The 41738-nt window shown below is 49.4% G+C and carries 35 protein-coding genes (1 of these 35 cut by a window edge); 14 read left to right on the forward strand and 21 right to left on the reverse strand.

Features of this window, described 5'->3' with window-relative positions; all coding sequences use genetic code 11:
• The 5 genes from FPG75_RS24925 to porU form a co-directional block, all read right to left on the reverse strand.
• Positions 1-1619, reverse strand: the 5' portion of a protein-coding gene (locus tag FPG75_RS24925; protein ID WP_143310759.1) for a tetratricopeptide repeat protein. It extends 118 nt beyond the left edge of the window; 1619 of the gene's 1737 nt are visible here — the first part of the coding sequence; the start codon lies at positions 1617-1619; its stop codon lies beyond the left edge, outside the window.
• A 3-nt stretch (positions 1620-1622) separates the two neighbouring features.
• Complete coding sequence (dut, locus tag FPG75_RS24930) at positions 1623-2066, reverse strand: dUTP diphosphatase (RefSeq protein WP_143310760.1); 444 nt, start codon at positions 2064-2066, stop codon at positions 1623-1625.
• Positions 2067-2112: 46 nt separating this feature from the next.
• Positions 2113-2601, reverse strand: coding sequence for a 2-C-methyl-D-erythritol 2,4-cyclodiphosphate synthase (gene ispF / locus FPG75_RS24935; protein WP_143310761.1), 489 nt, complete (start codon positions 2599-2601; stop codon positions 2113-2115).
• Between the two features lie 111 nt (positions 2602-2712).
• A complete protein-coding gene (gene porV, locus FPG75_RS24940) occupies positions 2713-3897 on the reverse strand; it encodes a type IX secretion system outer membrane channel protein PorV (protein WP_143310762.1) in 1185 nt (394 codons plus the stop codon).
• A gap of 108 nt (positions 3898-4005) precedes the next feature.
• Complete coding sequence (gene porU, locus FPG75_RS24945; RefSeq protein WP_143310763.1) at positions 4006-7398, reverse strand: type IX secretion system sortase PorU; 3393 nt, start codon at positions 7396-7398, stop codon at positions 4006-4008.
• Between the two features lie 213 nt (positions 7399-7611).
• Between porU and FPG75_RS24950 the strand changes: the two genes are divergently transcribed.
• On the forward strand, positions 7612-9162 hold the full coding sequence (locus tag FPG75_RS24950; protein WP_143310764.1) for an SUMF1/EgtB/PvdO family nonheme iron enzyme: 1551 nt from the start codon (positions 7612-7614) through the stop codon (positions 9160-9162).
• Positions 9163-9209: 47 nt separating this feature from the next.
• On the opposite strand, the gene bcp is transcribed toward FPG75_RS24950, so the two are convergent.
• From bcp to FPG75_RS24985, 7 genes are all read right to left on the reverse strand, one after another.
• On the reverse strand, positions 9210-9671 hold the full coding sequence (gene bcp, locus FPG75_RS24955; protein ID WP_143310765.1) for a thioredoxin-dependent thiol peroxidase: 462 nt from the start codon (positions 9669-9671) through the stop codon (positions 9210-9212).
• Between the two features lie 6 nt (positions 9672-9677).
• On the reverse strand, positions 9678-11375 hold the full coding sequence (locus tag FPG75_RS24960) for a M23 family metallopeptidase (RefSeq protein WP_161596918.1): 1698 nt from the start codon (positions 11373-11375) through the stop codon (positions 9678-9680).
• 58 nt (positions 11376-11433) lie between these two features.
• On the reverse strand, positions 11434-12243 hold the full coding sequence (locus tag FPG75_RS24965) for an ABC transporter ATP-binding protein (protein WP_161596919.1): 810 nt from the start codon (positions 12241-12243) through the stop codon (positions 11434-11436).
• Positions 12240-13019 (reverse strand): ABC transporter permease, encoded by a 780-nt coding sequence (locus FPG75_RS24970; RefSeq protein WP_143310768.1) that lies wholly within the window; start codon positions 13017-13019, stop codon positions 12240-12242. Before FPG75_RS24970 ends, FPG75_RS24965 begins: the two co-directional genes overlap by 4 nt.
• Before the next feature lie 163 nt (positions 13020-13182).
• Positions 13183-14949, reverse strand: coding sequence for an OmpA family protein (locus FPG75_RS26170; protein WP_201749700.1), 1767 nt, complete (start codon positions 14947-14949; stop codon positions 13183-13185).
• A 39-nt stretch (positions 14950-14988) separates the two neighbouring features.
• Positions 14989-15975 (reverse strand): PspA/IM30 family protein, encoded by a 987-nt coding sequence (locus tag FPG75_RS24980; protein ID WP_143310769.1) that lies wholly within the window; start codon positions 15973-15975, stop codon positions 14989-14991.
• A 3-nt stretch (positions 15976-15978) separates the two neighbouring features.
• Positions 15979-16650, reverse strand: a complete 672-nt coding sequence (locus tag FPG75_RS24985; protein ID WP_143310770.1) for a hypothetical protein — start codon at positions 16648-16650, stop codon at positions 15979-15981.
• 314 nt (positions 16651-16964) lie between these two features.
• On the opposite strand from FPG75_RS24985, the gene gldA reads away from it, so the two are divergent.
• The 7 genes from gldA to FPG75_RS25020 all read left to right on the forward strand — a co-directional run bounded on the left by gldA (position 16965) and on the right by FPG75_RS25020 (position 23206).
• Positions 16965-17879 (forward strand): gliding motility-associated ABC transporter ATP-binding subunit GldA, encoded by a 915-nt coding sequence (gene gldA, locus FPG75_RS24990; RefSeq protein ID WP_143310771.1) that lies wholly within the window; start codon positions 16965-16967, stop codon positions 17877-17879.
• A 52-nt stretch (positions 17880-17931) separates the two neighbouring features.
• Positions 17932-19224 (forward strand): phosphopyruvate hydratase, encoded by a 1293-nt coding sequence (gene eno / locus FPG75_RS24995; protein ID WP_143310772.1) that lies wholly within the window; start codon positions 17932-17934, stop codon positions 19222-19224.
• Positions 19225-19323: 99 nt separating this feature from the next.
• Positions 19324-19611 carry an FtsB family cell division protein gene (locus tag FPG75_RS25000; RefSeq protein WP_236652895.1) on the forward strand — a complete coding sequence of 96 codons (288 nt, stop codon included), beginning with the start codon at positions 19324-19326 and terminating at the stop codon, positions 19609-19611.
• Positions 19612-19724: 113 nt separating this feature from the next.
• The gene (locus FPG75_RS25005) at positions 19725-19946 is read left to right on the forward strand and encodes a hypothetical protein (RefSeq protein ID WP_143310773.1); all 222 of its coding nucleotides are present in this window, start codon (positions 19725-19727) and stop codon (positions 19944-19946) included.
• Between the two features lie 75 nt (positions 19947-20021).
• Positions 20022-20669 (forward strand): endonuclease III, encoded by a 648-nt coding sequence (nth, locus tag FPG75_RS25010; protein ID WP_143310774.1) that lies wholly within the window; start codon positions 20022-20024, stop codon positions 20667-20669.
• 119 nt (positions 20670-20788) lie between these two features.
• Positions 20789-22012 (forward strand): nucleoside permease, encoded by a 1224-nt coding sequence (locus tag FPG75_RS25015; protein WP_143310775.1) that lies wholly within the window; start codon positions 20789-20791, stop codon positions 22010-22012.
• 3 nt (positions 22013-22015) lie between these two features.
• Positions 22016-23206 carry a Gfo/Idh/MocA family protein gene (locus tag FPG75_RS25020; RefSeq protein ID WP_143310776.1) on the forward strand — a complete coding sequence of 397 codons (1191 nt, stop codon included), beginning with the start codon at positions 22016-22018 and terminating at the stop codon, positions 23204-23206.
• 61 nt (positions 23207-23267) lie between these two features.
• On the opposite strand, the gene FPG75_RS25025 is transcribed toward FPG75_RS25020, so the two are convergent.
• The 3 genes from FPG75_RS25025 to FPG75_RS25035 all read right to left on the reverse strand — a co-directional run bounded on the left by FPG75_RS25025 (position 23268) and on the right by FPG75_RS25035 (position 26236).
• Positions 23268-23645, reverse strand: coding sequence for a hypothetical protein (locus tag FPG75_RS25025; protein ID WP_143310777.1), 378 nt, complete (start codon positions 23643-23645; stop codon positions 23268-23270).
• A gap of 3 nt (positions 23646-23648) precedes the next feature.
• On the reverse strand, positions 23649-24248 hold the full coding sequence (locus FPG75_RS25030) for a DUF6134 family protein (RefSeq protein WP_143310778.1): 600 nt from the start codon (positions 24246-24248) through the stop codon (positions 23649-23651).
• A gap of 137 nt (positions 24249-24385) precedes the next feature.
• A complete protein-coding gene (locus FPG75_RS25035; RefSeq protein WP_143310779.1) occupies positions 24386-26236 on the reverse strand; it encodes a 2-oxoacid:acceptor oxidoreductase subunit alpha in 1851 nt (616 codons plus the stop codon).
• Positions 26237-26519: 283 nt separating this feature from the next.
• Here FPG75_RS25035 and FPG75_RS25040 point away from each other — a divergent pair, with 283 nt between their 5' ends.
• From FPG75_RS25040 to FPG75_RS25050, 3 genes are all read left to right on the forward strand, one after another.
• Complete coding sequence (locus tag FPG75_RS25040) at positions 26520-27269, forward strand: Bax inhibitor-1/YccA family protein (RefSeq protein WP_143310780.1); 750 nt, start codon at positions 26520-26522, stop codon at positions 27267-27269.
• Positions 27270-27499: 230 nt separating this feature from the next.
• A complete protein-coding gene (locus FPG75_RS25045) occupies positions 27500-27820 on the forward strand; it encodes a carboxypeptidase regulatory-like domain-containing protein (protein WP_143310781.1) in 321 nt (106 codons plus the stop codon).
• Between the two features lie 179 nt (positions 27821-27999).
• Positions 28000-28746, forward strand: coding sequence for a head GIN domain-containing protein (locus FPG75_RS25050; RefSeq protein ID WP_143310782.1), 747 nt, complete (start codon positions 28000-28002; stop codon positions 28744-28746).
• Between the two features lie 119 nt (positions 28747-28865).
• On the opposite strand, the gene FPG75_RS26275 is transcribed toward FPG75_RS25050, so the two are convergent.
• The 6 genes from FPG75_RS26275 to FPG75_RS25085 form a co-directional block, all read right to left on the reverse strand.
• The gene (locus tag FPG75_RS26275; protein ID WP_236652896.1) at positions 28866-30176 is read right to left on the reverse strand and encodes a 2'-5' RNA ligase family protein; all 1311 of its coding nucleotides are present in this window, start codon (positions 30174-30176) and stop codon (positions 28866-28868) included.
• Between the two features lie 9 nt (positions 30177-30185).
• Positions 30186-31454 (reverse strand): kynureninase, encoded by a 1269-nt coding sequence (kynU, locus tag FPG75_RS25065; RefSeq protein WP_143310783.1) that lies wholly within the window; start codon positions 31452-31454, stop codon positions 30186-30188.
• A gap of 388 nt (positions 31455-31842) precedes the next feature.
• Positions 31843-35394 (reverse strand): efflux RND transporter permease subunit, encoded by a 3552-nt coding sequence (locus tag FPG75_RS25070; RefSeq protein ID WP_143310784.1) that lies wholly within the window; start codon positions 35392-35394, stop codon positions 31843-31845.
• Between the two features lie 15 nt (positions 35395-35409).
• Positions 35410-36531, reverse strand: a complete 1122-nt coding sequence (locus FPG75_RS25075) for an efflux RND transporter periplasmic adaptor subunit (protein ID WP_143310785.1) — start codon at positions 36529-36531, stop codon at positions 35410-35412.
• Positions 36532-36564: 33 nt separating this feature from the next.
• The gene (locus tag FPG75_RS25080; protein ID WP_143310786.1) at positions 36565-37923 is read right to left on the reverse strand and encodes a TolC family protein; all 1359 of its coding nucleotides are present in this window, start codon (positions 37921-37923) and stop codon (positions 36565-36567) included.
• 3 nt (positions 37924-37926) lie between these two features.
• Positions 37927-38538 carry a TetR/AcrR family transcriptional regulator gene (locus FPG75_RS25085; RefSeq protein ID WP_143310787.1) on the reverse strand — a complete coding sequence of 204 codons (612 nt, stop codon included), beginning with the start codon at positions 38536-38538 and terminating at the stop codon, positions 37927-37929.
• Between the two features lie 171 nt (positions 38539-38709).
• On the opposite strand from FPG75_RS25085, the gene FPG75_RS25090 reads away from it, so the two are divergent.
• The 3 genes from FPG75_RS25090 (at position 38710) to serC (ending at position 41626) form a co-directional block, all read left to right on the forward strand.
• Positions 38710-39318, forward strand: a complete 609-nt coding sequence (locus tag FPG75_RS25090) for a DUF502 domain-containing protein (RefSeq protein WP_143310788.1) — start codon at positions 38710-38712, stop codon at positions 39316-39318.
• Positions 39319-39387: 69 nt separating this feature from the next.
• Positions 39388-40362, forward strand: a complete 975-nt coding sequence (locus FPG75_RS25095; protein WP_143310789.1) for a zinc dependent phospholipase C family protein — start codon at positions 39388-39390, stop codon at positions 40360-40362.
• 193 nt (positions 40363-40555) lie between these two features.
• Complete coding sequence (gene serC / locus FPG75_RS25100; RefSeq protein WP_143310790.1) at positions 40556-41626, forward strand: 3-phosphoserine/phosphohydroxythreonine transaminase; 1071 nt, start codon at positions 40556-40558, stop codon at positions 41624-41626.
• The last annotated feature ends 112 nt before the right edge of the window (positions 41627-41738 follow it).

Genomic DNA, 41738 nt, shown 5'->3' on the forward strand with positions numbered 1-41738 from the left:
ATATCTCCGTAGTGCTCCAGCAGATTCGGATTGTTCTGGGCTTCCGGGTATTGCAGTGCTTTCTCGATCCACACTTTTGCTTCGCTGTATTTTTCCTGCCGGAAGAGTATCCAGGCGTAGGTGTCCATGTAGGTCGGACTTTCAGGCTCCAGCTCCAGTGATCGTTTTGACATTTCAGCTGCCCTGTCGAGGTTTTCACCGCGCAGCGACAGGTAATAACTGTAGTTGTTGAGCACCACGGCATCTTTCGGGCGCAGGATCAGCGCGCGTTCATAACTGCTGTCTGACTGCGGGTGCTGGCCCGTTGCGTGGTACGCATCTCCCAGTAAAGAATAAATATCCGCAATGAACTTCTTCTCGCCATTGCCTATTTCCAGCGCTTTATTCAGCGTATTGATCGCATCCGGAAATTGTTGCAGCAGGAAACTTGCTACGCCTTTGAAATAGTAGCCCATGAACTCTTTCGGGAAACGTTGCGTAACGGTATCACTGAGCGCCAGCAATGCTTTGGTATTTTCTTCGCGGGAGTAGATCCACATCAGTTGATACCATACGGAGAAGCGGGAAGAATCCAGCTGCAAGGCTTGCTGGTAGCTGCTTTGCGCGCTGTCAAGCAAATCGCCCTGCGAATACAGGTCGCCTTGCAACGCATATGCTTTGGCATCTTTCGGATGCGCTTTGATGATGAGCTTCGTGAGCATCAACCCTTCCTGTAGTTTGGCAGTATCAAGCTGCATCATTTGCAGGTAAGGATATACGTACGCTACTTTCTCATCGATGCTGTAAGTAGGATTGGCAAAGGCTTTGGTAAGATAGCCCCAGTAAGTGGGGAGGTCGTTATTCTTTTTCGCGTAGGATGCCAATGCGATCAATGCGCGCGGGTTGCCGGGATCGCGCGACAAAATTTCGTTGTACACACGAACGGCATCCGGGAGATGATCATTGGCATCATATAATTCCGCCAGCAGGTAATAGTAGCGTATTTCCTGCGGGTTAGTATTGATCAGTTTCTGTATTTCGGCGGCGGCCTCATCTACCTTGCTCATTTTGAGCAATACTTTTTGTTTCTGGTAGGTGAGCTCTTCTACGGTGCCGGTCTTTTTTTCCAGTTCATTGAAGGCTTCGAGCGCTTCCTCCGGTTCATCGGCCTTGGAGAGCAAGATGCCTTTGTTGAAGAGATAATCATCATTATCAGGATACCTTGCTGCGAGGCGGGTGTATACGATAGCGGCGCTGTCGAACTGTTGATTGGCCGTGTAGGCATCTGCCAGGGTGATCTGGTACCAATGGTTGGAAGTGTCCATGGAGGCGGCACGGCGGGCACAGCTAAGTGCATATGGGCCGTTCTGTATCTCCAGGAAGAGACGGGCCATTTCGTAATAGATGACCGGATTCTTTTTATTCAGCCGCAGGTAATCGGAATACTGTGTGAGCGCGGTGCGGTAGTCGCCCAGCATTTTAGATCGCTGTGCCGCAAAGAAAAGGCTGTCTGCCCGCTGCTCGAGCAGTGCAGGATCCTTAATGGTGTTGCGGCTTTGGGCGGTAGTACGCCGGGTGCTGGTGCAAGCGGCCATCAGTATTATCCCGAATAGTCCTATAACGGTGAAGTGTACACGCATTTATCAGGATTTACCGGTATGACCGAAACCTCCGGCGCCACGATCAGTGGAGGTGAGTATTTCCACTGGTTGTAAAGCCACCTGAACAAAGGGAGCTACGATCATTTGTGCGATGCGGTCGCCAGGTTGTATTGTTTGCGGTTCGTTAGATAAATTGATCATAATAATTTTGATCTCTCCTCTGTAGTCCGCATCTATCGTGCCAGGCGTATTGAGCAAGGTGAGGCCCTGTTTGATGGCGAGGCCGCTTCTGGGGCGGATCTGCGCCTCATAGCCCGATGGGAGCTCTATAAAAAGGCCAGTGGGCACCAAAGTTCTTTCCAGCGACTGGAGGGTGAGCGCTGTTTCCAGGTTGGCTCTCAGGTCCATTCCTGCTGCATCTGCCGTTGCATAAGCTGGCAATTCGTTTGCCGACTTATTAATGATTTTCACAATTATTTCAGCCATTCTGCAAAGATATTTGATTATAGTGACGATTACAGGATTAAAATGATCACAGGTTTGACTTTTCCAGCAATACAGTGGCATAGGCCACTACGCCTTCTTCGCGGCCTACAAACCCAAGTTTTTCGGTAGTGGTGGCCTTTATGGATACGTCTTCCGCACTGATCCGCAGCCGGTCGGCAATGACAGCCTGCATCTCGGGTACATACGGTTTTATTTTAGGCGCCTGCAGGCAGAGGGTACTGTCTACATTCACTACGTGGTATCCTTTCTCGCCTATCAGCTGCGTGCAGCGGGCGAGCAATATTTTGCTGTCAATATTTTTATAGGCATTGTCCGTATCCGGGAAATGAGTGCCGATATCGCCCAGGGCCAGTGCGCCCAGCATGGCATCGCAGATGGCATGCAGTAAAACATCCGCATCGCTGTGGCCCAGCGCGCCCTTGTGATGCTGTACCAGCACGCCTCCCAGCCAAAATTCGCGGCCTTCAACCAGTTGATGAAAATCTACACCCGATCCAATACGTATTCTGCTCATAGTATAAAATAATTTAGTGTTTGCCAATCCGCAAGGTAAGGCATAAAATAACAAATCCTTCCCGAAGGAAGGACTTGTTTTCAACAGTTTATAATTTTTAACAATTTCTGTTTACCATCCCGTCCGGCTATCTTCCCGGTCACGGGCGCCCAGGTCGAAGGTGAGCGTGAAACGCAGGGTATTGGAGAGCGGGTTCCGCTGGATGCCCGATCCGGAGGGCACCAGGTAGGAGAAATTAAGACCGAAGATATCATACTTGATACCCACGCCGGCCGTGAAATATTTCCTGTTACCCTTGTATTTATTTTCATTGAAATAACCGGCCCTCACTGCAAACTGCTGGTTGTACCAGTATTCCACGCCGGCGGAATACATCAGCTCCTGCAGTTCTTCCTTGAGGCCGCCGGGAGCGTCGCCAAAGGATGAGAAGATGCCTTCCAGCACGCTCTTGTTCTTGTAGTTACCGGAAGTATCCGGTGTAGGTACCAGCAACTTGTTGATGTCGAGCGCAAAGGTAAGCTGGTTGTATTCATCCATGGCCAGCGTATAGGCGGCGCCGAGACCCAGGTTGGTAGGCAGAAAATCTTTATTCTGTGCCGAGCTGGTATAAGATATTTTCGTGCCGATATTGGTGATGGCAAAGCCCAGGTTGAGTTTATTCACCCGGCCATCATCTTTCTCATAATCTTTCGTATAAAACCCGGAGAGGTCCGCTGCAAAAGCTTTTCCCGCTCTTACCGACTGATCGTTCACTACCTGCCCGCCAGCAAGGTTGGAGTAGATAAAGCGACCCGCCATACCGATAGAGAAATGCTCCGAGAGCTTACGGGCATAACCCGCATCCACCGCAAATTCGCGCGGATGGAAGTTACCCTGGTCCTGGTTGGTGACATCCCTGAAGTTGATGCTTCCCAAAGAAAAATATCTTAAAGAGCCGGATACGGCTTCCTTGTCGTTCAATTTCGTATAGCCGCTAACTGTAGCCAGGAACACATCATTCACCAGCTCTTTGAGCCAGGGCGTGTAGGTAACGGCCAGATTGGAATTTGTAGTGGCAAAAGGTAACTTCGACAGGTTCCAGTAGATGGAAGAGGCATCGGGGGAAAGGGCAACACCAACGTCGCCCATGGCGCCGCTGCGGGCGTCAGGCGTAATTCTCAGGAAGGGAACGGCAGTATTAATAGTGTTTGTACGACCATCTATCTGACCAGTTGAGTCTATACGCTGGGCTGAGGTTTTTAAACTTGTGAAAGTACTGTAAATGAACACTAGGCTCAAAGTTACCTTTCGGATCATGCAATGTTCGTATTTTGATAGGGTGTAAAAATAATCTTATTTATTATATAATTCGGAAAGGGGTTGATTAGGGCGAACGGTAACCATACGTGTCTTATTTGCATAGGTTTACAATAAAACTAATTTTCCGCCCATCATCTTTTTCTTGCCGTTACTGTTGATAGTTAGCCGGTAAAAATAGATGCCTGGTGATAATTTTGCTCCCGACTCACCAGTTCCATCCCAGGGCATTCCATCAAAACGGCTGCTGTCCGATATTATTGTGTTACGTATTGTTTTCATCAGCTGCCCGTTCACCGCAAAGATCTCCAGGCTTAGCTGCAATGCCTGTCCCTGCTGATTATGCACAAACGTAAACCGCGTAACATCATGAAAAGGATTAGGATAATTCCCCAATGCAGATACCATTATGGCTCCCGACCTTACTACTTCAAATTCGATTTCGGTTGTTGCTATGTTATTACACGCGTCCCATGCACTGATCCTCAGGCGATGTTTCCCCTCCGCGATATCTGACATAGGAAATGCTACAGTTCCTTTACTATAGCTATCCAAAGATGCTTCAAAATAATCATTTAACACAAAATATTCTGAATTATCCAGTACTGCCACCAGGTTATGCGCCGCCACATTACCGCTGATATTAATACCGGAACTGTCTGTAAGGTCTACCAATAATAAAGGGGAGACATTGACCACGTCTCCGTTCCGGAACAGGCGATTGTTAAGCCAGGCCTGTATCTGCGGGCCCGCCGTATCTTTCGCTGCCGCTCCGGCCGCAGTGGTGAAGCCTTTATAATAGCCATTGCCATCGATATCATTGTTACTGGTATAATAACTGATCTTGCCTGTACCGCTTGCGCTGGCGTCGGCAGGGATGGTAACAACAGCTGAAAAACGGCCACCAGACACGGTATGCGTTCCCCTGAACAATACGTGGTCCTGTACCCGGAACGCTGCCACCTGGCTGCCGGCGCTATTGCCCCGTGTCGTCATCTCGGCAGGGCTGTCATATATCGTCGTATATAGTACGCCGTTATACCCGCTGATCATCTGCCCCTGCATATCTTCCACATGGCCGCTGATCACCGCTCTGCGCAAGGCTTTCAGGGTATCGGCATTTCCGTTCACCGCTTTGCCGTTAATCGAATCTGTTACTACCCGGTAACGTGGAAAGGCCAGTTTAAGCGCCGGGTCTCCCAGTAACTGAAATTTACGGTTATTAATAATATCATTAAAGTTATTATGCGTTTGATTTTTAGCTTGCTGCAAAGCCGCGCCCAGACTGGGCATCAGCCCATCGGCGCCAGGCGTTGTCACGGCTCGCAGATAATTTTGGTGCATCAGGCGGTTGGAAGAGGCATACACCGCCCGGGTTGTGGTCATCAATGCAATCGCGCCACTCCGCTGTTGCAGCAACACCTTATGCCCCAGCGATACTACCGCCGGGTTATCGAAGGGCGCAAAATCGCAGGAAGCCGTTACCAGCAAGGGCAGGCGGTCTTCATTGTGCCAGTCCGCAATGGTATTGGCATCTACCACGCTGGCTTCAGCCAGGCGCGAACTGTTGCCATGACCGCTGTAATTGAAGATGAGCACGCCCCTGTTAATGGCCGCCGCGATAGCTTTATTCACATCAGGATAGGCGCCATTCACTTTGGGCCAGGCATCGAGGTAAAGCTTGCCTGTATTGAGTACCGGCGCTTCGATGGCAATACTGTCGCTCACTGATTCGGCATCACTGAAATGCAGGTTATTATCGCCTTCATCGGCTACAAAGGCAATGCGGTTGCGCCAATCGCCGAAATGTTGCGGCGCATCGTGATAGTGAATGATCTTGTCTACCGCCAGCGCAGCTTCAGCGGCGTTACGCGCCGGCAGGCGGCCGATGCCCAGCGCCACTGGGTTTCGTATATCCGTTCTAGTTATATCGTCATTGTCTCCCAACATACCAAAGTAATCGTCTGTTACATAGGAGCTGAGCGGATTGAGGGCATTATCACTTTGCCAGGAAGGCACCTCATTGGTATTGTTCTTAACGCGGTAGCGGTAGTCGTAAGACGCGGCGCCAAACAACAGCAGGTAACGGGGCGCCGGGCCGCGATCATGCAACATTTTGAGAAAGTCGCGCAAGGCAGTAGGATCAGGCGATCCCGAAGCAAATTCATTGTATACCTGGTCCGTGCTCACGACCAATACCTCCAGTTGATCGTGCTGGCGATGCCAGGCCGCGAGGCGCTGCGCTTCCGCCAGCAGTGTGCCGGTGGTGATGATCACCAGGCCAGCGGCAGCCGCAGCATGGATATCCTGGTTAGGCACGGCGCCTGCGGGATACGCCGCCAGAGCCTTGCCCGGATCAAATGCAACGTATTCGTGGAGGCGTTCGTTCTTCATCGTGAACACCAGCGAATCGCCCTGTTGTACGGCGGGTACCAACAACGGTTGTTGCGGATCAGTGACATCCCATATCTGCGTATAGGCATTGGTGTTATATACGGCACAGCGGGCAGCGAGGCCGCTGCCGGCATATTGGGCGGAACGGAAAGGCAGGAAACCGGTTGCTGGCAGCACGGGAGCGCAAGCGGCCTGTATCTCGAGGTAGTCCAACCATCCGCGGGCATTGTTATCTCCCGGCAGGAAGTCTACGGTTACCTGCAAGGCAGGATCGGAGGTATACACGCCGCCAGTGCCGGTAGCGGCGGTACCAAAGGCTTCAAATACGTTGCCGCTAACGGGCAACAGGTACACGGTGGCAGCAGCTTGTTTGTTAATGCTCACATTGAAATTGCTGCCGTTGATGCCGCGGGCGGCCGCACGGATATTCACCGTCACCGGGCCGCGCGCCGGTGATGGCAGCTGGAAATTATAGCTGTGGCGGATGCCGGCGGCAGGGTCCAGGCTGAACTCCTGCCCAAACCATTGTTTACCACTGCGCAGGAAATTGAGGCTGTCCCTTTCATAAAACTCGTGATAGTCGATAGTATAAACATTAGCTTGCGCAGGAGATGCAGGACTGTCGGGCTTTATACGGGCGCCGGGCGCTTCAAGATTGAGAAAGTACCAGGCCGTATCGCTGTAGATATTGTACTGATGGCTATAGGACTGTGTACCTGAATCGTACTGCCAGCGATGCGGGCCAGGGGCATAGAACAGCATATAGTCGTTACCGTTAAGCTGCCCGTCGCCGCCATCGGCGGCGTAGAGGGCTACCGCTTGCAGGTCATCGGGGCGCGGCTGAGCATTCGGCTCCGGCAGCATTTGCCCGCCATTGCCATATAAGCGGATGTGCTGAGAAGAGATAGCGCTGGTGTTGATGCCCAGCTGTGCGAGCAGGGGCAGGTCGATGCGGTAAATGCCCGGCCCGGTCACGGCCAGCTTGTACCAGTTACCGGCGGCCAGCACGGAATGCGCCTGGTAACTGCGGGACTGCTGGCCATGCGCTTCCCTGGCCCCTGTGAAGGACATCAGTACAATGGTGATAAAAATACAGATGACTTTCATTATCTTGTCCGTCGGTAAAGGATCGTCTCTACAAAGTAGATAAAATAGAAGATAAAAAAATTAAATATATCTTTTTTCTTCTTACAAATCATAGATTTAACAGATATCGGGGGGCTTGTATGAGGGTTTCTTACAAATTAAATTATTTCGCTATAAAATAAAAAAGATTACATTTGCGTTTACTGTAAATATAATCGACTAAAGCTGTATCGCATGCGTAGATTAACCTCTTTATCATTGCTCGTAGGTACCAGCGTAATGCTATCCATGACTGCCTGTCATAAAGACGGCGGGGGACTTTTCGGCAAAAAGAAAGATAAATCTTCTGCTACCGGCTGGACGTATAACGACCCTAAGATGGGCGGGTTCAGCGTAGCCAAGAATAAGGACCAGCAAACGGGTCCGGGCCTTGTGTTTGTACAGGGTGGTACTTTTGCCATGGGCGCCACGGAGCAGGACGTAATGGGCGACTGGAACAACATTCCACGTCGTATTACAGTTTCCTCTTTTTACATTGATGAATCAGAAGTAGCCAACGTGCACTACCGCGAGTACCTGTACTGGCTGGCCCGCGTATACAACGAGTCTTTCCCGGATGTATACCGCAAGGCTTTGCCCGATACGCTGGTATGGCGTAGTGAACTGGCCTACAACGAGCCGCTGGTAGAATATTATTTCCGTCACCCGGCATACAACGACTATCCGGTAGTAGGCGTAACCTGGAAACAGGCCGTTGACTATTGTAAATGGCGCTCCAACCGTGTGAACGAAAAGCTGCTGATGGACAAAGGCCTGCTCTCCAAAGCAGACGTAACTAATCAGTCGGACGATAATACTTTCGATACCAAATCCTACATGGCCGGCCTGTACGAAGGTACGCCGGGCAAGATGTCGAAAGGCACCAAAAGCGAATTTAAAAATCCTGATGGCACGCCGCGCAATGCGCAATTTGAAGATGGTATCATGTTGCCCAACTACCGCCTCCCTACAGAAGCTGAATGGGAATATGCGGCGCTTGGCTACATAGGCCAGAACCCTGGCCCTTCCAAGAAAGAAGGCAAACACGGGGAAGAGCTCATCATGAACAAACAGGTATATTCCTGGGGCACCAACACCAGCGGCCTGCGTGATATCCGCCGTGGTAACTGGCAAGGTCAGTTCCTCGCGAACTTCAAACGCGGCTCCGGTGATAACATGGGCGTGGCCGGCGGCTTGAACGACCGTGCTTCTATCCCTGGTCCGGTACGCTCCTTCTTCCCGAACACCTTCGGTATCTATAACATGTCCGGTAACGTAGCTGAATGGGTACTGGACGTTTACAGACCACTCACCCCCATCGATGGCGACGACTTCAACTACTTCCGTGGTAACAAGTTCCAGACGGTATATCAGAACGAAAACAAAGAGTTCGAAAAAGATAGCCTCGGTCACCTGAAAATGCGCGATGTAACAGATGAAGAAAGCGCCAACCGCCTCAACTACCAGAAAGGTGATGTGATCAACTACCTCGATGGCGACTCCCTCTCCCAGGTGGAATACGGTTATGGCGTAACTACCCTCATCAACGATAAATCACACGTAGTGAAAGGTGGTAGCTGGAACGACCGCGCCTACTGGCTCTCACCAGGCACCCGTCGTTTCATGCAGGAAGATATGGCCACCAATACCGTAGGTTTCCGTTGCGCAATGGACCGCGTAGGTAGCCCTGAAGGTAACAAGTTCAAAACTGGTAACCTGTTCCGCAAGCAAAGACAAAAACGCTAATAGCTTACTACTACATAAAATAAAAAAGGCTCCTCACGGAGCCTTTTTTATTTCCAGATCTCTAATATCTCTTCTGTGTGATTTTTGCTGTGTACTTTCCGGATGATGTGATCGATCACGCCATTGCCGTTGATCAGGAAAGTGGTTCGGTGCGTGCCATCATAAATGCGGCCCATCATCTGTTTCTCTCCCCAAACCCCGTACTGGTCAATGATCTTATGGTCTTCATCTGCCAGTAAAGGAAAAGGCAGATCATATTTTGCAGCGAACTTTTTGTGGCTTTTCTCTGAGTCTTCACTCACGCCAATCACTACGTATCCTTTTGCCAGCAGCGCTTCGTAGTTATCGCGCAGGTTGCAGGCCTGTACGGTGCAGGTAGGCGTATCATCGTGCGGATAGAAATACAATACTACTTTCTTTCCTTTGAAATCCTTGAGGGATATGGTATTCCCGTGTTGATCCTTTCCTTTGAAAATCGGCGCTTTGCTGCCTTCTTGTAATTCAGTCATGATTTTTTATCGTTTGAAAGATAAACGGTAAGTGCCTGTATTGCCGGCCAGGTCTGTCACTTTCATCACCAGCACATGTGGGCCGGGTTGGCAATGTTCATCGAACGTATAGGTGAGCACGTTAGCCCTGCGGGAGAACATCAGCCATTTGCCATCCAGCTCTGCGCGGTAGCTTTTGATGCCGCTGGCATCGTTCATGGCGAAAGATAGTTTGGCCGCCCTGGCGAGATTGGCGCCAGGCTTCACTCCCAGCGGCGTCACTTTGGGCGCTACCGTATCTACTTCGAGGTGAAAATTACCAAAGTCGCGGAAAGTGCCCTTGTACCAACCATTTTCAAACACGGTACCTGAAGTATTATTACTGCCCAGCGCTTCGCGCACCATCACGATCTTGTCGCGCAGGTGCTCCGGCACAGGCTTCGACGGACGGATACGCAGATCGAAATAATCGTGGATAGGCACTAATGCCGTATGCAGTTTGTAGATATTGGAATATGCCTTCGGACTGGAGGTGGGTATCTCCTGGTAGTTGAAGCATATCTTGTCGTACAGCGCATTTTCATCGAGGTAAAACTCTACCTGGTTGTTCTCGAAGATATTGCGGGAATCCGGGTACATAGTGTTGGCGCAGGGCTTTTCCGGTTCATCCGGGCCGGCCTGCTGCAGGCCAAACTTCACGGTGGAAGTATTGCCATAGGCATCTTTCACCAGCAGTTTAATTTCGTGAACGGCGCCGTCGGCCAGATTGATGGTACCATCTCCTTTCAGATCATGGTAGATATCGAGCTTGTTGCCTAGCAACGGAAATACCAATTGCAGGTAAGGACCGTCGTTCTTCTTTATTTTGTAATCGATATGTGCGTTGAGGTAGCGGGTTTCTTCATACCCGATATTGTCCAGCTGGAAATCGATGTTAGGTACCTCGTTATCGAACATGGTCACTTCATATATGCCATAGATATGAGGGGCGCTGTTGATGCGATCCACGGCGGAAACGGCCACACCGGCTTTGGCAGCTCTCACCTTCAGCACAGGCTGTGCAGGCACATAGGTGCTGCCTACCTTTTTCACGGCTACCATCAAAGGTTGTTGTTCATAGATGCTGCGGCTACGATCATAGATAGCGATGCGGTAAACGTCGGGCGCCCTTTCATCTTCGATGTTGAAGCCAAAGAGCAGGGGGTTGAGTGGTTTCTCTGTTTGTGTGTTCCTGATCTCGAAGTGGAGGTGCGGACCAGCGGAGCCGCCGGTATTGCCGCTCCAGGCAACAAAATCTCCCTTCTTCACCGGAAACATGCCTTGTGGTATCTCCAAGTCGGAAGCCCAGCTTTCGGCCTTGTATTGCTGCTGTTTCACGTATTGTTCCAATGCCGGGAAGAAGCGGTTCAGGTGAGCATATACAGTCGTATAGCCGTTAGCGTGAGTGATGTAAAGCACGTTCCCGAAGCCCGTATGCGATACCCCGATACGGCTCACATAGCCATCGGCAGCGGCATGCACGGCCAGGTTCTCCTTCTGCTGCGTTTTGATATCCATGCCCGAATGGAAGTGGTTAGGGCGTAATTCACCAAAGTTGCCGGCCAACTCAATGGGGATATTCAGCGGGTTTCTGAAATAGCCTTGCGGATAATTTTTTACCGGACCGTAAGACTGCGCGTGTAACAATTGCGGTAGTAAGCAAAATAAACCAATGACTCTTCTCATAAACGCAAATGTACAAATATTGCGCATACCCGCCGTACGGCAGGTATGCGCGGGATAGCTACAGCTGTTCCCTGATCTGTGATATCAGCGCTGTAAACTCTGGCTCACGGCGCACTTCCGGCTGCCAGGCCAATCCCATCTTGCAAAGGTCATACTCCTGTATAATGGTGGCGCCTTCCCTGCCAGCCTCTTGTGCCATCACCCAAACGGTATCGGAGATGGCCGCCGCATTCACAATATCATGGCTCACCAGGATCAGCGTATTTGTTTCCTGTAAGGTGGATACCTTCAGCAGCAGCTGAATTACTTTGTCGATCATCACCATATCCAGCCCGGAAAAAGGCTCGTCCAGCAAAATGAATTTGTTGCCGGTCAATACCTGCTGTAAAATGCTCACCCGCTGGCGCTGGCCACCACTGAGCTGTGCGGGGTATTTCTTCAGATGTGCTGTCAGCTCGAAAGTGGCAGCGTAATCCATAATGATCTCTCTCTTTTCACCTTCCGTCAATCTTGCACTCGCATTATCCAGTCCTATCTTCAGGTTATTATAGATCGTGCGATGCTGGAACAGGATATAATTCTGCGGCACAATGCCCACCTCTCCTGCTTTTACAGGGTGCTGGTCGGCATCGATCCTGATCACGCCTGCAGTAGGCGTCATCAGGCCGGATAATATTTTGAACAGCTGTGTTTTGCCGATACCGCTTCTGCCAATCAGCGAAACTACTTGTCCCTGCTGCATATCAGGGCGGTGAATATCGTAGACGGAGAAATTAATATCCCGCAGGATGGTTTTGCCGGCATATTGCAGGCTGATATTTTCAGCAGTTAGCAAGGCCGATGTTTTCGTATATGCTTTGGCGTTCATGAGTTGCGTGTTTGAAGTTTGGTGTAAGGGAATAACCATTCGCGGAATTTACCGAGGATGTAGTCGAAGAAGATGCCCAGTAGGAAGATGATCACCAATGTGCTGAACACAGTATCCAGCTGCACGTATTTATTAGCCCTGATGAGCATCACGCCAAGGCCGCCTTCACTCATGCTGAGGCCTTCCACAGAGGTGATCATCAGCCACGCAATGGCGAAGTTCTGGCGCATCACTTCAAATACCTGGTCGAGGCGGCCCACCACCACTACTTCCCACAGCGTTTTCCAACTGTTCATGCGCAGGGTGGTGCACAGTTCGAACTCCTGCTTGTTGATGCCATCGATCACCGATAACAGCGAGGTTACAAAAAAGGGGACAATACCGAAGATGAGCAGGCTGATCTTGAGATCGTGCCCGTTTTTCGTCCATAGGGTAAACAGGAAAATCAGACCCGTTAATGTCAGATACCTGCACTTGATCACGAAGCGCGCTACCGGGCTGAATACCGGTATGATCGAAAGATAGCTGATCACCAGCGCGATGAAGATAGAGAGGAACATCCCTTTGATCGTGAGCACCACGCTACTGAAAAGGTTATCCACAAATGCAGGATCCTGTATCATATGCCCGAGCGATTGCAGTACTTTCAGTGGCGTAGGTATCAGCCCACCACCGCTGATCTGCCAGCAAACCAGCGCCAGCACTATTTCCAGCACAATGAGTGTTGTCATGGAGCGGCGACTGAGTACCCGCAAAGGCTCAAAGATGTGTTTCATTTTAGAAGGGATTTTTTATTCAAGTATGCTTTGGTGAGATAATTTGAGGATGTGAGAATTTTTGGATTTTCGGATTTGGTTCTATCAAGTCGTTCCTGAAGCTTCAGGAGCGACTTGATAGAACCAAATTTCAACATCCGAAAATCAAAAAATCCTCAAATATTTATTGGCCTAGTACGATCTGTACGCGGCGGTTCTGCGCGCGGCCATCAGCGGTGCTGTTGTCGGCAACGGGTTGAGCGGCGCCATAACCTTTAGACTCGATACGATCGGCAGCGAGGCCTTTGCCGAGGAGGTAGTTCTTTACGGCGGCGGCACGTTGCTCAGACAACTGCTGGTTAGCGGTTTCGTTGCCCACATTATCCGTGTGACCATACACGCCTATCTTCAGGCCTTCAGCTACCACGGCGCTTTTCAGTATCTCGTCCAGCACCACATGGGAGTTGGATCTGATCACGGCGCTACCGGTTTCAAACTGTATCTGGTACGATTTGGACGATACCGCGCTGGTAATGTTCTCTGCGTACTTTTCCTTGATGGCAGCGCCTTCCAGCAGTTCGGGGTGGTTGGCCAACACAGAGGCAAGGAATGATTTATCCACCACTGCTGTGTACACTGGATAGGTAGGCATGATATCGGGATACATTTTCACCATGATATCACCGAAGGTGGTATACACGATCTTGTACCGGTCGATATTATCCTTGCCCATACCGAAGGTGTTGGCGGCATCGGAGAGATTGAATGCCATAGAACCACCGAGGGATACGGTTTGCCCCTGTGCATCTTTTTCTTCTGTGCCGTTATAGTACTTCAGCCAGTAGGCGCCATTCTGTTCATTGTACACTTTCGCAGAAACCTCGCCGGCAAAGGCTTTGGCGTCGTTGAAGGAGCGTACCTGGTCGCCGGCCTGCGCCAGCGCAATGATCAGGTTTTCGATATCCGTACGGTGATCATACGCAAACTTTTTGATGGTGATGGTGATGTTCGGCATCTGTGAAGCGTATTCACGGGTGGATGCGATGTTCACCAGTCCGCCTTTTTTCTGCGCCACGTTCACGTCGCCGGGCGTCCAGGTGGCTACGCCATCAACGCCTACGGTCGTGTCTTTGCTGATCTTTTTACCGTCTACGATGAGCTTGCGCGTTTCTTTATACCCGGCGATGTATTTGGCGCCGGCATCGAGGAAATCGTTTGCTGCCACCAGGTTGATGGCTTTGGCATCGTAGGTGGTTTCATCGGGGTTCACGCGGATACCGTTGTCGCCAGCCCATTTCAGCAGGATGTTCACGTCGCCGTCGCGGAGCACACCGGCCACTGTTTTACCGATCGCAGTTTTAGGATCGCGCTTCCAGTCGGCGGGGCCCATCAGTTTATCTTCACCATAACTTTTACCCATGGTATAGAATGCGATGGGTTGGTATTCGGGGCCGAGTGGCTCCAACTCCTTACTCAGTGCGGCAAAGAAGGCGGGCATACCATCGCCCATGAAAGAGGCGAATATGCCGGTAGCATTGGGATTGCTTTTGTACTCCTGTGCAAATTTCGCCAGGTCGGCGATGGATTTGTTACAGTCATCCTGGCGCACCAGTTCTACCTGCAATTTTGCTTTATCGATGAGCGAGTGCTGGGTGGTATGTTGGCCACCATTGGCATACATGAGCGCGAACTGCGAGTTCCAGGCCATTACACGCCAGGAGATCTTCGTACCGCCATTCACCGCTTCCGTATTCCCGGGCAGTGGCAATTTGCTGGCGTTGCCGCTGAGCGATGCCTCGGGCGCATCGGGCAACTGCACCTTACCGATGTCAGTAGCGGCTTTCGCCTGTTGCGGGCGCTTGTCCCACCAAAATATTTTTGTTGCATAGATGGCGCCTAAGAGCAATACGATGCCCATAACCTTTCCACCAGGTTTCACTTTCATAGCCATAGCTGTAATATTTAAATTTTTAAGAGGTTTGTTTTTCTTTTAGCTTAACAGGTCGTTGTAGTTGTCATTGCGTACAGTACCGGGCTGGCGCGGCTCACGGGAAGGCTCCCATTTCTGCACATCCAGTTTGTAGGTTTTGTCGGGGTCGAAAGATTCCAGCATTTTCAGGCCTTGCAGCTCATAGGTGGCATTGTCCAGGTCTATGGAGCGCATGAAGTCTGTAGAATAGTGGATCGCCTTTTTCATGCTCGACAATTTCATAGCGATATCTTCTTTCAGGAACTCCATGGATTGTTCTACCATGAGTTTCTTTTCAGGATCGCCATTGAAAATTTTCAGTGCAGATGACAGCGCTTTTTTACCGGAGGTGACGGACTTGTAAAGGTCTTTTTTCAATTCCAGTTCATTGCGCGCATCTTCTATCATGTATCCGCTGTTCTTGTGTACTTTGGTGAGATAATCACCGATGCGTGCAAGATTGTCGCGGATGGGCGTGAGCTGAGAGATATACTCTTTGATACGCGCGATCTGGCGCGTAGCATTACCGAGTTCCGGCAGCATATTGTTGTTCTGTGCAGCTTTGGCGCGGCTCATGAGCTGCTGCATCTCTTTCTCTTTTTCACCGATCTTCATATCGATCTTTTCTTTCTGCGCATCTACTTCTACTGACTGATTATACAGCTTTTCGCGCTGCTCTTCCATATCAGAGATATAATCTTCTGCGATGATAAAGGGATCGAGTTCTATTACCAGTCCTACGAGTTTCTTCATCAGCCACTCATAGAGATAAAAGAGGCTCAGCCTGAGTTTGCGGTGTGTTACGCAATAGAGGAACACACCTAAGCACACCAGTGCTATTCCAAAGTTGATGGTGTTCCATACTACTTTGGTGAGGATGGGTATCACATAGTATCCAACTGCGATGAGCAGGCCGATACCTATGAGCATACCGAACTTGCCGCCAGGCCTGTTCCAGTATGCTTTCAACTGCTGGCCTTGTTCAGCGGGAAAATATTGTGTTTCCATTTTTTACAGTGCTGTTTCTATTTTTTGGATGTCTGTATTGATTTTTCTGATCATAGCCTCGCAAGCCACCTGGTAACCCTGGCGGTTGGCAACGATTCTTTGTTCCTGCGCCGCGATCTGTTCTTTCAATTGTTCAGATTCGTTTTGCGCATCGGTGATTTCCTTTGTCAGTTGCTGTATCAGTGCAGCATTGTTGGCCATCTTTTTCTGCAATGCAGCCAGTTGTTGCTGGCGGCCATCAATTTCGGAAGACGCTTTTTCATTGACGGCGGCTTCAAAGTTGCTGCGGTCCTGCGCGATAATCTGCTTATACTGTGCGGCTGTTTCAATGAGTTTGTTTTTGGTCAAACCCTGTATGCTCAGCGTTGCAAATACAGCGGACATGCGTGCGGATTCATCTTTGACATGCGCTTCCAATGCGTCCATCATTTTCCAGAATTCATAATAATCCGGACCCGGGAAATTGCTTCGTTCAAACAGCGCATTGAAGTGCTGCTCAAATTTGTCCATTTCCGCAGCTGACAAGGCTTTGGGCGGGTTGGCATCCGGAGTGTTGACATTGCTCGGAGGGAATTTTCCAGGCAGGGCGGACTGATCATGCCTGCCGGTTTCGTGTGTTTCATCGGGTTCAAATTCCACAAAAAGGCCCATGGCTTTTTTCAGAAAGTTTGACATTTGTCGTCGGTGATTACATTGTGAAGTGGTTTGATGTGATTTGTGCGTATAGGTTATGCATAACTATAGGTGCGACCTAAAATGCAAGACGTATGCCAATTGCTAATTGTATGTTAAAACTTGCATTTGTTATCATCATCATTTAGCAATAAAGACATATATTTTTTAGATGTTCGTGAGAGACGATGGCAGAAAGATATACGCTTGTTATTGCCAGGCATACAGATTTAGAAATCGGGAAAATCCAATACTAGAAAACTAGTAATCTAGTCATTGCTTTTCGTACTTTAGTTGCCGCAAAAGAGCAATTATCCATGTCAATCCAGGTATCATCACTGACGAAAGTTTATGGCGAACAGCGGGCGGTAGACGGGATCTCCTTTGAATTAAAGAAGGGCGAGATCACCGGGTTTCTGGGGCCTAACGGCGCCGGCAAATCCACTACCATGAAAATGATCACCGGCTTCCTGCCGCCTACCAGTGGCAAAGCCAGCGTATGCGGCTACGATATCGTGGAGCAATCGCTCGAAGTACGTAAGCGCGTAGGCTATCTGCCCGAATCCAACCCGCTCTATTACGATATGTATGTAAAGGAGTTCCTGGGTTTCGTGGCAGGTGTGCACCAGCTGGGCGCCGCGGCGCCGGCACGCATCAGCGAAGTGATCGAACTCACAGGCCTCACCCCTGAAAGCAAGAAGAAGATCGGCGCATTATCCAACGGTTATAAACAAAGGGTAGGTCTCGCACAGGCATTGATACATAATCCCGAAGTATTGATCCTCGATGAACCCACCACCGGCCTGGATCCCAACCAGCTGGCGGATATCCGGGCACTGATCAAAACGCTCGGTCAAAATAAAACGGTGATCCTCTCTACCCATATCATGCAGGAAGTAGAGGCCCTGTGCGACCGTGTAATGATCATCAATAAAGGCAAGATCATTGCCGACGATACGCTGGGCGCCTTACAGCAAACCGGCCACCACAACGCTTATATACAGGTATCTTTCAGAGAAATGGCTACAGTGGCCGAATTACAGGCGATCGACGGCGTAAGCCGGGTGGAATCGCTGGAAAACAACAGCTGGCGCCTCTTTACCAGCGAAGAAGAGCAGGTACGAAAAAACCTGTTACAATTTGCTTTGATTAATAACCGGAACATCCTTTCTTTGCAGAGCAATTCGCAAAGCCTGGAAACCATATTCCGGGATCTGACCAAGGCCCCTTGAGGGTACAGGCATTGACAGCCAGTAGCTTATAACACTTTATAACTTTTGAACTATGAGTATTATTTCAGAAATCCATGCCAGGCAAATCCTTGACAGCCGCGGTAATCCTACTATTGAAGTGGATGTAACCACAGAAGATGGTCACTTCGGCCGCGCTGCCGTTCCTTCTGGCGCTTCTACAGGCAAACACGAAGCAGTTGAACTGCGCGACAACGATAAGAGCGTTTACATGGGCAAAGGCGTATTGCAAGCCGTTAAGAACGTAAACGAGATCATTTCAGAAGAGCTGATCGGCTGGGAAGTAACCGACCAGGCCGGCATAGATAAAATGCTGATCGAACTCGATGGCACCCCCAACAAAGCCAAACTGGGCGCCAACGCTACCCTCGCAGTGAGCATGGCTGTTGCCAAAGCTGCGGCCGACGAATGCGGCCAGCCCCTCTACCGCTACCTCGGCGGCGTAAACGCTTTCACCCTGCCCGTTCCCCTGATGAACATCATCAACGGTGGCGTGCATGCTGATAATAAAATCGACTTCCAGGAATTTATGATCGTTCCGGTAGGCGCACCTACCTTCTCCGAAGGCCTGCGCTGGGGCGTGGAAGTATTCCACCACCTGAAATCTGTACTGAAAAAGAAAGGCTACTCCACTAACGTAGGCGACGAAGGCGGTTTCGCTCCTGAAATCCAGAGCAATGAAGAAGCCATCGAAACCGTACTGGAAGCGATCAAAGCCGCCGGCTACCAGCCTGGCGAACAAATCGCTATCGCCCTGGATGCCGCCAGCAGCGAAATGTTCAACGAAGCCGACAAAACTTATAAATTCTACAAAAGCTCACAGAAAGTAATCTCCAGCGATGAAATGGTAGCTTACTGGGCTGAGTGGTGCAAAAAATATCCGATCGTTTCCATCGAAGATGGTATGGCGGAAGACGACTGGGAAGGCTGGAAAAAACTCACCGAAGCCGTAGGCGCCCATGTACAGCTGGTTGGCGACGATCTGTTCGTGACCAACGTAAAACGCCTGAAAGAAGGTATCGATAAAGATATCGCTAACAGCATCCTGATCAAAGTAAACCAGATCGGTACCGTTACAGAAACCATTGATGCGGTGAACATGGCCCACAAAGCCGGCTACACCTCCATCATGAGCCACCGCTCCGGTGAAACCGAAGATACTACCATCGCCGACCTGGCAGTAGCCCTGAACTGCGGCCAGATCAAAACCGGCTCTGCTTCCCGCACCGACCGTATGGCAAAATACAACCAGCTGCTTCGCATCGAAGAAGAACTGGGCACCAGCGCCATCTACCCCGGTAAAAGCATCCGCTTCGGCAAAAAATAAAAAACTATTGGTTATTTAACTGTTGTGGCGCATGCCACAACAGTTAAATAACCAAATTTTTGTAACTTGTGCATGATGTTGAAGCTAAAGTCCATAAAGATGCCAGCAGTTTTAAAGAACAAGTTCTTTATCACAGCCGCCGCTTTCTGCATATGGCTCGCCTTCCTCGATAAAACCAATCTCATGTACCAATACCAGTTCTCTTCTGAAGAGAAGAAACTGGAAAACCAGAAAGACTTCTTCATCAGCGAAATCAAGAAAACCAAAGAAGAACAACAGGAACTCCTGTCCAGCCCCGAAAAACTGGAGAAATTTTCCCGCGAGAAATACTATATGAAAAAGGATAATGAAGACCTGTTCATCATGGTACCTGCTCCCCAACAATAAGCCGGTCCTGCCCCGCTTGCACTTTTCAAAAATTTACCCTAAATTAACAATACGTTCCACGTTTTCGCCGTTATTTACTCAGAACACTTTTCTTTTCATTAAAATTATATTGCATGAGTAATTTTACACTAACTACCTTTTCTAACCTGTGTCTTGTTACTGAAGCTGATATAAAAAAGCAACGCCGTAAACAAGCAACATTATCCTTGTCAAAAGAAGAACAAGACAAACTGGAAGACACCAAGGCCGCACTCGATACCATCCGCTATTCCCCGAGAGCCGCCACTCTGCAGCATATTTTTGATTACGCCGCCGGAAAACAAGAACAACACTAAACGGTCATCCATCTCTATATTCATTCATCCTGTGTAGCATACACAGCGAAATTTCATTTTCCCTATCTTTACGGCATGACCAAAAAAGAGCGCTTCGCATTCGTACTCAATTACTTTGAGCAACATGCTCCCAATGCCGAAACAGAACTCATCTACGATAGCCCCTACCAGCTGCTGGTAGCTGTGATACTGTCTGCACAATGCACCGACAAACGCGTGAACATGACCACTCCTGCTATCTTTCAGCAGTACCCGGATGTGGAAGCCCTCAGTCATGCCACCTTCGACGAGCTCTTCCCCCTTATCAGGAGCATCAGTTATCCTAACAACAAAACCAAACACCTGATAGGCATGGCCCAGATGGTGATGGAAGATTTCAACGGCGAAATACCCGCCACCGTTCCCGAGCTGATAAAGCTCCCCGGCGTAGGCCGCAAAACCGCCAATGTAATTACTTCCGTCGTTCACCAGCAACCCAATATGGCTGTAGATACGCACGTGTTCAGGGTTTCAGCGCGCATAGGCCTCACCACCAAAGCTAAAACGCCACTGCAAACAGAATTGCAACTCCTCAAATACATCCCGAAAGAACAAGTACATATCGCACATCACTGGCTAATCCTGCACGGACGTTACATCTGTGTTGCCCGCAATCCGAAATGCGGCGAATGCGGACTCCGCCCCGCCTGCAAATATTATCAGCAACTCATCAAAGCACAATAGCCCGGGAACCGCCACTGGCAGTACTTCCGGAACCTCGATGGTTTATCGCGCCCATCATTTAATTTCAACAACGATGTTTATTTTTTACTATCTTAAAGATTACTTTAAGCGCCATCGTTATGAAACTATCCGTCAGATTACAGCTGTCCTTCATGATGTTCCTGGAATTTTTTATCTGGGGCGCATGGTTTGTGACACTGGGAACCTTTGTACTGCACAGCCTTCAAGGCACTAACGACAACCAGGTCAGCATCGCCTTTCTTACACAATCCTTTGGCGCCGTAATAGCGCCTTTCATCGTAGGCATCATCGCCGACCGCTTTATCTCTGCGCAGGTGATACTCGGCGTCATACATCTCGCCGGCGCCGCTTTGCTCTGGATATGCTCCGGCACCACGCATTTCGGCAGTTTCTTCCCCACCATCCTGGTGTACATGATCCTCTATATGCCCACCCTTGCGCTGGTCAATTCCATCTCTTTCCGGCAGATGGACGATCCCAGCAAAAACTTCTCTTCTATCCGTGTGTTCGGTACCGCCGGATGGATCGTAGCAGGGCTTACCATCGGTTACCTCAACTGGGAAGCCGACAACAAACTGGAACTCACTTTCCGCATGGCCGCTATAGCCTCCCTGGTATTGGGCCTTTTCAGTTTCACCTTACCCAAAACACCACCACTGAAAAAAGGCACTCAGGTATCTGTAAGAGAAATACTTGGCCTCGATGCCATCGGCATGCTGAAGAACCGCTCCTACCTGCTCTTCTTCCTCGCCTCCATCGCGATATGCATACCGCTGGCTTTCTACTATAATTTCACCAATCCATTCTTAAATGAGATAGGTATGAAAGGCGCCGCTGGCAAGCAATCCTACGGCCAGGTGTCAGAAGTATTGTTCATGCTCGTGATGCCGCTCTTCTTCCGTAAACTGGGCGTAAAAAAGATGCTGGCCATGGGCATGCTCGCCTGGGGCCTGCGCTACCTGCTGTTTGCGTATGGTAATGTAGACGCCAACTACTGGATGCTGATCGTGGGTATCGTGCTACACGGCATCTGTTACGATTTCTTCTTTGTAACAGGCCAGATCTATACCGATCAATTGGCGGGCGAGCAATTCAAAAGCTCCGCACAGGGCTTTGTTACCCTGGCCACTTACGGCGTAGGGATGCTCATCGGTTTCCTCATCTCAGGACCGATTGTCAACTCATTGAAAACATCTGCTACCATGCACAACTGGCAAACGATCTGGCTGATACCCGCCAGTATTGCCATTGCCGTGTTGTTGCTGTTCATTTTATTTTTCAGAGATAACGGAAATGATAACAAGACCGTAATAAACCATTAATCTATGGCGAAGATAGCAATGCTTGGCTCGGGCTTTATCGGGCGTTTTTATGCAGACTCGCTGCAAGGGCAGCGTAGCAGGGACAAGATCGTCAGCATCTATTCCCGCAGGGAAGAAAGCGCAAAAAAATTTGCGGCGGATTATAACGTCGCACACTGGACCGTTGATATGGAAGCCGCCATCGCGCATCCCGAGGTAGAAGTGGTGTGCGTATCGCTGCCTAACAACCTGCACGAAGCGGCTGTGAATCTCTGCTGCCAACATAAAAAAGCGGTGATCTGCACCAAGCCGCTCGGCCGCAATGCCCAAGAGGCAAAGCGCATGTTGGAAGCAGTGGAAAAAGCGGGCATCTTCCATGGTTACCTGGAAGATCTCGTATATACGCCCAAATTCCTCAAGGCCCTGCAAAGCGTGCAGCAAGGCGCGCTGGGCCGCATTCTCTGGGCCAAGTCACGCGAAACGCATCCCGGCCCGCACAGCGAATGGTTCTGGGACAAAGAACAGGCCGGAGGCGGATGTATCCTCGATCTTGGTTGTCATTGCGTAGAGATAGCGCGCAGCTTCATCGGAAAAGATATCAAACCCGTGGAAGTGATGTGCTGGGCAGATACGCAGGTGAAACCCATCGATGCTGAAGATCATGCCATTGGCCTGGTGAAGTACGAAAACGGCGCCATTGGCCAGTTCGAGGTAAGCTGGACTTTCCGCGGCGGCCTCGACCTCCGCGATGAAGTGATGGGCACCGAAGGCACCATCTGGCTCAATAGTTTTCTGCGTACCGGATTTGATATGTTCACTACCGGCAAAGGCGCCGACTATGTTGCAGAAAAAGCGGAAAGCAACACCGGCTGGCTTTTTCCCGTTGGCGACGAACTCAATGAACTTGGCTACAATCACATGTTCACCGATATGTTCAACGCGATGGAAAACGGCCAGGCTGCCCGCGAAACATTCTACGATGGTTATGTCGTGAACGCTATCCTCGACGCCGCCTATAAAAGCGCGGCCAGCAAACAGTGGGAGCCGGTGCAGCTGGAAATATGGCGCGGCCGGACGGGCCTCACCAAAGCCAAAACGCTGCAGGATTACGACGATAAATATTATCTCGTGAAAGAAGAAGTAACACACTTCGGTGCAAAGAAACTCATTTTGAAAGATAAAGAGAACGGCCAGATCATCGAAAAAACCGTATAGCCGTTAACGTTATTCCCGACGCTTGAAGCGCCGCCGGTGCTTCAAGCGTTTTTTAGTTCCTTCATTTGATCAGGCCTTTGTCTTTATAGAAGGCAAAACCAGCGGCCAGCATGGCATTGATATCTTCCAGCAGGCCATTGTTCAGCGTTTTAATATGAAAACAGGATTTGCCTTTCAGGCACTTTTTCAAGGCAGGTGATACTGCTTTAAATTCTTCAGGATGTGTGTATACCGGGAAGAAATACAGGCCGGTGTAGCCTTTACGGGCGCCGAGTCCGGCAAAGAACAGCTCGGGGTATGAGCGCCCCTGCAAGGTCACTTCATGCATGGCATACAGGTCGTAACGGCCCATCCCTTCTACTTTCGGGTTCAGTGGCGGCACGTACTGTTGCAATACATCATAGAGGCGTTGGTAGATCGCTTTTAAATCTTCAGGCATAGATCAGCTGCTTTTAACGATAACGGCTTTGCCAAAGGTATGGTTCACTTCCACTTGTACCAATGTGCCATTCTCATATTTGTAAACATTCTTTTTCCCTTCAGGTAATTGCAGTTCATATTCTCCATTGCCCAGGTATTTCAGTGGCAGGAATTTCCCGAGTGTTTCGGAAAAGATGCGCGTCACTTGTTTGGGTTCGGAGAAATAAAGATCGGCTACACAGTGTTGTATTTCCGCATCATTAAGTACAGACCTTTCCCCGTTCAGTACTACCGTATAATCCTTGCCGTCTTTGCGGGTGGTGGTCCGTTTGTCTTCTCCGTTCTTGTTGGCAATACGGGTGGCAGTGGCCATCATGAGCACATTATTGGTGTACTCGTTGGAGATATCACTGTTGATCTTCGATAGCATCATCTGGATACGTGTACGAATGATGATACTCTTGGCATGGCCGCTAACTTTGCGTTGCGCTTCAATCGTGCCTACTGCATGGTTGGCCACGCGTACTTCAAAGGTATTGGTATTGGTCTGGGCCAGTACAGGCAAGTATATTACAGCTGCCGTCATTACGCTCAACAATACACGAAAAAGGCTCCTCTTCATAATAGCTTACTTAAACAGATAATATTAGAACGCCGGGGACTTAGCTGTAATTATCCCCGTATAGGGAAAATACAAAAAATCCTGCCATACTTGACAGGATTTTTTGTGAATAAACTATTATGTTCTGTACAAACAGATTATGCGAGCATTTCTTTGATCTTGGTTACCAGTTCGCCTTTCGTAATGGGCACACCCATGATCTTGTTATATCCATGTGCATCGATGAGATACTGATCACGGATGATTTTGATGAGTTGTCCATTGTTGATTTCAGGAATGAGGACTTTCTCGTAGCTGTGTAATATTTCACCAAGATTTTTCGGGAAGGGGCGAAGATGGCGGATGTGCGCATGTGCCACCTGGTGGCCTTCTGCGAGCAGTTCCAGTACTGCGCTCTTGATAGCGCCGTAAGTAGAACCCCATCCCAACACGAGCACCTTTCCTTTTTCAGGGCCGATCTCGATTTGCTGGGCAGGAATATGTTCCGCGATCTTGTCTACTTTCTCCTGGCGTATTTTCACCATGAGCTGGTGGTTTTCAGGATCATAGCTTACGTTACCGGTGATATTCTGTTTCTCCAGGCCGCCGATGCGGTGTTCGAGGCCAGGCGTACCAGGCACGGCCCAGGGACGAACCAGGTTTTCATCACGGTGATAAGGCAGGAAGGTTTCTTCTCCTTCTTCCAGTCCTTTCTTGAATTTCACTGTGATGGCAGGCAGGTCGGCACTCTTCGGGAAACGCCAGGGCTCTGCGCCATTCGCAATGTAACCATCGCTGAGGAAGATCACGGGCGTCATATGTTGCACCGATATACGGAATGCTTCAAATACGGCATCAAAGCAATCAGCCGGTGTAGATGCGGATATCACTGGCATAGGACATTCGCCATTACGGCCATAATAAGCCTGTAAAAGGTCGGATTGTTCCGTTTTGGTAGGTAAGCCTGTAGAAGGACCTCCACGTTGAATATCCACGATCAGCAGCGGAATTTCCAGCATCACGGCCAGGCCCATGGCCTCGCCTTTCAAGGCCATACCGGGGCCGGATGTGGTGGTAATACCCATATGACCGCCATATGATGCGCCAATTGCAGAAGTGATACCAGCAATTTCATCTTCCGCCTGGAAAGTACGGATACCGAAATTCTTGAAGCGGCTCAGTTCATGCAGGATATCAGAAGCCGGTGTGATGGGATAAGTACCGAGGAAGAGCGGCAGACCAGCTTTCTGCGAAGCGGCCACCAGTCCATATGCCAGGGCAGTGTTACCGGTAATGCTGCGGTAGGTGCCTGGTTCCATTCTCGCCTTTTCCACGCGGTAGCGGGTGGTGAAGGCTTCTACGGTATCGGCGAAATTATAACCGGCATGCAGTACTTTCAGGTTACTGTCGAGTATCTCCGGTTTCTTGCCGAATTTTTCGCGGAGGAAGTTTTCGGTGCTGTCCATGTTCCGGTCGTACAACCAGTAGAGGAAGCCCAGCACAAACATATTTTTTGCGCGGTCTTTCTCTTTCATGCCCATGTTGATATCTTTCAGCGCTTCGCGCGTCATTTTGGTCACATCCATGGTATGCAGCTGGTAATCCACGAGGGAGCCATCTTCCAGCGGGTTCACGCCATCAGGATAATTGGCGAGGCGGAGATTTTTGGCATCAAAGCCGTCAGTATTGGCGATGATGATACCGCCTTTTTTAAGTCCTTTCAGGTTGGCTTTCAACGCGGCGGCATTCATGGCCACCAGTACGTCGCAGGCATCGCCTGGCGTAAATATGCGGTTGGAAGAAAAGTGAAGCTGGAATCCGCTCACACCTGGCAGCGTACCTTGCGGCGCACGGATCTCCGCCGGAAAATCGGGGAAGGTGCTCAGGTCGTTACCGATCAAAGCGGTATTGTTGGAAAACTGGGTACCGGTTAATTGCATCCCGTCTCCACTATCGCCTGCGAATTTTATCACTACATCCTCCAGCTGTTGAATCGAAGTATTAGGCATTTATGATCTTTTTAAGGTATTCAAAGTTCAGGGTGTAAATTTAGGCAATCAGCAGCTAGGAACGCCATATCTGCTGTAGATTGATCCTGAATTGTATGCAAAAGTACACAAACCCGGTAGACTATCCTCCGCGAAACGCGCCGCCGCCATTACTTCTTGTTATGGCTGATAACTGGAAGTTATCTCTCCTGAAATGCTAATTTTTCTGCAAAATACCTGGGAGAAGCCGCGTTTACCAAGGGGAAATCGTACATTTAGACCTGTAAAATTTAAACTATATTTTATGGCATTATTTGAATCGAACAATCCCGTACTGAATCAGCGTGTTTTAGACAATGCAGTTCCTGTACAGGGTGAGGCCATGACTATCCGCGGTACTGTTAACAAATTATCTTTTCTTTTTGCTTTGTTGCTGGCGGCGGCGGTATATAGCTGGGGCCTCATCGGCAAAGGTGAAACCGGCCAGGCTGGCATGCTCGCAATGGGAGGCGCACTCGTGGGCTTCATTCTCGCAATGATCATGATCTTTAAAAAACCCTGGTCTGCATATCTGGCTCCAGCCTACGCATTGGCGGAAGGCTTGTTCCTTGGCGCTATTACTGCTTTATTCAACGCAAAATGGCAAGGCATCGCTTTCCAGGCGGTAGGTCTTACCATCGGCACTTTCCTCGCAATGCTGGTATTGTACCGCTTCCGTGTGATCCGCGCTACCGAGCGTTTCAGGTCGATCATCTTCACCGCTATGCTGGGTATCCTCATCTTCTACCTGGCCATCTGGATATTGGGTATGTTTCATGTAAGCATGCCTGCACTGGCGCCCGGCTCTCCCCTGGCAATCGGTATCTCCCTGTTCATTGTAGCGATCGCGGCACTGCGCCTGATCATCGACTTCGATAACATCGAAACCGGTGCGGCACAAGGCGCTCCAAAATATTTTGAGTGGTATGCTTCTTTCTCCCTGCTCGTAACATTGATCTGGCTGTATCTCGAAATACTGAAGCTGCTGGCTCAACTCAACAGTAGAAAATCATAAGTAAGTTATTACCTTGCTCCGAAATAAAGCGCTCCCGGTGATCACCGGGAGCGTTTTTTGTTTTGTTAATATCTTCCAAAAGATTTGTTAAATGGCCTTGCTCATCAATTTTATGGCACCGTAATTGCAAAATTGGCGTTTAAACAGGAAGTTCTTTTACACCACATGATAAGCACGCTAACAGCTATTACTTACCATTTTCAATTGTTGAACCATTAAAAGCGAATGCTATGAAAAAGACAAAAGTAACCTTGTTAGCGTTGACAGTTGCAGCGTTTGGCGCGTTTGCGTTTAAAGGGCCGGACGGCGGAACCATCACAGGTAAAGTAACACCTGCCGACGGCGCCACAGAAGCCTGGGCCGTTACCGGTTCAGACACTTTGAAAACTCCGGTTAACGACGGAGCTTTCAAGTTCACCCACGCAAAAGCAGGAACATATACCGTGATCATTGGAGCCAAATCGCCATTCAAGCCTGCCACGCTTACGGATGTAAAGGTGGAAGACAATAAGTCTACCGACCTGGGAGAAATAAAATTACTACAACAATAACCAAGAGCAATAGTTGGTTTTCATAGGGGTTAATCAAAAGCCGGTGCCGTACGTCTGTACGGCCGGCTTATTTTTTTTAAGGCCCTTTCCTCGTCTAATTCTTCACTGCCCGTAGGGGTAAAGTTTTTCACGGCCGTCATAATATCATCAGAAAGCGAATAACCGTTCAACTTTTTCTTATGCGAAAACAGGTTATTGTTACCTACACCAGCCTGAGCGTAGGTTGGTTGTTGCTGATGATCGCCATCTTCAGCTTTATTCTTTCCGGATGTACCAAAGAACAGATCAATGGTTCCGGCAACGTAATCACAGAAAAGCGCAGTACTTCTTCTTTCACAGATGTGGAGATAGGAGGTTCATTTGAGATCCATCTTTTGCAGGACAGCAGCAGCGTGATAGAGATCCGTGCGGAAGATAATGTGATACCTGCCATCGAAACCTATATCCGTCAGAACACCTTGTACGTGCGGGTGGAGAGCCATGCGCGCGTGCACAACACGAAACCGATGCAGCTCTTTGTGCACAGCCCGTTGTTTCAGCGGGTATCGCTTGCGGGTTCGGGCAGTGTGCAGAACAGCGATACACTACGCAGCTCTCTATTTGATTATGAAGTGAATGGCAATGGCGATGCCAACCTGCTGCTGGCGGTATCAGATATAAAAGCTACTGTAAACGGTTCAGGGAATATCCAGCTGAAAGGCAAGGCTACAGCGCTGGTGAGTGATATTAACGGGAGTGGCAGCATCCGTGGGTTGGGCCTGAATGTGCAGCACGCGGGTATTACGATCCGGGGTTCGGGAGATCATTCTATTCAGGTGGTACGGGAGCTGGAGGCCAGTATTTACGGCAGCGGCAGTGTGAGTTACCTGGGCACGCCTTCGGTGCATGCGAAGATCTATGGTTCAGGAAAAGTCATTAAGCTATAGTTAGCACTCCAAACTTCGTATAGCCTACATTGTTATACTGCGCACTTGTCAACAATAAAAAAGTCCCTCTGCACATGCAGGGGGACTTTTACTTTTTTATTTTCAGGAGATGCTTTTTATCAAGCGCCGCCCAGTTTGCATTTTTGCAGTACTTCCCATGATTTGCCGTTGTGGCGGAGGAAGTAAAGGTTATTCACTTTGAAGGAAGCCTTGTACTCTTTGTTTTCGTATTCGGGCCATGCCTTGTTGAACTGTTCGTCTTCCAGGTCTTTGAAGGCCACGGTAACGTGAGGAGTGAATCCGGTGCGGGCGAGCATGGTGCTGAATCCAAATTCCTTGCGCAGGAAGTTGATCAGCTGACGGTGCATAGCCGACATGGTTTCGCTTTTTTCCACGTTGATGAAGAGGACGCGGTTCTGTTTATTCGGGAATGTGCCAAAGCCGTTGAGCGATACTTCGAAAGGCGCCTGTGTTTTGGCGAATTCGGTGAGTTCGTCGCAGAAGGCTTTTTCCAGCGCCGGATCAGCGGTGAATGGCACTTGCAGGGTAATATGGGGCAGTACTTTCAGTGCGTACACAGGGCCATATTGTTCTGCAAATTCCTGTTTGATTTTAATGATCTCCTTACCCACTTCTGCTGTAGGCAGCAGTGCGATAAAGTAGATTTTATTATCTGGTTTTGGCTCGAAGCGTTTGCCGCCCATGTTAGGACGTCTTTGGCCGCCGCCACGGTTATAGCCGCCGCCGCCGCCACCGCGATTGTAGCCGCCACCACCGCCACCGCGGTTGTAGCCTCCACCGCCGCCGCCACGGTCGTAACCACCGCCGCCGCCACGATTGTAGCCGCCACCACCGCCACCGCGGTCATAGCCACCACCACCGCCACCGCGATTGTAGCCACCGCCGCCACCGCCACGGTCATAGCCACCGCCACCACCGCCGCGATTGTAGCCGCCGCCACCGCCTTCGCGGTTATAGCCACCACCGCGATCATAGCCGCCACCGCCGCCTTCGCGGTTATAGCCGCCACCGCCACGATCGTAGCCGCCACCGCCTTCACGGTTATAGCCGCCGCCACGGTCGTAGCCTCCGCCACCACCGCGATCGTAACCACCGCCGCCACCGCGGTTGTAGCCACCACCGCCACGGTCGTAGCCTCCGCCGCCATTGCCACGGTCATAGTTGCTGTTAGAGTTGTAACCGCCGCCACGTTCGTAGCCTCCACCGCCTTCGCGGTTGTAGTTGTCACGGTTGTAATCACGCGGGCGATAGCCGCCTTCACGGTCTCCGCTGTTGTAGTCGGGTTTTCCACCTTCCCGCTCACTGTTTAAGTTGGGTTTGAAGTCGCCCCTCTCCTTATTGGGATCATTCTCTTTGTTGGTATCAGAAGAGTAGGGCCTGCGGGGGCGTTCGTTTCTCTCAAAATTCATCGTACTTAATTAAGCGTTTGAAGCAATATTTGCTATGATTTCATAAAAATGAAATACGTCCTGATAAGAGTTATACATGGGCGCCGGGGAAACCCTGATAACTCCGGGCTCTCTCCAGTCAACGATAATGCCGGCATCCGTCATTCGCTGATGTATCTCTTTACCTTTGTCCCGAAACAACAAAGATAGTTGAGCGCCACGTTCATTACAATTTTTAGGTGTAATAATTTCAAAATTTATGCCTTTGATCTGATGCAAGAGGAACTCCAGGTAGTTCGTCATTCCGATGCTTTTGTTACGTAAAGCGCCGATACCGGCCGCTTCAAATAATTCGAGGGAGGCTTTCAGGCTTACCATGTTAAACACCTGAGCGGTGCTTTGTTGCCAGCCCTCTGCTTCTTTCTTAGGCACAAAACCTTTTTCCATTTTAAAACGTGCACTCTCTTCGTTGCCCCACCAGCCACCCAGGCGGAGAAATCCGCGGTTGCTGGAATATTTTTCATGCACAAATGCGCCTCCTACTGCGCCGGGACCGCCATTCAGGTACTTATATGAGCACCAAACGGCAAAATCTACTTCCCAATTGTGCAACTGCACCGGAATATTTCCTGCTACATGTGCCAGATCGAAACCGGCGTAAGCGCCTGCTGCGTGGGCAGCAGCTGTTATAGCTGGTATATCAAAAAACTGTCCGGTGTAATAATTGATTCCGCCGAATAAAACTAATGCTAAACTATCACTTTCCTTATTAATTATCTCTAAAATATCTTCCAATCTTATCAAATGTTCGCCGGGTCGGGGAGAAACCTCTATTATGGCGCTTTCGGGATCAAAACCATGAAATTTCACCTGGGTCTCCACTGCGTATTGGTCACTGGGAAAGGCTCCTGCCTCCATCAAGACCTTAAACCTTTGTTGAGTAGGCCGGTAAAAACTCAGCATCATCAAATGAAGGTTCACGGTCAGTGTATTCATCACCGTTAGTTCTTCCTTACTGGCCCCGAGAACGGATGTCAGGGGTTTGCTGCAATATTGCTGATAATACAACCAGGGATTTTTTGCCGCCCAGTAGCCTTCTACGGCACACTGCTGCCAGTCGTTCAATTCCTGCTCTATAGCAGCTTTTACGTTCTTTGGTTGTAACCCCAGCGAATTACCGCAAAGATAAATTGCATCCTTCCCCTTACGCTGTGGAAAATAGAACTGGCTCCTGAATTTGTTTAACGGATCCTTTTGGTCCTGCTCTTTAGCATGCGCTAACGACGCTACGTACTCCATGGTCTTCCAATCTTTTTACCCTGATTTCTTTTAATGGCGGCTCTCTCCTGTTCCGTTAAATGCGCTGTGCCTTAAACTATTTCTCATAAAATAAACAGATAAACATGCATAACTGTTTAATCAGACTGTTTTCTTTTTCTTATCTTATCTATTCCCTGTATAATGGCATATATGGCTAAAGGCTGTATATGGCTAGTAACGTGAAAAACTATCTGAATGGGTCAAAAGTAATAAAAGGCTGTCGAATTGCCGACACTTCTAAATGTTAAAATTTGTTAATGAGATTAAAATTACAGCTTTCTAACCGCAATTTAATAAAAAAAACCGTTCCGAAGAATCGGAACGGTGACTGTTAACCTACAACTGTTACACTGTATAAAAAAGTAGATCAATTAACGGCTATACCCTTTGCCCTGCCGGCATGCTCCTTTTCCGCAGCATCGGCCTCTCCATTAAAGAAATGGTAGGGCTTGGGAGATATATAATCCGCCGCATGCAGCTTGTGCACTTCGCTCCGTTTCATAAACAGCTTCAGGATCAGCACGAGGAAAGGCACATATTTCAGGCTGCGGGGCAGGTTATATCTATCCAGCACATCGATGGAACGCTTGTTCATGGCGTACATCACAGGTACCAGGATCAGGGTGAGGAAGGTCGCAAAGACCAGACCGAACACCATGGTCCAGGCCAGCGGGCCCCAGAACGCTACGTTATCGCCACCGAAAAAGATATTCGGTTTGAAATGCGCGAACAGGCTCTCGAAGTCGATATTGAACCCGATCGCCAGCGGGATCAGGCCCAGGATGGCCGCAATCGCCGTGAGCAATACCGGCGTCATACGGGTTTTACCGGCTTCTACCACTGCATCATATACCGGCATATTTTGTTTCACCAGCAGGTCTGTGAACTCTACCAGCACGATACCATTACGCACCACGATGCCCGCGAGCGCCATAATACCCACACCGGTCATTACGATGGAGATACTCATATTGAAGATGGCAAAGCCCAGGAATACCCCGATGATACTGAACAGGATCTCCATGAAGATGATCAGCGGGCGGCCAATAGAATTAAACTGCGTTACCATGATCATCAGGATCAGGCCGAAAGCGCCCAGCATGGCCATTCCCAGGAAGTTCATCGTTTCCTGCTGATCTTCCTGCTCGCCCGTCATCCTGATGGTAACGGTATTGGGATGACTGAAATCCTTGATGGCATTGGTGATCTTTTGTACCACCTCATTGGCATTGAAGCCGGTGAGTACGTTGGAATACAGCGTGATCACACGTTTCTGGTCGATACGTTTGATACCGGCGTATGTATTGGAGTATTTGATATCCGCTACGGCCGACATAGGCACTTGCCTGATAGCGCCGCCCATATTCATATCGCGGTACACCAGGTTGAGGTTCATCAGGTTGTTGATGTTGTTACGCTGATCTTCCTGTAAACGAACCATGATCTTGTATTCGTCTTTTGCATCACGGATCTTGGACGCCTCTGCGCCAAACAGCGCGGCACGCAGGGTAGTACCGATCATGCCGGTGGAAATACCTTCCTTGTTAGCACGTTCACGATCCACATTCACCACTACTTCCGGTTTGTTATCTTCAAAGTCGCTCTTCAGCTCTTCCACGCCGCCGATCTGCAAAGAGTCGAGATAACGTTTAAGCCTAAACGAAGAACTGGTGAGATCATCGAAATTATCACCGGTGATTTCGATATTGATGGGTTTGCCGGTAGGAGGACCGCCCTGCTCCTGCTCTACCGTGATATTAGTGCCGGGAATGCCTTTCACTGCCTCGCGTATTTTATCGAGGTATTGTACAGTAGATTGCCCTTTACGTGCACCAAATTCCACAAAGGCCACGGTTACTTTACCTTTCTGCGGCTGCGTGCTCATATCCATCTGTGAAGGATCGCCGGCGCCTTTGGCTACGTTAGAGATGATAGATTCCACAATCGGGTTATTAGCTCCTACCACTTTAGTGATGCGGTTTTCCACGATATGCGTGATAGAATCTGTATACTTCTGGTCGGTACCGTTAGGCAACTCAATATAAGTATAGATGAAGTTAGGATCGGCCTGTGGGAAGAACACTACTTTCGGGCTGCGTATAGCTGTTAGCATGATGCTGAATATGAGCAACCCGAAGGTACCTACCAGTATCCACACCGGGCGCCATCCAATGAGGCACCATTTGAGAACGCGCCTGTAGCGCTCCTGCACCTTGGGCCAGAACTTGTTCTGGAAATTGTACGCCACACCGCCCAGCCAGAAACGTTCCAGCACGATCATCAGATAGAGGAAGATAGTGAAGTTGCCCACGCCCGGACTTCCGTTCGCATATCCGATAATAGCGATGAGCGCAAATACAGCGGTGAGTATCTTGAACTTGCGGTCGAACTTCGGTTTGGGATGGCCTTCGCCTTCGTGCTTCTCCATGAAATCCACGGCAAACACGGGGTTGATGATATAAGCCACTACCAGTGATGCACCCAGTGTGGTGATCAGCGTTACCGGCAGGTAGAACATGAATTTACCAATTACGCCGGGCCAGAACAGCAGCGGCACAAATGGCGCCAGCACCGTGAGGGTTCCCGACAATACCGGCAGGAATACCTCTCCGGCCGCTATTTTGGCGGCTTTCACGATGCCGAGGTCGTGCCGTTCCTGGAAGATACGATGCACGTTTTCTATCACCACAATCGCATCATCCACCACGATGCCCAATGCCAGCAGGAAGGAAAACAGCACCATCATGTTGAGCGTGAAGCCATAGACAGGCATCAGCAGGAAGGCAATGAACATGGAGATGGGCACGGAAAGCGCTACGAAGATGGCATTTACGGCGCCCATGAAGAACATGAGGATCACCGTTACCAGCAAGAAACCGATGATGATCGTGTTGATCAGGTCGTGCAGGGTAACGCGGGTAGATTTAGACTGATCCGCAGTGATGGTCACATTCAGGTTCTTGGGGAAGTAATTCTTCTCCATATCTTCCTTGATCTCGCGGATCTTGTCGGAAGCGTCAATGAGGTTTTTACCGCTTTGTTTGATCACGTTGAGAGTGATCACATTTTTACCGCCGAGGCGTGCATAGCTTTCCTGTTCGAGGAAACCATCTTTCACTTCGGCTACATCGCGGAGGTACACGGTGGCGCCGGATTGGCCGCGCACAATGATGTTGGCGATCTTGTTGGGATCTTTATATTCTCCCTTTACACTGAGCGTGCGTTTTTGTCCGTCCATGGATACGAGACCGCCGGAGATGGTGATGTTCTCGCCCTGTATCGCCTGGATGATATCGGAGAAGGCGATCTTGGCGGCATCCATCTTGTATTTATCTACATTGATCTGTATCTCTCGTTCCAGCTCCCCTACCAGATCTACACGGGTGATTTCATTGAGCGCCTCGATGCGGTCTTTCATATCATCTGCATAACGTTTTAATGTTTGCAGGTCGAAATCACCGGAGAGGTTGACGTTCATGATAGGGATCTGTGATACGTCTATCTTCACGATCTGTGGCTCCTGTGTGAGGTTGTTGGGCAGGTCTTTCTTCGCGTCGTCCACTTTTTCCCTTACGCGCTGGCGGGCTGCTTCAATATCTTCATTCGCATTAAATTCGATGGTGATCATGGAGAAATCCTGCATGGAGGTACTCTTGATCTTCTTCACACCGGCGATACCGTTCAATTGTTTTTCGATCGGCTTGGTGACCAGTGTTTCCATATCTTCCGGTGAGGTACCGGCATTGACGGTATTGATGAAGAACTGCGGGAATACGACTTCCGGGAACTGTTCCTTGGGCAGACTGATATACGACAGCACACCGGCGAGCGCGATAATAATGGTGGCCACATAAATGCTCACCTTATTATCGATGGCCCAACTGGTGGGTTTAAATTCTTTATTGAGATTGTCTTGCATAAACCTGTTTTTTACTTATGATTTGATCAGGTCATTATCATTCAGGCCCTGGAATCCGGTGGTGACGATCTTTTCGCCTGCTTTGAGGCCGCTGGTAATTTCTGCTTTATCGTTATAGGTGCGGCCGATTTCGATATTGCGGCGTTGCGCTACCATTTTGCCGTTGTTGCTGCCGGCAACGATCACGTAAGGTTTTCCGGATGCGTATTGGATCACGCCTACCGGTATCACGATGGCATTGTTGGCGCTGTAATCGATGATACGGATGCGTGCGATCATGTTAGGACGCAGTGCAGGATCGGGTTTCAGCGGCACTTCTACGGTGATGGTGCGGCTGAGCGGATCGATGGTGCGGGAAGAGAAACCGATATTGGTACGCAGTTCCCTGTTCACATCCGGGAAGGTGATGATCACCGGGTTATTAGGTTTGATCAGACCGGCATAGGCTTCCGCTACGTTGGCGGTTACTTTCAGGTTATTGGTATTTACCACGCGGAAGGCGGGTACGCCGGGCATGGCATTGTCGCCGATCTTTGCGATCACGGCATCCACTACACCGCTGATCGGTGCGATGATGCGGGTTTGCGACAGCTGGTCCTCCAAGGTGGCCATCTTTTTCTCCAGGGCTTCTTTCTGGTTTTTGGCGTTGAGGTATTGTACTTCAGAGCCGATCTGTTGTGACCAGAGGTTCTTTTGCTTTTCGTAGAGGACATTGGCGAGTTCCATCTGGGTGCGGAGTTCGGCCACATTGGCTTTCAGCACCTGGTCGTCGACCTGCGCGAGGGCTTGTCCCTGGCTCACGTGCTGGCCTTCTTTCACGTAGATGGCGGTGATCACGCCTGGTACGCGACTGGTGGCGTTCACGTTATCGCGTGCGTCGATGTCGCCTTGTACGTCGATGTAGTGTTCAAACACGGTGTCTCTGACATCGGCCACCACCACGTCTTTCATCTTCGCGATCGTATCTACCTTACCGATCGATTTTTCGAGGGCAGCGATCTTCTTATCAACTTCGTCGTTGTATTTGGCTTTCTCCTGTTTGAGTTTTTCGAGTTCCTGTTCCTTGTTTACTTTTCCGCCGCAAGCCGCCAGGATAACAGTGGTGAGCGGTATCAGGAAAAAATATTTTTTATTCATATCGTTAGTAGTAAAAGGTGATAGAATGGCTGTTTACAATTTACCGTATGCTTTGAGCAGATCAATTTTCGCCACGATCGCGTTGAAGAGCGCGGTGAAATAATTATTCTGCGCGGTGAGCAGGTCGTTTTCAGCGGTGGTCATTTCCAGGCTGGAACCCACGCCCTCCCTGTATTTGATCCTGGTGGTATTATAAACGTCTTGTGCCAGGTTCATATTTTTTTCCTGTGATTGCAGGGTGAGCACGTTGTTGCGGAAGGTGGATGATGACTGTTCGCGTTCCAGGTCGATGGCGAGTTTCAGGGTTTCGATGGCCACTTCATTTTTCTTGACGGCGAGGAAAGCCTGATCTACCTGGCGACGGCGCTGGAATCCGGTAAAGATGGGCACAGACAGGTTCAGGCCGGTGTTGACATAACCATACCACATCTGGTTCTGGAAATAGTCGAACTGGCTGGAACCTCGCAGTGCGCCGGTGGCGGCGAAGAGTTGCAGGGAAGGAAGGCCTTTCATTTTGTATCTTTTCAGATCGTATTCATTGGCTTTCTTCTGTGTTTGCAACAGCTTGTATTCGATGCGCTGGGAATAGTCGAAGTTATCGGTATCGAGCACATCTGCTACCACTTGCGCCGTAGAGAGTGTATCCGTTAACGTTATAGGCTGTTTAATAGGCATGCCCATCTGGTATTTCAGGGCGGCGAGGCCTAATTCCACCAGGTTGTTGAGTTTTGTTTGTTCTGTTTGCAGGTTGGTATATTGCACTACCAGTCGGTCTACATCCAGTTTTTCGACGAGGCCGTTCTTATACGTTTCTTTGGTATCGCTCAATAGTTTTCCAAGCGTAGCGAGGTTGTCGTTGAGAATACTGAGTGCCTTGCGGGCGGACAGCACATTATAATAGGCTTTATAGACGTCTGTTTTCACGTCTATTTCAGACTTTTTCACATTTTGTTTCACCAGTTCTTCCAGTGTTTTACGGGCTTGCAGGGCCACGAGTACGCTGGGATCGAAGAGGGTTTGTGTGAGCCTTACTTCGCCCACGAGGTTATGGGGCAGCTGGAAACTCACGACCGTAAAGGAATCTTTCGGGAGGCCGAAGTTCCTCATGTTGAACATCTGTTTCTGGATGATCGGATTGTATTGGTATTGGCCGGTACCGTTTACAGCAGGGAGGGCCATGCCGCTTACTTCCTTGTTTTTGGCCAGCTGGATCAGTTCATCCAGTTTGGCGGTTCTCACGGTAGCCTGATTGGCCAGTGCATAGTCGACCGCTTCCCTGGCCGACAGCCGTACCGGCTCAGCGGATACTGCCTGCTGGGCGCGGGTGAGCGTGGCCAGCGACAGCAGCCACACCGTTAATGCCATACTGGTGAGCCTTTGAATGAATAGCATAGTTTATTTGTTTTGCGATAGTTGTTTATATTTTTCAATGAGTTTGTATCCTTTTGAAGAAGCCACTCCATATAAAAAATTTTCGAGCAACACTTTCGTCACTTTGTTCATATCGAAGGCGCCTGGAAATACATCGGGCTGGAAGGCGAGCATACAGGCGTGGATGCGGTATTGCGTAAGTATCTGGATCTCGATGTCCGTCCGGTACAATCCTTCCTGGATGCCGCGTTCCAGGTTTTCACGGATCATGGCCGCCAGTTGTTTGTGTTGATAATCCAGAAAGGCCTGGTAGGCTTTTGCATGGAATTTCTGCAAGTCGAGGATGATGACCGGGTTCATGTTACGCAGGCGGCGATCGATCATGTCCATGACAAGAAACATTTCGTCGATAGCATCTTTTGATTGATCGCGGTTGCTTACACCTTCCTTATGAATCTCCTTAATAAATCCGTCTATGGTTTGTGTAACCATATCGTCTTTGTCGGTGAAGTGAGCATACAATGTTTTTTTGGAAATGCCCATTCTTTCCGCAATATCATCCATGGTGATAGACCTTGTGCCGAACTGGCGAAAGAGGCTGAAAGCCGTATCCATGATGCGTTCCTGTACTTCCATAGTGTTAACTTCAATAACGGATTTTGCTATGCAGAACAAAACTATGGAAACTTTTTAAACCACCAAAGTTTCCAGTATTATTTTTTTATATGTAGCAACATATATTATCATCGGGTTAAAAGCTGGCGCCTTTGCGCATTATTGAGTAATTTGCCTCCTCAATTCTGAACCATGTCGCCAAAGCTTAAATTCAAAGTATTCGCGTCGCGCCTGTTGCGTTATTTTTTTCAGGGATTGCTGATCCTGGCGCCGATTGGTATCACTGCACTTACCTTGTATTGGGCATTTGTAACGATAGATAATATTATACCCAAAGAGATGCTTCCAGGCGATACCTCTTTTAATTTCCTGCGATACAAAGGCGTGGGATTTGTGCTGGTATTGCTTTTGGTGGTGATCGTGGGTTATCTCAGTTCTTCGTTTATCATCGGCCGCATCTTTGATTTGTTTGATCATTTATTGGAGCGTACGCCTTTCATTAAATATATCTATACTTCTATTAAAGATGTGTTTGATGCATTTGTGGGCGAGAAGAAAAAATTTGATCACCCGGTATTGGTGCAGATCTATGGTGTAGATGTTTGGGAGATGGGATTTATTACACAGACGGATGTGAGCAATTTCGGGCTGGAAGGCTATATGGCGGTATATGTGCCGCATGCCTATGCCATCACGGGCAAGGTGTTTATGGTGCCGAAGGAGAAGGTAAAACCGCTGGAAAATATTTCTGCGGGAGATGCGATGAAATTTGCGGTGAGTGGCGGCGTTACCAATATCTGATGTTGTTAACATCTGCTAAAGCAAAGCAGTGTTGACATTGCCATAAATTCGGGTCCAAAAATTTTTCACATGTTAACCCGGACCCATATACGAATTTTTCTCGTGACTTTATTATTGATCCCTGCGGAAGCCCGTTCCTGGGGCTTTTTCGCGCATCAGCGCATTAACCGGCTGGCGGTGTTCTGTTTGCCGCCGGAGATGATGATCCTGTACAAGCCGCAACTGGAGTACCTGACGGTACATGCTACTGACCCTGACAAGCGCCGGTATATGGTAGCAGCAGAGGGTGCGCGGCATTTTATTGACATCGACCTGTACGACCGGCCGCCTTACGCCCATATCCCGCGCAGCTGGGATTCCGCGGTGGCGCTGTATTCCATGGATTCGTTGCAACGCAATGGCATCCTGCCCTGGCACCTGGAAAAGATGATGGCTATGCTCACCAAGGCTTTCCGCGAAAAGGACCAGCAGAAGATATTGCGGTTCTCGGCTGAAATAGGCCACTACATGGCCGATGCGCATGTGCCTTTGCATGCCTGCTCCAATCACAACGGGCAGTTCACGGGGCAGCAGGGTATCCACGGGCTGTGGGAGTCGCGCATACCGGAGCTGCTGGCGGATGAGCAGTTTGATTACTGGGCGGGCAAGGCCTCCTATGTGCCGAAGCTGCGCGCGTGGTACTGGCGGATTGTAACGGAGAGCGGTCTTGCGGCAGACACCGTATTGAAACAGGAAAAAATGCTCAGTTTGCAATTTCCATTGTCACAGCGTTTCGCCTATGAAACAAAAAATGGTGTGTTGATAAAGAATTATTCCGCGGCCTATGCCACTGCCTATAACCGGTCCTTGGGCGACATGGTGGCCCGGCGAATGAAATGTGCGATCGCAGCAGTAGCCTCCTGCTGGTACACCGCATGGGTCAATGCAGGGCAGCCGCCCCTGCATGTACTAAACGATACAATGCCCACTGCTGAAGCATTACAGGAATATCGCCATTTGCAGGAACAGTGGATACACGGCCAGATCAAAGGCAGAGAAGAATAGTGTATTTAAAATATTTACAGCAATACTACTATTTTAGAAAAGATATTTTATCTTTGCCATCACTATCTTTTAGCCTATCCTACACCACGCGCCTTACAGGTTTTAAAATGCCCGTGCCGTTTTTTTTCCGTTTCCTTAGAAAAACCAAAACAAAGTGGAAAGATCAAAAAATGAATTTAATCTAGATCGCAACATGAAGGTGCACAATTTTAACGCAGGTCCTTCTGTATTACCTAACGAGGTATTGTACAAAGCCAGCAAAGCGCTAATCGACTTTGAGGGGACGGGTATGTCCATACTGGAGATCGGCCATAGAACAGAACCGTTTGTAGCGGTAATGGACGAGGCCCGCAGGCTGGTGAAGGAACTGATGCAGCTTGATGATGATTTTGAAGTGCTGTTTTTACATGGTGGCGCTACCACCCAGTTTATGCAGGTACCTATGAACCTTCTGGAAAATGGTGATACTGCTGCCTATGTAGATACCGGCGTTTGGTCCAACAAGGCTATCAAAGAAGCCAAATTGTTCGGCTACGTAGATGTAGTGGCCAGCTCCAAAGAAAGCAATTATAATCACATCCCCAAACAATTTACAATTCCGCCGCAGGCCAGCTACCTGCACATTACTACTAACAATACCATCTATGGTACACAGTGGCACATGACTCCTGTTACCGATGTTCCATTGATAGCAGATATGAGCAGCGATATCCTGAGCCGCAGCATGGACTTCAACAAGTTCTCGCTGATCTATGCAGGCGTGCAGAAGAACATGGGCGCCGCCGGCGCTACCATGGTGGCCATCCGCAAAAGTATGCTGGGCAAAGTAAGCCGCAAAATCCCGTCTATACTGGACTATAAGAACCATATAGAAAATGGCTCCATGCTCAACACACCACCGGTATTTGCCGTATATATCTCCATGCTCACACTTCGCTGGCTCAAAGAACAGGGAGGCGTTAGCGCTATCGAGAAGATCAACGACAAAAAAGCTGCGCTGCTCTACGACGAAATCGACCACAACCCGCTGTTCCGCGGCACCGTTGTGAAAGAAGACCGCAGCAAAATGAACGCCTGCTTCATCATGGATAAACCGGAAATGGAAGAAGAATTCCTGAAGTTCTGCAAGAAAGAGGATATCGTTGGCATCAAAGGCCATCGCCTCTCCGGCGGATTCCGCGTATCCATGTACAACGCGCTTCCTTATGAAAGCGTAGAAGTAATGGTAGAAGCAATGAAGTATTTCAGCCTGAAAAAAGCATAAGATATAAGAATTACGAATTACGAATTAAGAATTACGGCCTGCCGGGTAGATCTACCTGGCAGGCCGTAATTCTTAATTCGTAATTCGTAATTATAAATTATATCTATTATTT

It is taken from the genome of Chitinophaga vietnamensis, assembly GCF_902167635.1.
GTDB classification, from domain to species: Bacteria; Bacteroidota; Bacteroidia; order Chitinophagales; family Chitinophagaceae; genus Chitinophaga; species Chitinophaga vietnamensis.

Bases quoted from the DNA above. Each gene is read 5' to 3' on its own strand.
- dut (WP_143310760.1), bottom strand. From the start codon at position 2,066: ATGGCTGAAATAATTGTGAAAATCATTAATAAGTCGGCAAACGAATTG.
- ispF (WP_143310761.1), bottom strand. From the start codon at position 2,601: ATGAGCAGAATACGTATTGGATCGGGTGTAGATTTTCATCAACTGGTT.
- porV (WP_143310762.1), bottom strand. From the start codon at position 3,897: ATGATCCGAAAGGTAACTTTGAGCCTAGTGTTCATTTACAGTACTTTC.
- porU (WP_143310763.1), bottom strand. From the start codon at position 7,398: ATGAAAGTCATCTGTATTTTTATCACCATTGTACTGATGTCCTTCACA.
- FPG75_RS24950 (WP_143310764.1), top strand. From the start codon at position 7,612: ATGCGTAGATTAACCTCTTTATCATTGCTCGTAGGTACCAGCGTAATG.
- bcp (WP_143310765.1), bottom strand. From the start codon at position 9,671: ATGACTGAATTACAAGAAGGCAGCAAAGCGCCGATTTTCAAAGGAAAG.
- FPG75_RS24960 (WP_161596918.1), bottom strand. From the start codon at position 11,375: ATGAGAAGAGTCATTGGTTTATTTTGCTTACTACCGCAATTGTTACAC.
- FPG75_RS24965 (WP_161596919.1), bottom strand. From the start codon at position 12,243: ATGAACGCCAAAGCATATACGAAAACATCGGCCTTGCTAACTGCTGAA.
- FPG75_RS24970 (WP_143310768.1), bottom strand. From the start codon at position 13,019: ATGAAACACATCTTTGAGCCTTTGCGGGTACTCAGTCGCCGCTCCATG.
- FPG75_RS26170 (WP_201749700.1), bottom strand. From the start codon at position 14,949: ATGGCTATGAAAGTGAAACCTGGTGGAAAGGTTATGGGCATCGTATTG.
- FPG75_RS24980 (WP_143310769.1), bottom strand. From the start codon at position 15,975: ATGGAAACACAATATTTTCCCGCTGAACAAGGCCAGCAGTTGAAAGCA.
- FPG75_RS24985 (WP_143310770.1), bottom strand. From the start codon at position 16,650: ATGTCAAACTTTCTGAAAAAAGCCATGGGCCTTTTTGTGGAATTTGAA.
- gldA (WP_143310771.1), top strand. From the start codon at position 16,965: ATGTCAATCCAGGTATCATCACTGACGAAAGTTTATGGCGAACAGCGG.
- eno (WP_143310772.1), top strand. From the start codon at position 17,932: ATGAGTATTATTTCAGAAATCCATGCCAGGCAAATCCTTGACAGCCGC.
- FPG75_RS25000 (WP_236652895.1), top strand. From the start codon at position 19,324: ATGCCAGCAGTTTTAAAGAACAAGTTCTTTATCACAGCCGCCGCTTTC.
- FPG75_RS25005 (WP_143310773.1), top strand. From the start codon at position 19,725: ATGAGTAATTTTACACTAACTACCTTTTCTAACCTGTGTCTTGTTACT.
- nth (WP_143310774.1), top strand. From the start codon at position 20,022: ATGACCAAAAAAGAGCGCTTCGCATTCGTACTCAATTACTTTGAGCAA.
- FPG75_RS25015 (WP_143310775.1), top strand. From the start codon at position 20,789: ATGAAACTATCCGTCAGATTACAGCTGTCCTTCATGATGTTCCTGGAA.
- FPG75_RS25020 (WP_143310776.1), top strand. From the start codon at position 22,016: ATGGCGAAGATAGCAATGCTTGGCTCGGGCTTTATCGGGCGTTTTTAT.
- FPG75_RS25025 (WP_143310777.1), bottom strand. From the start codon at position 23,645: ATGCCTGAAGATTTAAAAGCGATCTACCAACGCCTCTATGATGTATTG.
- FPG75_RS25030 (WP_143310778.1), bottom strand. From the start codon at position 24,248: ATGAAGAGGAGCCTTTTTCGTGTATTGTTGAGCGTAATGACGGCAGCT.
- FPG75_RS25035 (WP_143310779.1), bottom strand. From the start codon at position 26,236: ATGCCTAATACTTCGATTCAACAGCTGGAGGATGTAGTGATAAAATTC.
- FPG75_RS25040 (WP_143310780.1), top strand. From the start codon at position 26,520: ATGGCATTATTTGAATCGAACAATCCCGTACTGAATCAGCGTGTTTTA.
- FPG75_RS25045 (WP_143310781.1), top strand. From the start codon at position 27,500: ATGAAAAAGACAAAAGTAACCTTGTTAGCGTTGACAGTTGCAGCGTTT.
- FPG75_RS25050 (WP_143310782.1), top strand. From the start codon at position 28,000: ATGCGAAAACAGGTTATTGTTACCTACACCAGCCTGAGCGTAGGTTGG.
- FPG75_RS26275 (WP_236652896.1), bottom strand. From the start codon at position 30,176: ATGAATTTTGAGAGAAACGAACGCCCCCGCAGGCCCTACTCTTCTGAT.
- kynU (WP_143310783.1), bottom strand. From the start codon at position 31,454: ATGGAGTACGTAGCGTCGTTAGCGCATGCTAAAGAGCAGGACCAAAAG.
- FPG75_RS25070 (WP_143310784.1), bottom strand. From the start codon at position 35,394: ATGCAAGACAATCTCAATAAAGAATTTAAACCCACCAGTTGGGCCATC.
- FPG75_RS25075 (WP_143310785.1), bottom strand. From the start codon at position 36,531: ATGAATAAAAAATATTTTTTCCTGATACCGCTCACCACTGTTATCCTG.
- FPG75_RS25080 (WP_143310786.1), bottom strand. From the start codon at position 37,923: ATGCTATTCATTCAAAGGCTCACCAGTATGGCATTAACGGTGTGGCTG.
- FPG75_RS25085 (WP_143310787.1), bottom strand. From the start codon at position 38,538: ATGGAAGTACAGGAACGCATCATGGATACGGCTTTCAGCCTCTTTCGC.
- FPG75_RS25090 (WP_143310788.1), top strand. From the start codon at position 38,710: ATGTCGCCAAAGCTTAAATTCAAAGTATTCGCGTCGCGCCTGTTGCGT.
- FPG75_RS25095 (WP_143310789.1), top strand. From the start codon at position 39,388: ATGTTAACCCGGACCCATATACGAATTTTTCTCGTGACTTTATTATTG.
- serC (WP_143310790.1), top strand. From the start codon at position 40,556: ATGAAGGTGCACAATTTTAACGCAGGTCCTTCTGTATTACCTAACGAG.